Below are 55,021 nucleotides of genomic sequence, written 5' to 3'. Positions count from 1 at the left end.
ACCAGAAGACAAAATCAAATTTCCCACAGCCATAGATTTACACAAATGGTTAGTAGCAGCCATTAAATCTACCCATCCTTGGTATTATGAAGTGTCTAAATGCGCCCCTCAATACGCATTAAGATATCTCTCAGATGCCTTTAAAGCCTTCTTCAAAAAAAGTAAAGGCTTTCCTAAGTTTAAGAAAAAAGGGAGAGATGATTCTTTTACCTTAGATGGTGTCATAAAAATTGACTACAGAAAGGTAAAAGTACCCGTAATTGGTTGGATAAAAACTTATGAAATTCTCCCTACAGCATATCAACCGAAATCTGTCACCATCAGTAAACAAGCTGACAAGTGGTTTATCTCTTGGAAAATAGAAATAGAAACGACTCAAACCCATAAAAATCAAGAGTTTGTAGGAGTTGATTTAGGAATAAATCATCTAGCAATATTATCAACAGGAGAAGTATTTGATGGAGTAAAAAGTTATAAAAAGTATGAGAAAAAGTTAGCAAGAATGCAATATTTGAACCGTCATAAAAAAGTAGGTTCAAATAACTATAGAAAAGCCCAAATCAAAATAGCGAGATTACACCAAAAAATAGCCAACATCAGAAAAGATACATTACACAAAATCACCACCCATATCAGCAAAAACCACGCGGTGATAGGGATAGAAGATTTGAATGTATCTGGGATGTTAGCGAATGGGAAATTATCAAAAGCTATAGCCGATATGGGCTTTTATCAATTCAGAAGGCAGCTAGAATATAAAACACAACTGTATGGTAGTAAGTTAGTAATTGTGGATAGATATTATCCGAGTAGCAAGACTGAGGGGTTGTGGAGAAAAGAAATCATCACTGTCATTATCTCAAAGAGTGTTTAAATGTGATAACTGTGGCTTTGAGATTGACAGAGATTTAAACGCTGCGATTAATTTAAAACAAGAAGCGGTCAGATTGATCGTGTTAGCCTGTGGACTAGATAGTGCCGACACTGCTAGGGTGAAACAGAAAGAAAAAGCCAACTTTTGTTAGCATTAGTTAGCTTTTTTGTATCGGAGAAAATAACCAATTACCAATTACCAATTACCAATTACCAATCACCAATGACGACTTTATCTACTACTGGTGTATTTGCTGGTGAAGTTAAAGAATTTCCCTGGAATTGGCAAAATCAGCCGTTGCGGGTGGTTTATGAAACCATAGGGGAGGGTTCACCACTTTTATTACTTCCTGCTTTTAGTAGCGTTTCCACACGGGGAGAAGTGGGAGAACTTGCCAAGTTACTCTCTACCCATTTTCAGGTTACTGCTATTGACTGGCCGGGTTTTGGTGAAAGTTCACGCTTGAGTTTAGATTACAATCCCGCCATATATGAGCAATTTTTAGCAGATTTTGTGAAATCTGTTTTTAATACTCCAATTATTGTGGTTGCTGCTGGTCATGCTACTGGTTATGTATTAAAGCTGGCATTTAAACAACCAGAAGCTATTTCTAAAATTGTCTTGTTAGCACCGACTTGGCGCGGACCCTTGCCAACAATGGGGGCAAATGCCAATATAGCTGCTATGGTGCGGGGGATGGTGCGATCGCCTATTTTCGGTCAAGCACTCTACAAGCTAAACACTACCCCATCCTTTTTAAGTTGGATGTATCGCCGTCACGTTTTCACTGATACAACTAAACTTACACCCGAATTTATCGCCGAAAAATGGCAAACCACCCAACAACCAAACGCCAGATTTGCATCTGCGGCCTTTGTCACTGGCAACATTGATACTATTCACAGTCAAGCGGAATTTTTATCCTTGGTTGAGTCCGTAAACGTTCCCATCATTGCATTTATAGGCGCGTCTAGTCCACCAAAATCACGGCAAGAAATGGACGCTTTAGCAAAGTTACCAAAAATTACCAGCGTGATTATTCCTGGTACTTTGGGACTTCATGAGGAATATCCAGCAATTGTTTTTGATGCAATACTGCCATTTTTAACCAATATGTGTTAAACAGAGAATGATTCTCAATGACTGTCAGGAGTCAGGAGTCAGAATATTTGGGTTAACTGCTAGATGGCAAACAAGAATTTTTGACATAAGTGTTAAAAAGCTGACTCCTAACTGTTGATAGCCAACGAACCAATCATCAAATTATCTAAAAATTGCCTTAAAATTATGATGACTTCAGAAATAGCAAATACCGTACCCGTAACCGTTTTAACTGGCTATTTAGGTGCGGGAAAAACTACCCTCCTCAACCATATTCTCACCTACCAACATGGTAAAAAAGTAGCAGTTATCGTCAATGAATTTGGGGAAGTAGGCATTGATAATCAATTAGTAATTGATGCAGATGAAGAAATATTTGAAATGAACAATGGCTGTATTTGTTGTACAGTGCGTGGTGATTTAATCCGCATCATTGGTAATTTGATGAAACGCCGGGATAAATTTGATCATTTAGTAATTGAAACCACCGGATTAGCCGATCCTGCACCTGTGATTCAGACATTCTTTGTTGATGAAGATATGCAGAGTCAACTATCACTAGATGCAGTAGTTACAGTGGTAGATGCCAAACATATTTGGCAACATTGGGAAGCAGACGAAGCCCAAGAACAAATTGCTTTTGCTGATGTGATTTTATTAAATAAAACTGATTTAGTCACACCAGAAATTTTAGAGGAATTAGAAAAACGCATTCGTTCAATGAATGCAATGGCGAAAATTTACCGCACCCGAAATTCTGAATTATCAATGGATGCTTTATTGGGGGTAAATGCCTTTGATTTAGAACGCGCTTTAGAAATTGATCCTAACTTCTTAGGTGAAGATGCCCATGAACATGATGAAAGTGTTTATTCTATAGCTTTAGTAGAATCAGGTGCAATAGATGGGGAAAAATTAAATGCTTGGATGTCAGAATTACTTAGCACCAAAGGAACTGATATTTTCCGCATGAAAGGCATTTTAAACATTGCTGGTGAAGATAACCGCTTTGTTTTCCAAGGTGTACACATGATTTTTGATGGTAAAGCAGATAGACCTTGGAAAGAGAATGAAACCAGAAAAAATGAACTTGTTTTTATTGGACGTAATTTAGATGAAGCCAAGTTAAAACAAGATTTTCTGGCTTGTATTGTTTAGAAAGTCAGGATTTGTAGAAAGTCAGGATTCGTAGGGGTTTAGCAGTGCTAAACCCTGAAAATAGAGATGGTGAAGAAAAGATTTTTCCCAATCACCAATCACCAGTCACCAATCACCTAATATATGAATTTCACAACTAACAAACCTCAACAATTTACAACCTACTATTCAGGTCATTTTGCAGATTATATCACCTCTCTAAATTGGTCATCCACAGGTGAAAAACTGGCTGTAATATCTGCTGCGGGAGAAGTTTTAATCTGGGAAAATTGCGAAATTACTCACTTACAAACAACTACAGGTAAATCAATAGACTGTGTAGCTTTTTCCGCTGATGGTAAATATTTAGCCGTGGGTGGACAAGATGGAAAAGTAAAGATTTGGCGAGAAAATCAATTAATTAAAACCTTAGAAAATGCCCCTGCTTGGGTTGATAAATTAGCTTGGAATCATACTAATAATCTATTAGCTTTTAGTTTAGGGCGTTATGTGCAAGTTTGGGATGTAGAAACAGAAGAAATTGTTGTCACTCTTAACTTTGAAAATTCATCAATTTTAGGAATTGATTGGCGTAAAGATGGAAAATATTTAGCTATTAGTGGTTATAAAGGAGTGAAAATTTGGAATAGTGAAGATTGGGATGATGAACCGTATATTTTAGCTATGGGTACAGTTAGTGTAGCAATGGCTTGGTCACCTAATGGTAAATATTTAGCGTCAGGAAATATGGATCGTAGCGTCACCGTTTTAGAATGGGAAAATCCTGATCCTTGGGTTATGCGTGGTTTTCCAGGTAAAATTCGTCAGTTAGCTTGGTCAGAAATTACAACTGCTACAGGTGCGCCGCTTTTAGCTGCTTCCAGTGTGGAAGGTGTGGTAGTTTGGGAAAAATCAGCGGATGAATCTTTAGGTTGGGAAGCGCGAATTTTAACCAATCATGTGGATATAATTAATGCGATCGCCTATGCACCCCAAAGTTATATACTTGCTTCTGCTGGTGCTGATGGGTGGTTATGTTTATGGAACGAGAATTTTGAAGTATCGCAAATTCTCACAGGTGTACGTGGTGGTTTTTCTACTTTAGCTTGGCATCCCCAAGGTAAATTTTTAGCCGCTGGTGGGGAACAAGGAGAGCTACTAATTTGGTCAAAAACTAATGACTAATGTTGAATAATTGGTTATGCTGTATCAGCAGCCTTTAAGGGTGAACTATGAACATAACTAAAAACATAACTAAACTGATTTTTCTGGCTTGTCATCTGTTTTTAGCATCTTTGTTTTTGCTAGTAAGTCCAGCACAAGCATCTACTAGATGGAAGACTGTAGCTACTTCTGATCAGATTGTAGCGGCATCTGTACAACCAATTCCCGAATTAACAAAACCCATTTTCAAACAACAAAACCAGCAAATTTTAAATAATATTGGTTGCAGTTGTAGTGCTTGTGTTCAATCTAATTTTCATAAGTTGCAAGGTAAATTACCTAGTGCTGACTTTTAATCAAGTTAGCAATTATGAAACCAAATTCCGGCACAGTATTACTCATTTCTGTGCCTTTACTACTTGATTAATTTAGCTCTTAAAACACCACAATATTTTTTGGAGCATCCCAACTTTGAAAAAATAACCCCAGCAACACTAAAAAATCTCTTAAAACCTCTTACCTTTGTGTCCTTTGCGCCCTTTGTGGTTCAATCATATCAGGATCTGGGAGCGTTTTATTTCGTTAGATCAACATAAATTTACACATTTGGAATGCTCCCTATTTTTTGATTTAAATTTAATTTAGAAATAGCAGTTATTTATGACAAAAAAAATCATATACAAGAATTTATTAAATATTGCCTTATTGGTGATTTCCCTGGGATTTTCTGGTTGCAACAATCGCAATTTCAATACCAGATATATTCAGTATAATCAGACGCAAAATATTAACAAAAATCTTCCTCAAGTAGTGGCAACTACCAGTGTATTATGTGATTTAACTAAACAAGTTGCGGGAGAAACAATAAACTTGACTTGTTTAATTCCTCCTGGTTTAAATCCGAGTATTTATGAACCGACATCAGAAGATATTCAAGCCATTGAACAAGCTAAACTTATTTTATATCATGGTTATAATTTTGAATCAATTTTAATTAAAGTTATTCAAAATGCTCAAAATAATGCACCCAAAATAGCAGTTGCTCAACGTGCTGTCACCACACCTGAAAGATTACGTAAAAATGGTAAAAGTTTCACTGAACCACATATTTGGCATGATGTGAAAAATACTATTAAAATGGCAGAAGTAGTTAATAGTAATTTAAGTAAAATATTACCTCAACATCGAAAAGAATATAGTAGCAATACCAGTAAATTAACCCAAGAATTAAACAAACTAAACAACTGGGTTCAGTCCACACTTGACACTATTCCTGATAAAAATCGCAAATTGCTAACAACCCACGAAGCCATGATTTATTATGTCAAAGCTTATGGTTTTCCCTATAAAGGTAGTTTAGCAGATATTAGGAATGAAGATAATTTAACAGATACAAAAGTGAAAAATTTAGCCCAATATATTCAAAAAACAAAAGCACCAACAGTTTTTGCAGATACAACAATTAATCTTATGTCACTTCAACCTATTACCAGTAAAGCAAATGTGAAACTTTTTGATAGACAACTTTATATTGATGGACTAGGTAAACCTGGTAGTGATGGAGAAACCTATCAAAAAATGATAGATGCAAATACCCGCAGTATTGTTGAAGGTTTGGGAGGTACTTATTTGAAATTTGAGCCAAATATTGGTAGGTAAACTGGTGACTGGTGACTGGTGACTGGTGACTGGTGACTGGTGACTGGTGACTGGTGACTGGTGACTGGTGACTGGTGACTGGTGACTGGTGACTGGTGACTGGGTAATCAATTTTATTTTTTCCAATTACCAATTACCAATTACCAATTACCAATTACCAATTACCAATATAACTAAACTCCCGCAGTAGTTTTTACCCTTTCTCTTTTTCCTTTTGCCACTAACCATTTACCACCAGAAGGGGCTGAGGTGACACCACGACGCACGGGTTTAACAGGAATGTTGTTCACTAATTGAAAATCTAATTGTGAAAGAATTGTGGCTAAAACTAGCTTCATTTCAAATAGTGCAAATGACATTCCTAAACATTTACGATTTCCACCACCAAAGGGTAAATATTCATAGGGTGCAAATTGTTTTTCTAAAAATCTTTCTGGTTTAAATTTCTCTGGTTCGGGATATAAATCTGGGCGGCGATGGGTTGAATATATGCAGCCTACTAACCATGAACCTGGGGGAAATTCATAACCCATGATTTCTATTGGTGATTTAACAATTCTCGGTAAGGTAATCATGGCAATGGGATAAATGCGGAGAGTTTCGTTACAAACTGCAGTTAAATAAGGTAGGCGAAAAATTTCGTTTTTATCTGTATTTTCATCTATGTTATTTAACTCTTGTAACAGGTTTTCTCGCACTTCTGGTAAATGATGAATCCAATATAATGCCCATGTAATTGCGGAAGCTGTGGTTTCATGACCTGCTACTAACAAAGTCATTAATTCATCTCGCAATTCTACATCGGTCATGGCTTCACCATTTTCATCTCGCGCTGACATCATCAAAGAAAGAATATCAGTTCGATTTGGATCAGGATGATCTCTGCGTTCTTGAATTTCTGCATATAATAATTGATCAATTTTTTCCCTTTGTCGTAAAAAATAACCCCAGGGACTCCATTCTCCTAAATCTACTTGTAGTGCTGGGAAAAAATTAACGGCTGCTCGTAGGGGAGTATCACCGAAATTCAAAAGTGAACAAAGCAGCTTTTCTAATTCTCTAAATCTTTCTCCTTCACAGATGCCAAATACTGTATGTAAAATAACTTTTAGAGAAATTTCTTGGATTGATTCTCTGACAGAAAATGGTGTACCTATTTGCCATTTGTTGATCACTTCTTTGGTAATATCAGTGATAGTTTTACCATAGGCTTTCATGCGATCGCCATAAAATGGTGGTGTTAATAATCGCCGTTGACGTTGGTGTTCTGTTCCACTCAGCAACAATAAAGATTTTTCACCCAAAAAAGATTTTAAAAGTTGTGAACCTCTAGCATCTAATTTTTCTAGAGAAGCTGCAAAAAGTTCTTGAATTGCTTGGGGATGACTAATAAATATAATTGGTTCTTTACCAAGAATATATGTCTGGAAAAAATCACCATAATCTTTGGCATTTTTTTCCATAAATCCCCAAGGGTTGAATAACCATTGGAAGCGTTGGATAAATTGGGGAGTTGTCAGAGTAGGTAAGCTGGGCATAATACAGAAGATTAAAAATGATTTCTTACTAGATTAACAAATATAACCATAAATGCCAAATATGTATAAAAAATCTATCTTGAGGTTATTTCTACCTATTTATATTGATGAGTTTGAATAGTTTTAATGTCAGGAGTCAGAATTCAGGATTCAGAAGTTATTAATGTTGACTTTTGACTTAATTTATCTCCCCATCTCCGTCATCTCCTCTGTTACCTGATCCTTCCTATTCTCTCCTATGTATTGTTACCCAATGAGAACCAATTTGTATTTTTCTTTCTTCCATTATTTGTTTAAATAAATCTGTAGTTAATGCTGCTTCTACAGGTAAAACTCCGGGGTGTTTCAATTTACCTTCTAATAATAATTTGGCAATACTACCAGTACCTAAACCAGAAGCAATGGCTGTATTTTCATGGATTAATGTAGAAACATAAGCTGCTGTTTTACTATCTTTTTTTCCTGTGACTTCTGCGCGTACTGCTACACCAATTCCAGTAAAGATATTAGTAAAATCGGTCATGCGATGACTAACATGAGATAAAAATTCAATGGTTTCTTTCTTCTGTATTAACCATTTAGGAAAAATATGGGCGGTTATCCAAGTGAGATGGTTATAAAAATCAGGAACTGAACCAAATTTAGTAATTACAGTTTTGACAGTGGGGAAAGAATGGGGTAAGGTGATAGTTTCTGGCATATCAAACCAGTAAACTCCATTGCGTTTGTAGGGTAGGGAAAAATTTATTTCTTCCCTATCAGTATAGGGTTTAATTAACTGCCATTTGCCATTAATCCAAGCATTAAAAGAATGTTGTAAACCTAAAAAAGTGGTTCGCATGACTGTAACACCAGCACCACCAGAACCAGATACTAAATAACTTAAATGTATTTTTTCTGGTAAATCAAATTGTTCGATTCCTTGACGGACTAAACTGTTAGAAATACCAGGGAAAATACCCGTGTTAATAATTGCGGTGACACCAGCATTAACAGCTTTTTCATGTAATTTTAGGGCTTTTTGGGTGTAGGAACGGTGATCACTAACATCAAGATAATTGACACCTTGATCAATGCAAATTTCTAAAACTTGGGTGTCTCGATAGTGAAATGGTCCTGCACAGTGGATAACGAGGTGAGAGTTGGCGATCGCCTCTTGTAATTTTTCCACCTCACTCAAATCTAAAATCAGAAATTGCTCTCTTCCTCCCGAAGACAAGCTGACACCCTTTCCCGTCTCTGGGGAACGTCCAGTGATGGTAATATTTGCCTGGGTGTGGCTGAGAATATCATTAGCAACTGCGCTACCAATGCGTCCCCTTCCACCTAGTATTAATACACGATCTGTCATGATTACAGTTTAGACAACATTATGACAACATTATGACAACATTATTTTTATTTCACCAGATTTGTGTCCCCTTTGTCATCAGTTGTAAGTATGATAAGAATATTAGGGTTCAGAAATGCTAAACCCCTAACCCAAGGAAATCTTCATACTGTTGATGACGGGTATTTTCTGGGGAGCATCCCAATGAAAGCATGAAGGCAAAAATAACCTTTAAATATGACGGTGACAGAATTGGCTAATATTTTGGGTGTGTCTCGCAAAACGGTTTCAGAAATTGTGAATGAACGTGCAAGTGTAACACCTAATATTGCTTTGCGGTTAGCAAGTGCTTTTCAAACTACGCCGGAACTGAGGAAGAGATTTGATGTTTATATCATTATTATAATTATTGTTGGGTTTCCTTGCGTCAACCCAACCTAAAAACTACTACAAACTACTGTTTAAGACCTTTAATAAATTCTGTTCTCGCATCAATAATGGAAGGCATGAAAACACAATTTACTAACAAATCTATATCTAAATCTGGTAATAATTCACTTTGATTAATTTGCTCATAGTTATTATTTTTCAGATGATAGAGAGATAATTGATCATTTTCCCAAAACCAGACTTCGGTAATATTAAACCTTTTATATTTTTCCAGTTTATCAATACTACCACTGGTAATATTCACCTCAATTGCTAAATCTGGATTGGATTTTTTTTCTCCGATATAATAAGATTCATCAGGTTCAAAGGAAGCATTCTTTTCTTTTGCGCGACGAGTAGCACTACCGACTGGGATAAAGTTTATCCCTGTTTCAAAGAGATATGCTTCTATCAAAATAGCGATAATTTTTTTGATATTTTCGTGTTGTTCACCAAGTGTCATAAATTCTATGCACCCATCAAGATAAGTTATCCGCAAGTTTCCAGCATCTGCGGTTAAGGTTTCTATGATTTCAAATTCCTTCCAGGTGTAATAACCAGGTAGAAGAAATCGCTGTTCGCAAATTGTGGTGGTTTTGTCTAAGGTTTGGATAGTCATAGTAAATTTATGTTTATGACTTTATTTTTGATTATAACTCATGGTTAAGAAACCTAGTTAGTTATTAAATCTTTTTTAAACTGCAAACATCACTATCTTACTATAAATTAGCTCAAAACAGCAAATTTTCAAAAGGATAACTTTGCTTCCAACGATAGGTATTAAAGTCCCGTTGATCTACTGAAAAAATGCGCCCATGTCCTAAATATTATGCTAAAATTACTAAGGAAGCATCAGCTAAATCCATTGGTAAATTAGCATATTGTTCCATTAGCTGAATAATTCGCGGAGTATGGTGAGGTCCTAAATTAAAGACTGTAAATAATTCTTGTTGCAGACTGTTTAAAAAAGTAATTTGTGCTTGAAATCCTTTGCGAGTTAGGAAAAGATAACAGGTTTCTGTGACAACATACCATGTTGTAATTAAAGGTTCATTGCATTTTTTTAAAGCCTGTTTTGCTCTTTCATGGTAGGTGTCTGTTTGGTCAATGAGAGCTAACCAAAATCCTGTATCAACGATTATCATATTTATTTGGTAGTGTATTAGATAAAACTTCTTTATAGGTGGTTGATAAATTTTCTTCCACAGCACAACAACCAATTAATCCAATTTCATCAAATTTCTCATAGATGGTTTTTTCTTGATGATGATTTCCTGGTTGTGGATAACGTTTTTTTAATATCTGAATAAAATCAAGTAGTAAGATTTGTGCTTCTTCGGGTAAGCTGTTAATTTCTTGAGATATTTCTGCAAGTTTGATATCCATAGTTACTGCCTGTTTTTGAATTATGTTATTACTATAATAATGTATTTTCTGATTCTAAGCTAATTACACCTATTAAACTTTGAGTCCAGGGGTCAAGTTCAGATAAGTTTTTGATGGTGGGTTGTAGAGGTGTAGAAGATAGGGTTTCTTGTTGAATTGATGCTAGTAAAGTTTGTACAAGATGCCAGCGTTCTCTGATTGGTAGTTTTAATACCTGTTCTTGCAATTGTTGTAATTCAATCATAATTATTGTTGTTAACTTTATTATTCCTATTCTAACAGATTCTTACATAATGGTGATTTATGTTCTATATATTTGGTAATGGTTGGGTGGTTTGGGTGATGTTGGGTTGCGCTGCACTTAAACCAACCTACTCACTACAGGAATCCTTTTTAATGAGAAAACCAATTCTCTAATTTTAACTCGGAAATTCGGCTATAATGACGAGTGTTGTTAGTGACTAAAATATAGTTTCTAGTTAATGCGACACTAGCAATTAATAAATCAAAATCGGCTACTTGTTGTCCTATTTTTCTCAGTTCGGCTTTTAATTCACCAAACTTTTTGACTGCATTATTATCTAAAGTTATCACTGCAATATTTTGAATAAAGTTTTCTGCACGAGTTAAATTTTCTGCTACTTTTTGAGAATTGTAAGCACCAAAATATAATTCAGCAACGGTGATGTTACAAATACAAATATTTTCCCATCCTATTGTTTGAATTTTATTTGTAACTGAAGTAATATTTTTTAACCAGTAAATGCAGGTATCTGTATCTAATAAGTAAATCATAAGCTAATATCAGAGTGGTAAATAGTACGACTGTCATAAATTTCTTTAACGATTTCTTCTGCTGTGCGTTCATCTTCCCAAGCACCATATTTTTCTATAAATGTGTTTAATGGATGGGGTTGTGATGTGATTGTATTTTCTCGTTTTGGTTGTGGATAATGTTTTTTTAATATCTGAATAAAATCAAGGAGTAAGATTTGTGCTTCTTCGGGTAAGCTGTTAATTTCTTGAGATATTTCTGCAAGTTTGATATCCATAATTACTACCTGTTTTGAATTGTTTTATTACTATTATACTGCTTACCGGATATCTTCCCGGTCTTGTGCTGTAATTTTTTAACTATATTTATCTTCTTAATCATCAATATAACTCTCTTTTGTATTTTCTGATTTTAAGCTTATTACACCTATTAAAGTTTGAGTCCAGGGAGCAAGTTCAGATAAGTTTTCGATGGTGGGTTGTAGAGGTATAGAAGATAGGGTTTCTTGTTGAATTGATGCTAGTAAAGTTTGTACAAGATGCCAGCGTTCTCTGATCGGTAGTTTTAATACCTGTTCTTGCAATTGTTGTAATTCAATCATAATTATTGTTGTTAACTTTATTATTCCTATTTTAACAGATGCTTAGATAATGCTTATTTCTGTTCTATATAGCTGGTGATGTTGGGTTTCCTTGCGTTAACCCAACCTACTCACTAGATATTAGTCTACTTATATTCTAAAAATTCATCTACGGTAATTCCTGCTTGTCTAATTAAACTTCTCAATCAACCTGGTGCTAGTTCTTTATGATTAGGAACTGATAAAATAGGTTTTGATTCGTGCCAAAGTATGATATGACTTCCGGTTTGATGGTCTACAACATAGCCCAGTTTTTCAAAGATTTTGACTGCTTGTTTACCGGAGATATTTGATAAACGTCCCATTTATACTAATACTTCTCCTACAAAAGATTGAGATTCTTTTGGTACATAGGGTTTACCATGTTTTTCTAATACATGAAGATAGCCTTTTATAGCATCTTTGATATTTGTAATTGCTTCATCTAAGGTTTTACCTTGACTGACGCAACCAGGAAGTTCTGGTACTTCAGCAATGTAACCTTCGTATTCTGAATCATAGGTGAATATTACTTGAAATTTCATAGCGGTTTTTTTGGGAGGTCTTTTTTTAATTTAATAGTTGGGTTTTCTTGCGTCAACCTAACCTACTTACTACAATTAACTATTATTTAAACTCAGGTATCGCCGCAAAATATTTTGCGCTTTTTCTAATAATTCTGCTTCTAATTCTCCTAATTGTTGCGTTAAACGAACTTTATCAAAAGTCATCGGTTCAACACATATCAAAAGACTATCTACAGAAAGTCCGTTTTGTGCTGATGCAGGTACTTCTACTACTGCTGGTGAAATACGGGGGTTATTAGGTTTTGCAGAAGTAAAAGGTAAAACTGTGACTTTGCTGCGTTGGTTATTAAACAAAGTTCCAGAAATTATCAGTGCTGGACGAGTTTTTTGAATTTCTGTACCTACGGATGGGTCAAATGTTACGATCCAGATGCTTCCCATTCGGTAATCGCTATGTTTTGCCATTCACTTTCCCAACCTAATTCTAATTCATCAACCAAGGCGCAAGCTGCCGCTAGTGCTTCATTTTGTTGTTTTTCTTGCCATTGTTTCAAGAGACTTTCAATTAATGCACTACGGTTATCAACTTTTTGGTCAATGTAATTTAGTAGTTCATCTGGCAATGAAATTGAGATTTTAGCCATATCCTAACCAGGGTAATACTATTAGTAGTATAGCTGATTTTGATATTTTTAGTGTTTATAACTTTTTAATTCATGTTATTTAGTAATGGTTGGTTAGTTTGGGTAATGTTGGGTTTATTTGTGTCAACCCAACCTAATAACTAACGTAATTATGAACTTACTAAAACTTCTGTTCCTCGGTCTAAAACTGTCAGTGCTTCTTGAATTAATTCAACTTCACGAGCTTCAAAAAGTGATTCACCGCACTGCTCACAAACCCATGCAGGAATGGCATCCCAAGAGATATGATAGCCTTTTCTATCAATAGTAAAAGGGGCTGTTCCTCGGTGCATTTTACCTTTACAATATAAGCATTCCATTTTAAATTCTCCTCCTAAAATCAGATGACCATTGTGTTGGTTCGGGAATGTAAGCGGTGATAATTGCTAGATATTCGTTTTTGGGTGAACAAACTACATGAATTGCTCGGTTATTGTCTCCAAAACCTAATAATTCCTGATAGTTGTTGATGGTTGGGTGGTTTGGGTGATGTTGGGTTTTCTTGTGTCAACCTAACTTACTTACTTTAGTTGTAATAAAAACAATTAACTTATCCATATAAAACATGAAAATAATTGCTATAATAAAAATATCAATCAGATTTATTAACTGTAATGACTATCAAAGAATTACTGTTACAAGAAATTGACAACACACCCAGCGAACTTTTAGAAGATGTGCTTGGTTTTTTGCAATCACTCAAAACAGCACCACAAAAACCCCCAGTTTCCTATCAAGAATTGTTAGAAAGAATAGATTACTTAGAAACAATAGTAGGTATTCGTAAAGGATTAGATGAATTTGAGCGCGGTGAAGGGATTCCTGCGGATCAAGCTTTGGCAACCTTACAAACAAAATATAATATTCCTCCTCGCTCATGAATTATCAAGTTATTATTCAACCTACTGCATTTCAAGAAATTGAAAACTCCTATCGTTGGATGTGTGATAATTTGAGTGCTGAAGTACCAAATAATTGGTATTATCAACTTGAAGATGCTACTTCATTAATTTTTGCTGTTTCATGATTTTTCTGTTGTTGACTAAATTCTTCAAACAAGGTAAAAAATCTATCTACTGCGCTTTTTTCATCGGCTGAATGGAAAAGCAAAATACTTGACCATAATTGACCTGTTTCTACATTAAATTTCTGTCTTATCCATTGTAAAAAATCTTGAAATTCGGTTTCTTCTGCTGTTAAGGGAATACCAATTTCTCGACGAGCAAAATAGTAGCCGTCTAAAAAAGATTGGAGGCTAAAAATAGAGTTTTTACCTAAATACATTGCAGGTCTTTTTTTAATTTTTTGCAGTAATTTGTAGAGATTATCCATATTTAACTCCCTAATTTTCTAGGTTAAAAGTATGTTTCTGTGATTTGAAACTCTAATCCTGCATCTAAAATAGGTGAATAGAGATTCTGTATCCAGTCTAATCGCGTAATTCCTTGATGGTGGATGTTATCAACAACAATTTCCACCCCATTGATCTCAATTATAACACCTTCATGATGACCAGTAGTAGCAATCAATTCTCCAATACTATCATCATAAATTCTGCCATAAATGGGATCTTGAGAATTTGTATCTAGTTTAATATGTTTGCCATGAATACCTTGTCTAATTAAAAATTCTTTGATTGCTCTAGCGCAGGGGATACAATCAAATATTCCGTAACTTCTGGCAATTGCTATAATTTGTTGATAAATTATGTCCTCTTGATGCAAATTTGCTCCCGGTGCTAAATTTTAATAATTCTAGTATCAATTTTATTCTATCCTTGCACTGCTTGACGAATATCTTCCCAATCTTGTGCTGTCATTTCTGTTGCATTTCCAGAGTTCACACCTTAAATTGGAGATTTTACTGGATTTGATATTCAAAATTGGATTAACTTAAATATTGATTGGCAAAATGATTTATTAGTAAAAACAGTTAGTGATTTTCAGCAATCTAATTTAATGGGATATTTACAATGGCAATAGAAACAAAATCTAAAGATCAATACCAAACTTATTTTACATCAGATCAATCTTTATCTTCTTATATGGTTTCACTTTTGAAACTAGACAATCATGATAAACTACTTGAACCATCTGCTGGAGAAGGACATCTTTTAGAAGCAGCACTTCAAACGAATAAAAATATATCATCTGTTGCTTATGAATTACACCCTGAATATGCAAAAAAACTCAGATTAAAGTTTAGCCAATTTAAAAATGTAGAGATAAGAGAGCGTGACACAATTTTTTGCCCAGATTTAGACCTATGTGAATCTTTTGGTCATAAATTTACCAAAATTTTAGGTAATCCTCCCTATGGAGGTTGGCAAGAATATGATCGTCGTACAGAATTAAAAAGAAAATATCCAGGATTTTATATTCGAGAAACTTATACTATTTTTTTGCTACGTTGTCTCAAATTGCTTGCAGAAAAAGGACAACTTGTATTTATTATTCCTGACACTTTTTTATATCTTCACAGTCATATTAATATTAGGCGTTATCTTCTAGAAGATTTTACTATTGAAAGTATAGATGTTTTTCGTTCATCTTTATTTCCTGGTATTTCCTTTGGTTATGCTGGTCTTTGTATTATTTCTATATATTCCCAAAAACCACAATCTAATCACTCGTTTGCTATCAGATTTATTGATAAAATTGCAGATTTACATTTATCGTTAAATCAAAACAATTACAAGTCTATTCTACAAAAAGATATTCTCAAGAGTGAATCTTTATCGATTCCTATATCACGTCATGATTCAGTTGTTACACAAATCTCAAGTTATGTAACTAAAATGGCTGATATTGCTGACTGTGTAACAGGTTTTTATTCAGGAAATGATAAAATATTCTTGCGTAAAGCATCAATTTCTGTTAAAGGTTCTAGCGATTATTTATTTGTTGATTCTAATACTATTGAATCTACACCTTCCACATTACAACATCCTTTACAGGGAATAGCAGGAGTTAAACATTTTATTCCTATTCTCAAAGGTGGTGGTTTTCATTTTATTAAACCTACTCAATGGTATGTAGATTGGAGTTTGGAAGCAATTCAACATTATAAAAATAATAAAAAATCAAGGTTTCAAAATTCTTCTTACTACTTTAAAACAGGAATTGGTTTTCCAATGGTAACATCTAAACGTCCTACAGCAGCATTAATTGAAGAAAGTCTTTTTGACCAATCTATAGTAGGAATTTTTCCTAAATCTTCTATTGATTTATATTTTCTATTAGCTTATTGTAATTCTCCGGTTTTTTGGGTATGTTTAAAATCTATTAATCCATCTGCTAATAATTCTGCTAAATATGTTTTAAAAACCCCTGTAATTTTACCTGAAGAAGATACTATGAAAGATATCTCTTTGAAAACTCAAGAGTTAGTATTAGAACTAAAGGAAGGTAATAAACAAGTATTATGTGAAATTTTACAACAAGAAATTATGGATTCTATTATGAAATATGTAAATAAACAGATATCTTATAAACTGGTAGATACATCTGTGATGAATATGCTTTCTCGATTGTAAACATCACTGCTAACGTACACCTTGACGAATATCTTCCCAGTCTTGTGCAGTCATTTCTGTAGCTTCTCCAGAGTTCAAACTTTCTAAAAGCAGGGTTTGTAGTTGTTCATTTGCTTTGGAGTTTTTGGTCTTGTCGTACTAATTCCCAAAAATATTCGCTGACACTGCTGTAACCACCTTGCGCGACCAGTTCTTCTACGTAAGCTCGCATGGTGTTAGGTAAGGAAATATTCATACTTTTCATGAGGTGATTTTCTGAATGTTGTTTTCTATATCATGGCGGTTTTTGTCATTTTCTGCCATTAGTAGAAAAAACTATTCGTGATAGTTGGTGATGGTTGGGTGGTTTGGGTGATGTTGGGTTTATTGGTGTCAACCTAACCTACTCGCTTTTTTAGGAATTATTAGTTACATTTAACTATTTGTGTGTATAATAAGTAGTACAAGTTCTAGCTACACACAGTAAAAATATGTCTATTAAATTTTCTATAGGTCTTATCAGTATAAGTACGGTGATTTTATCTATTATTATTCCCAGTTTTGAGGGTAGTGTGGTTGCACAAACAACAAAGCCAACTATAAATACAAAACCTTGTGTCAGGCAAGAAATACCAAAACTTAAACAAGGTATGCCTTATTCAAAAGCTAGGGAAATGTTATTAGAAGCTGGTTGGCAATCAGTATTTAATCACGAGCAATTAATGAACTCGCAAAGAAGCGCACCAGTAGATTATTTTTTTACTAAAAAAGAGTATACAGAAATTCAAGATTGTGCTGGTACAGGTTTAGGTCTTTGTCTTTTTAGATTTGAAAGTGCTTATGGAGAAATTTTGTATGTGACAACTGCAAACAATGGAGCTAACCAAGAAACTGTTTTTCGGTGGCATATTGAAGAAGAACCGCAGGAATAAATATCAATTTTCTCAATTGATTTTAAATAATAGTTTTACATCTACTCACTTTCTACAGTAAAAGTCATGTCTCATAAACATAAAACTCAAAAAGAAACACTTCTGTCTACTATATTTCTATCTTGCTTAATCACTAACTTAATTAGTTTTCCTGTAAAAGCTGAAACATCTAATTTGGTTAATTGTGGTATTGAAGCAGAATATCCTTCTAAACTTAGTAGAAATATTGAATTAAAACAGTTTGGTGTTGCTTTGAAAATTCCTGCTAACTATAGAGTAATGGGATTAATGGATGGTTCTGTCAGTCTTGTTGATAATGGAACTTTCAAATCCCTAGAGTGTTTTGCTAAAAACCCTAATGCTTTTGGTGGTTCAGGATATGGCTCTATATCAATTTATAAATCCTCTGAAACTTTCATTTATAGTAATGTTTACGATAAATTACTGGAAAAAGATAACGTTTTTATTGTTTGGAAAAAAACACCTTTAAATGATGCTGACGATAACTATGAACATAAAATAAAGCTGAGAGTTAAAACACCTAATGGATTGATAGAAATAGAAAGTCAATCAGATGTTCAATTTACAGGCAAACTTTCAGAGTTTGATGATTTTTTACAAATGTTGTTAGATGTAGTTAGAGATGTTGAAGTTCTTTAAATTTCAGTATTTCCAACAATTATTCTACTTAAGTAGAAATACCCTTTTACAGCATTATCAGTTCTCACATATCTACCATCTAAAACAGTTTCCACGTCTGGTAATTGCTTTAGTAAAAATTCAATCAAAATGTTGTCATTAACTGATAAAAAATCAGTACCATTCATCCCTAACTCCCAGTATGTCTTTCCTATTTCAAAAAACTTTAAGCTCAGAGTTAAATCTGATTGTAAACTGTAACATACATGGGTTTTTGGCAGTTCTTTTAAATCTTTTTCAATTAATTTAGCATCTATAAAAACACTAATTGTTGCGTTAAACGAATTTTGTCAAAAGCATGGTTTGTAGTTGTTCTTTTGCTTTGGAGTTTTTGGTTTTGTCGCACTAATTCCCGAAAATATTCACGCTTCGCTGCTGTAACCTCTTTGCGCTACTTTTCTATATAATCGCGCATGGTGTTAGGTAAGGAAATATTCATACTTTTCATGAGGTGATTTCCTGAATGTTGTTTTCTATATCATGGCGGTTTTTGTCATTTTCTGCCATTGGTAGAAAAAACTATTCGTGATAGTTGGTGATGGTTGGGTGGTTTGGGTGATGTTGGGTTTTCTTGTGTCAACTATTATTTAATGAACCACGAAGACACGAAGTATACGAAGGAAGAGAGTAAGAAAGTTGATTTTTATAAAATTATTATTATTAATGAGTAGTAATGATTGTTGAGTTTTGTTCCTCAACCTAACCTACTCGCTAATATCTGTCTGCACCTGAGAACGACGTGCAAAAATAACATTTGGGTCACGCCCTTTTACATAATCTATATCTTGTTCTTTGAGAATTTTTTGCCATTGTAGATCAAATTTTAAAGCTTGTTCTGGCTCTACTGAATACATAAAAGCAATCATTCCATCTATTTGTTTTATGTCATAATACATATTTTTCTGGATACAGATACTAACTTTATATTTATGGTTACTCCAACCGTATTTAGAAGCATAGTATAAAATCTGCCGTAACTGTTTCTTTATAACCCTTGGTATACGAGGTTTTGTATTATCGAAAACTGTTAGCCCCGTGACGTATTGTGATTTACCTCTTGGTTGACCTTTCCACTTTACTGGATTTAACTCAAATCCATATTTTTTTAAACATTTCTCGATTTCTTTTTTACGAGGTGTTATGTCGCCGGAGAAAGTAATATCATCAGCATATCTAGAATAAGAGCAATTATATTTTTTGGCTAATTCTACAAAATTTTGATCTAGTTCCTTGCATACCAGGTTAGCTAATATAGGACTTGTACTAGCACCCTGCACTAAATGTCCGTTAAATGTACATAATCTAGCAAAGATTTCTGCAATTGTTTCTGTACAGCCAATTTCCTTAAAAACTTCAATAATTTGTTTTTGGTTTATACTATCGAAAAAGTTTTTTATATCAAGATTTAAAACATACTTTTGAGATAAATGAAGTGCGGCATTAGTAGCTATTGAGCGTTTATTTACAAAGCCTTGCACATATTCAGGAAATTGTATTTTTGAAGCAATAGCTGTAGCAATATTCTTCTGGATAACATTAAGCTCTGAATCAACTTCGTAAACAAGGCGGTATTGCCCTTTTTGGCCTTTTCCCTTCTTAGGAATTTTCTTTAGGGTATAGAATCGAGAAGGTGTATCAATTACCGTATTAATAAAAGATGGGAAACAACCCAACACCATTGCAACAGTATCAATATCTTCTAGAGATTGGAAGTCTAATTGAATCATAATAGATGGTTCTGGAAGAGTAAGGAATAATTACACTAAGAGGTACTTAGAAACGGACACGACTCGCGCCCACAAATTTTACGCTTCCAGAACCGCTCAGATTATAGCATATATTACAGTATAGTACATCTATGAATATGGATTTTTATATTTAGGGAAGTGGATTTTTGCGTGTGAAGAAATTTTTTGTTCCATACTCGTGAATCCATCTAATCTTTGTCCTAATTCTTTCAAAGTTGCGTCCTTGCCAAGAAGAACCGAAATTATTAACTTCACTTACCACATAATCTTTAAATATAGCTGCTACATAATCTGCTATTACTAAACAAGGTTCATCTTTACCAGCACTGATAATTTTAGGAGAAATAACAAACTTAACTTGATCCCGTAATTGAATTTCTCCAACTTGCTGATTAATAATTTTTTCTAATTCATTGCGTCGAGCTTCAAAACGACTATCATGCTGTTCAAAACAAATATGAATAGGTACATCATAACTCGCTCGCAACCGTTCAAATATAAGACGACCAAATAGTTTATCATACCAACCATATCCCTTGCTAGGGTCAAAATCACTCTCTTTTTCCTGATAACAAATATAAGCTTGAAATGGTAGTTGACTTATTAAATTAATAACATGAGGTCTTACTTCAGTAGTATCATCTGCACAATAATGAAATCCTTTTTTGGATAGAGAATCTTTGACACTTGTTAGAGTAAGACGGATGGGGTCTTTTAAAAGTTTTTTTCTTAAATTCTCTAATTTACTTCTCAAATAATCAGGATCATGTGTTGTAATACAAGCAATTGCAAGGATATTTGATTTTTCGTCAGTACCAGTTTCATCTATAAACATAAAAATATCTTTAGATACCATACTTGTTACTCAACCTTACATTTTTGATAAAATTAATAAAGAATACTCTCTTTTCCTAAAAAAACAAAACAGCAAATGTACGCAACAAACACCAAAACATCCGCGTTCATCTGCGTACATCTGCGTTCTAATTAATGCACCAACTCAATAGCCCGCTTCGTCAACGCTTCCGCAGTCAACCCATTAAACGCCATCAACTCACCCGCACTTGCGGTAGTTTCCCCACGCTTCCAAGCAGAAATATCTCGCTTACTGGTACTGCGTAACATAATAGTTTCTAACATCGGACTAGCACCAACCAGCAATTAATCCATCACTTAAAAAGCGGTTATTCAGTTTAAAAAAATTCTTACCTTGGGGTCGGGAACTCTAAATTGTGAGCAAGCCTATTTCTCGCTGTTCACGTTTTGAAGGCTGCATCAAACTTTATGCTCCAAGGAGTACCCAAGGCTCACACTATATATATTACAGGATATTTCCTAGATTTGTCAAGTATCTAGAATAAATATTTTCGGTTTGAAGAACTCGAACTATATTATACTGAGCTATAACTAATCCTTATGAGATAATTAATACCCACATTTTTAATATGTCTGACTCTAGTACCTATGATAGTCTTTGTATAGTTTTTTCCGAACCACGCCTGTCAACATATTTGATTGCTACCAATCAAGATAAGCTAGAGGCATTACAACTATATAAACTGAATATGAGACTATCCGAATCTCTATATTCATTTTTATGTATATTTGAGCTTACTTTAAGAAATAGAATTAGTAATATTCTTGTTCAAGAATTTGGCGATAATTGGTTTGAGGAAAAAGCTGGTAAATGGTTAAATGGAAAGGCTGCAACAGAAAAGCAAGACAAAAATGGTAATACTCAAAGAGCAAGATTATTACAACAGATAGATAAAGCAAAAGAAGAAATTAACAAACAAAATAAGAAAATTAACAATCCACAATATCACAAGCTAATCACATCAGATACTTTAACACCTGAGCTAAATTTTGGTTTTTGGACAGAAATTATGGGTTCTGACTATGACAAAATTATCTGGCTTATTCAAAAAAATCGTTATATTAAGGATGTTTTTTCCGATGCTCCTACCAATCTCAATTTTGCACGCGAGATACAGCGAATACGCAGAAGTTTATATGAAATAAGAGTTATCCGTAACCGTGTATTTCATCATGAACCTGTATTCAATACTAAAAAATTGTCATTTGATGAATTACTGACAACCTACAAAGATGCCAAGGAATTATTAGGTTGGTTAAGTAAAGATGCTTTATATTTTTTTGAAGAAAATAATCAATTTGAAAAATTGGTAAATTCAATCCCATCAAGTATGCAATGATATCAATAGCTAGTAAGGTGCGTTACGCGATCGCTAACACACCCTACAGAAATATGATATTAATGCACCAACTCAATAGCCCGCTTCGTCAACGCTTCCGCAGTCAACCCATTAAACGCCATCAACTCACCCGCACTTGCGGTAGTTTCCCCACGCTTCCAAGCGAAAATATCCCGCTTACTGGTACTGCGTAACATAATAGGTTCTAACATCGCACCTGCACCACCAGTCACACCAATTAACGCATCACCAGCAAACAAACTATCAAATTCTGCATCACTCAAAAACCCACCATCAGGTTCAGAACAAGTATCCCAAGCTGTATCATTAGCACGATATAAACGCCGGGGGTTAATAACAGAAATTATCTTCACCCCAATACCTTCAGTCTCTAAAAATGCCGCCGCTTCAAACACGGGAATTAAGGTCATATCGCCAATTACAGCAAATACAACCTGTTTTCCTCCCGCAACTTCATGTAATAAAATCGCGCCTTTTTCTAACCCTTCTTTTGTTTGTTCTAAAGTTGTTCTAATGGGTAAAGGTGACTTACTTGCAGTAATGACAATTCCCTTATTTTTTGTTCCCAAAGCCCAATCATAACAGACTTGAATACTGTTAGCATCGGGGGGAAAAACAGGAAATACATTACCATTTCTCATCATCGAAGCAAAATAAGCTTCAATTTCTGGTCTTTGGTGTGTCCAACCGTTGCGACCTTGTTCTAATGCACCGGCAGTAAATAAGGTAATAGTTGACGGTGTTTTTCTTCTTAATTCTGCCATTGCTTGGGTGACTGTTTGCCAAATTGGTAAACCATTGATGGCAAAAGATTCATAGGAACACCACAAACTTCTCGCCCCCATTAAGGATAAACCCACTGCTAAACCTGCACAAGCATCTTCGCTCAAAGGCTCGTAAACTTGACCTCCTGGAGCCTGATGATAGGTTTCATCTGCTGTGGGGTGAATGATTTTTAAGGCTTCATTAATATTACCAATTCCTGAAGCGGCGTTACCATCGGCGTTAGTTACTAGGAAATTTTTATCTTTATTTCCGATTATTCCTACTAACCTTCCCATTGCGGTTGTGGAAACTTTTGGATCTCCGCCAACTGCATATTCTTCTAATGGTAATTCGCCGATGTCTGCTAAAGGTAATTCAAATTCTGTAACTACAGTTTTCGCTGCGGGTCCACCTCCGGCACGTTCGGCGTTTGTGCGGACTGTTTGCCATGCTTCTACAGGTAAAGCGCGTTTTTGTAAGGCTGTGACAATGTGAGGCGCGGTTAAGGTATCTTGAGGATAGAGGTTGTGAGATTTTGCCCCTAAAGCGTGAACACCCGCGCCTTTGAGTTGTTTAATGATAAATACCGTTAATGTGCCACTCAAAGCAGAACGGGCAGCTTTATCAACGCCTACTAATACCGCTTTGGTAAATTCTAACCGTTTTTGGAAGGAGAAAATGGTACTATCTACGTAATCTCCCGGTTGGTTTTGGTCGTCAAATTCCTTGGCATCAACGATGATCACTTCCGCAAAACCGTTACCTTTCCAATAAGCAATCATTTCATCGGTAGTTTTTAAAGATACCATGCTATGATGTTCTTGGCTGTAACCGTTCCAAACTAGGATAGGTAGGAAGTTGGTTACATTGGGGTAAGCGGTGTGAAAATGCGCCATTGCACTCATGATGTAGGGTTCACCGAGTCCCCCATCTCCCACGGTGAAGGGGAAGAGTTTGTCACGGTGTAGCAGTGCAGCAGACATCGCAAAATGTTGTCCTTGTCCCAAAGGACCAGCAGGGGCGAGAATACCAGGAATATAACCGGATAAATGTCCTAATAAACCGTGTTTTTCCCGAAAGCGATCGCGCAATTGTTGTACTGTAGAAATGCCCATGTCTTCTAAAGAACGGTCGAGAAACATGGCACTATAAAAACCGGGGGCGTGGTGTCCAACTTCGGTGATAATGTTTTTATGTCCCAGCATGACCAAAGCTGCATAAGCTTCCGCTTGGCTGGCAAAACCGCCGGGATGTCCAGAAGCCTTACTACCAGTAATTTGTAGAGTCAGGTAGCGCAGGGCATCGGCAGCTAGTAGGGTTTGATAAACTGCTTTTGGGTCTGTTGGTGAGGCGATCGCACCTTTGCCCGATTCTATCACCGGCGTTGCACCATAAGTTTCAAAATCTGGCAATGCTTCCCCAAAATATTGAATACCTTCACAAAAACTTGGAACTGCGGAAGATGCCTTTGTTGTAGTTGCTGTCATGCTGAGTACCTTAATAAAATCGTCGGAAACTTTAAATGCTGGTTTACAGTGGTTTTCATGAATGACTTTTTTATCTCACGCAAAGACGCAAAGGCGCAAAGGGGAAATAAGAGAAGTCTGAAGACTTGAAAACTACTGTAATGTAACCAAAATTTTACATCTTCACGGTTGTAAAGGTTTATTGCAGTTTTAGAATGCAAAACATAAGCAGAGATTATGAAAGCAGCATGACAAACCAATAGCCCGCAAGGAAATGATAGCGAAGCGTGGCGTTAGCCATATTTCTTTGCTAATAGCCAAAGTCATCTAAAGATGACTCAATAACCAGAAAATTCTTCAGTAAACTTTAGTTTACTTGATTTATTAGCCATGAAATGAATTTCATGGCGGGTGTGGAAGCTGACGCAAAATATCTCTAAAACCTTCTTTCCTCCCTGTCCTCTGTATCTGTGTGGTTCGTTTTCTCATTAACTCCTGACTTCTGTACGGGCGAAGTAGGGGCGAAGTAGGGGCGAAGCATTCGGAAAATAGGCTTTTGATAAAATGATAATTTGTCGCCCGAATGCTTCGCCCTTACAGGAAAATAGCCTTTTGATAAAATGATAATTTGTCGCCCGAATGCTTCGCCCTTACAGGAAAATAGCCTTTTGATAAAATGATAATTTGTCGCCCGAATGCTTCGCCCTTACAGGAAAATAGCCTTTTGATAAAATGATAATTTGTCGCCCGAATGCTTCGCCCTTACAGGAAAATAGCCTTTTGATAAAATGATAATTTGTCGCCCGAATGCTTCGCCCTTACAGAAAAATAGGCTTTTGATAAAATGATAATTTGTCGCCCGAATGCTTCGCCCTTACGACTCCTGACTTCTGAATTTTGCTATAAGATATTTAGTAAAAAACTAACATCTACTACAAAACTTTTATGCCTCTACCCCAAGGACCCAAAACTCCAGTTACCCTGCAAATGCTACGCTGGGTATTTAGCCCCATGTCCTACATGGAAGAAAGCGCCAAAACCTACGGTGATATTTTTACTCTCAAGCTGGATTACAATTTACCTCCTATGGTCTTTATTCATAGCCCAGAAGCAATGCAGCAGGTTTTGAGCAATGATACCAAAGAATTAGAAGCACCAGGCGATTTAAATCAACTATTTGAAGGGTTACTAGGTAAAAATTCTCTGATTTCTCAAAGTGGTAAAGAACATCAGCGACAACGGCAGTTAATCATGCCTCCCTTACACGGGGAAAGAATGCGAACTTATGCTGATGTAATTAATAATATCACCGAAAAAGTCATCGGCAAACAGCAAATAAATCAACCTTTTAATGTGCGAACAGTTACCCAAGAAATTACTCTGGGGGTGATGATGCAAGCTGTCTTTGGACTTTATGAAGGTGAACGGGCTGAAAAATTACAACACTTACTATGTGAAATTCTGGAAGCAGGTAGTGAAGTTTGGAGAGTGGCTTTATTATATTTTCCAGCGTTACAAAAAGTGATTGGTCTTTCCACACTTTGGGAAATACAGGAACGTCGTCAAAATAAAGCTGACCAACTTCTGTATGCAGAAATTCAGGAACGCAGAGAAAATCCTGACCCATCACGTACAGATATCCTCAGTTTGCTAATGTCTGCAAGGGATGAAGACGGTCAACCAATGACTGATGTAGAATTACGGGATGAATTAATGACTTTGTTAGTAGCAGGTCATGAAACCACAGCTACAGCCATAGCCTGGGCTTTATATTGGGTTCATAAACTACCAGAAGTCCGCCAAAAATTATTAGCAGAACTTGATACTTTAGGCGAAAATCCTGATTCCAATACTATTTTTAAATTACCTTATCTCACCGCCGTTTGTAATGAAACTTTGCGGATTTATCCCGTGGGAATGTTGACTTTTCCCCGTCGGGTAAAAACCCCTATTTCTGTAGATGGTTATCAACTAGAACCAGGTACAGTTGTGATGGGTTCAATTTACCTCACTCACCATCGAGAAGATATTTATCCCAACTCTAAACAATTTAACCCAGAACGCTTTATAGAAAAACAATTTTCACCATATCAATTTATCCCTTTTGGCGCTGGTGCAAGACGTTGTATTGGTCTAGCATTTGCCCAATTTGAAATGAAATTAGCACTAGCTAAAATCCTCCAAGGTTGGGAAATGGAACTAGCAGATACTCGTGAAGTTAAACCAAAACGCCGTGGTTTGGTGACAGGTCAAGATAAACCTATTCAAATGATTTACCACGGTCGTCGTCAGCAACAATCTCGAACTTTAGAGACAATAGCCGTGTAATTTTTAAGGGGTTAAGAGTCGGTACAAACCAATTTTTAACCCCCGCAAATGATTAAACTACCAAATAGACATCTATTTCTGAAAAATCAACCGTAAAAAGCTTGTTGTCGTTAAAAATCGGAGGTATGTAATATTCACTGAATAAACTATTTAACTCATCACAAAACATATTGAGAGAGAAAGCCGCTAAACCACTACTCCATAAAGGAATAACAGTATTACCTCCTGACGTTGACTCCATTTCTTCTAAAGTCAGTTTCTGAAAAAGCCCATTGACTTGAACAGAATGTAATTCAGTATTCATGATTGCAGCCATTGTCTTAATTTACCAATCCAGAAATGAGCAGGTATGAAAATTTATGATTTATGAGGAGTAAAATCTGTAAAAACAAATGCCCTAAAAAAATGTTTTACCCTCAACCAACTAAAAATTTCTTAATGTCAGTACCAGAATACAAATAATTAATCACCAAGAATTTATGACGACGTATATTGACCTGGAATAGTCTACAGTAGCGACCTTATTATCCCTGATGCCACTATCTACACCTTTAACGTCACCAGTCCCTGTATTCTCCACGTTTCCAGTATTACCCGATATAAAATAATTATTGACGCTCCCACCACTACCACCAGATACAGTCTTTGTTTCAACCACAGATAGCTCACGAAAAAGGCTTCCTGCATTATATTTTAAGTCCGCAATTACTATTTTCTTCATTGTTTTATCCTCTAAATTAGGAGTTAATTCCTTTTAAATGTTTTTGCATAACTAGATTTAAAATAATCCAAATTTCCGATACATATAAAGCTTTATGCACATGATCATAGGACATAAATCCGATCATTTTGTCTAAAAATGTAATTCGTATATTTTAAAATTACTAAATTTTAAAATTACTAAGTTCCAATAATGGAAAATTCACATATTAAAAATATTTTTAGATATTATGTCAGAACCTAAACCACACAATTTTGTCTGAAATTTTTACCTTGATAGATTGAGATTACCAAATTACATGACAGCGATTTTCAGGTAAATGAACCACAAAACAATCTTTAAAACCCTTGTAGAGAATTTGCACGCAACGTCTCTACTATGGTCTAACTAGGTAAAAACTGCTGTAATACACAATTTCGATATCTTCTGGTTTGAAGCATACTCTTTTCAGACATAAATCCCAGGATTTTGTCTGGAAACTTAATGCTTTGATAATAATTCTGAGGATAGATTCCCTTGCTGACATCTTAATTTACAGCAAAATGTGGCTTACGCTACGCTATCAGGAGTCAGGAGTAATATCAAGTCCGTTTGAATAGTTATGTTATCTGTGAGGACGGGCAAGAGGCAAGAGTGAAAATGAAAATTCCTACACCCCACACCCAAAAATTCAATCCTCGTTTATCATCCCAATACCCAGTTGTCAATGAGTACATTTTTCATAAATTGCTATATAGTAAACATAAAGTTTTGTAAGGCGAGGGCTAGGAATGTACATAGTACAAATTGCCTCAGAATGCGCTCCTGTAATAAAAGCTGGGGGTTTGGGGGATGTTGTTTATGGACTTAGCAGGGAGTTAGAAGGACGGGGAAACACTGTTGAACTTATTCTCCCAATGTATGATTGTATGCGTTACGATCATATATGGGGTCTTCACGATGCCTACCTTAACCTGTGGGTACCCTGGTATGGTGGCGCAGTTCACTGTTCTGTATACTGCGGGTGGGTACATGGTCGGGTTTGTTTCTTCATTCAACCCCACAGTCAAGACAATTTCTTTAATAGAGGTTGTTACTATGGTTGCGATGATGACAACATGAGGTTTGCTTTCTTTAGCAAAGCGGCTTTAGAATTTTTACTGCAAAGTAATAAAAGACCGGATATCATTCATTGTCACGACTGGCAAACTGGGTTAATTCCTGTCATGTTGTATGAAATTTATAAATATCATGGCATGGAATATCAAAGAGTTTGTTACACCATTCACAACTTTAAACATCAAGGTATGGGTGGTGTAGAAACTCTCCAAGCTACCAATTTAAATCGCCCAGAATATTATTTTCAATACGACAAACTGCGGGATAATTTTAATCCTTTTGCGATCAATTTTATGAAAGCAGGGATTAATTACGCCAATGCAATTACCACAGTATCACCAAATCATGCAGTCGAAGCTCAAACCAGTGATGTGGGTTGTGGTTTAGGACATACATTATATTTGCAAAAAGACAAATTTAGTGGAGTTCTCAATGGCATTGATTACGATTTTTGGAATCCCGAAGTTGACCGTTACATCCCTAATAATTACAACTGGGATGAATTTGAACAAAAGGCATATAACAAAAAAGCATTAAGGGAAAGATTGATGTTAGCTCATGATGAGAAAAAACCCATCATTGCTTACATCGGTCGTTTAGATAATCAAAAAGGTGTCCATTTGGTTCACCATACCATGTACTATGCTTTGAATAGAGGAGCGCAATTTGTATTGTTAGGTTCAGCTACAGAATCAGCAATTAACGCTCATTTTTACCATGAAAAACAATTTTTAAATAATAACCCAGATGTGCATTTAGAACTGGGATTCAATGAAGAATTATCTCACCTCATTTATGCTGGTGCAGATATGATAGTTGTACCCAGTAATTATGAACCCTGTGGTTTAACCCAAATGATCGGTTTAAAATACGGAACTGTACCCATTGTTCGGGGTGTTGGAGGTTTAGTAAATACTGTTTTTGACAGAGATTATGATCAAAATTTACCACCAGAAAAACGCAATGGTTATGTGTTTTATGACATGGATAACCTAGCATTAGAATCAGCAATGGGAAGGGCTATAGATTTATGGTATCAGCAACCCGAAGAGTTTAAAAAATTAGCAATTCAGGGTATGTTGTATGATAATTCTTGGAATATTCCCGGTGCGAAATATTTAGAGATTTACGAATGGATCAGACATAAATGGTAAATCTTTAATTTCCGATACAAAAAAGCTAACTAACCTCTCGTTCCCAGTCTCCAGACTGGGAATGCCATCATCAATTGATAATTGACAATTGATAATTGACAATTAATGTAGAAATAAAATTCAATTACAGATTTGGGCTTTTTTATTTTAATCAAACGCCACAACCCCAAAGCAGAAACCAGAGAAATTTATTGAGGATAATGTCAAGCACAAATAATCTTAATTTGTTATAATTAACAATGTCAATTAATAGAGGCTTAACTTATTATGGAAACAATTACCCTTCAAGTTGACCCAGAAATTGCCAAAGCATACCGAGAAGCAGAACCCGAAAAACAAAAAAATGCCCTGATTGTTTGTAATCTTATCCTTAAAGAACTTTTAAAAAATACAAGTTTTGAAGAAATTGTTCAACAGATTCGCCAAGAAGCAGAAGAAAACGGCTTAACTCCCGAAATTTTAGCAGAATTGTTAAAAGATCATTGGTGACAAGTTAAGGAAAAGGAAAAATTGTCAAGGGTAGTATTAACAGAGGTCAAAAAGATGGGAAACTCAATCTAGACAAGTAATTGAGCGATTGAGTCCAAACTATTCCCTATTCCCTATTCCCTGCCTCAACGAAGGGACTTTTTCAGCCAACCCTAATTATTCATTATTGAAACGCCCATAGCGTGCGGTTTGCTGATTACACAACCAAGCCCACATTTGATCACCAAAGGAAAAATGCCACCATTCTCTAGGATTACGTTGAAAACCTGCCTTTAACATCACATTTAGTAACAATTCTCGATGGCGATGATATTCTTGATGACAATGGGCATCAGAATGGGCATAATAATCAGGGTGCGATCGCTCAGACATTTCATCAATCGGTGAACCCATATTTACAACTTCCCCATTTTCATCGACTAAAGTAATATCCACCGCAGCACCTGTACTATGGGGAGGAGGAGTATTCATATCTAAACTTGGTACAGCCCAAATTTCATATACTTGCTGCCAAATTTCTTCCCGTTGTTGAGTCGATAAATCACTCTCATTTAATCCCCCGGCTTGCACAGCTTGGGCAAAACTATAATCTACCATAAATTGCTGCACAGCTACCGGGCGATAAGCATCAAATATTTGAATACACCAACCAGGATGTAACAATTGTAAATAATTTTGTGCCTCAATTAAATTTTGCACCACACCTGCACGCAAAAAATAAGCAGAATATCCCCCATAGTCAGCACCTAATTTTTCATAAGGATGGGGAGTCTCCACCGCAAACCGTTCTAAGGGAATTTTCACTAAAGGTTCACCACATTCAATAATGGAAATTTGGTGATATGGACGCATATTATCAACTCAGCTTGTAAAATAGTAAGTTTTGTAGTAGGTTTTGAATGAGTTTTCCAGTACCCAATTTTCTCCAACCAGTTCTGTATCTGTTACTCCCGATGTTCGCAACAAGACTTTTCCCCCACTTCTGGAACAGGATCATAACCACCAGGGTGGAACGGATGACAACGTAAAATTCTGCAAATAGACATCCAACCACCACGGAACACCCCAAAACGCTCAATAGCTTGGATAGCATACATTGAACAAGTTGGTTGAAAGCGACAAGTCGGCGGAAACAGAGGAGAGATGAATAAGCGATAACCTTTAATTAGCCCAATCAATATTATTTTCATGCCCAAATCGCCTACAGTAGTATTAGGTTTAAATAACAAGAATCACAGTCTCAAAATTATCAGTTGCGTCATTGTTGATTACATAGTTGATTACATTGTTGATTACATTGTTGATGACATTTCTCGGTTTAGAATCTATTCTCCCATTGTGGCAACAAATTTCCGTTGCTGCGGCTTGGGTATTACTTGTTATCTTCGTCGCCTGGTTAGTTAGTCGCTTTACCGACAGTGAACCCGAAATTATCCGTAAAATAGTCCATATTGGCGCAGGTAATGTAATTTTACTGGCTTGGTGGTTCAATATCCCTGCTATTATTGGCATTACATCTGCAATTTTAGCTGGCATTATTACTTTATTATCCTATTTTTTCCCCCTTTTACCAGGAATTAATAGCGTTGGTCGTCAAAGTTTAGGTACATTTTTTTATGCAGTTAGTATTGGGATTTTAGTTGCTTGTTTTTGGTATTTACACCAACCCCAATATGCAGCTTTAGGTATTTTAATTATGGCTTGGGGAGATGGACTAGCGGCTTTAATCGGGCAAAGATTTGGTAAACATAAATATAAACTTTTTGGTGCAAACAAAAGTTGGGAAGGTTCTTTAACCATGACGTTTGTTAGTTTTTTGATGACTGTGTTGATTTTACTGCCAACCCAAGGAAACTCTTGGGAAATATGGCTGATATCAATAATTGTAGCTATTATAGCTACATTTTTAGAAGCTTTTTCGTTTCTGGGTATTGATAATTTAACTGTTCCTATCGGTAGTGCAGCTTTGGCTTATGGTTTAATTCAAATATTAGTTTTTAATGGTATAGATTGGGCGAATTTTTATTAAATGTTTATTAAATGTTTATTAAATGCGATCGCCACCGCTAAAGTCATAGGGAATAGGGAATACGTAAATAATGTTTTCCCTATTTCCCCATATTTTGTCAACAGGTTAATTCTGCCATTAATTCGGAAACTGAGATGATGCGATCGCCTGATCCCAAATTAGCACCAGAAAAAATTAAACCATTTTCTATGTCTCCACACGCTGCTTTAGAAAGTGCTTGCAGTAAACAATAGGTTTTTTTAGTATCTCTACATAAACAAGATTCTAAACAATTTGCTATACATCTACGTTCTAACAATGATAAATCAGCGTTAGCGCAGCTTATTGAAGATATCGCTCTTTCCGCAAAGGCATTTTTTAAAGCACGACTGGGTTTTCCTACTGGACTCGGTACTGTCACAATGTCCTCTGGAGTTGCTCTTAGATGAAATTCTTTATACCGCAAATCAGCATCACATTCTTCTGTAGTAATAAAGCGAGTACCAATTTGTACACCATCTGCTCCCATCCCTAATATCTGATCAATTTCTGTGCGATCGCTTATTCCCCCAGTAATAATTAATGGTATGCTCTTTTCTTGTTGTGCTAAATACTCGCGTAATTCAGTAATTACCCACTCAATGGAAAAACCAGGAAAATTCGCCTGTTCGCACTGTGAAAAATGTCCTCCCACCTTTTGACAATTTTCCAAAATCAAAGCATCAGGTAAACGATTATACTGGCTTTTCCAAGTTTCACAAATCAACTTTGCAGCTTGCACGTTAGCTACACTTGGCACTAAGGCCACATCTGGATAGTCTACCGTAAATTCTGGTAAAGTCAAAGGTAATCCCGCACCAGTAATAATTAAATTTGCCCCTGCTGCTGCCGCAGTTTGAGCTAATGTCAAATAATCTCTAGTAGCAACTAAAACATTAACACCAATAATTCCTTCTGGGCTAATAATCCGTGCTTTGCTGATTTCATCTTTCAATGCTAACTGATTCGCTGTAAAAAAACTACCCCGTTGGCGTTTGTGAAAATACAGAGAATTTAACCCTATTCCCATTGAAGCAATGACACCCACTCCACCAGCGTTAGCCACTGCACTAGCCAGTTTAGCACCAGATACACCCACAGACATTGCACCTTGAATAATTGGATAGCGGGCAATGTGTTCACCAATTCGCAAAGGATGAAGGATAGACTTTATACCAGAACTATTCATTAATTAACTAAATAACCGTGCAGTAATTGTATCATTATAAGTGTAAATTATGGTATTAATCATATCAGAAAATCATTACTCGTTCCCATACTCTGTATGGGAATGAATTTAAGAAGTCTCTGACTTCTATTATAGGCAGAACCCATATCATTGCAATTGTCAATTATCAATTATCAATTATCAATTGTCAATTATCAATTGCGAGTATATCTATGTTTAACACCCACGGGAAAATATTCCCCATCACCTGTAGGTTTTAATTCTACTTGGGGTGTTTGATATTCCCCAGGAACATAATTAGCAAACTCACTATTTAAACGTAACAATTGAGCAAGAATAGAATTAGTAATAGTTGCAGTTTTTTCAATGCTACCTTCTACCCCTGGTGCTAATTCCACAACAACAGATAAAAAGCGATTTTTATCTTGATCTTCTTTTACCTGTAACACAAATTTACCCGTTACCCATTCTCTAATTATCGGTTGTTCTAATCCCACTGTCACATTTTCAGGATAAATATTTGCACCAAAATAGGAAACGGTAAAATTAGCACGTCCAAAAACATAAACAAATGGTAATTGATGTATTCCTCTATTTTCACCTAACTCAGCAACCGGATCAAACCCCCATTCAGCTAGGAATTTCAGCATTTCTGAATAACTAATTAACCCCCCATTATCGAAGATATTATATCTAATTAAAGGAATGCCATTATTACCAGAAAATATTAATCTTCCTTCTTCAACTTCAAAAAACCGACTACAAGGATCGTACTGTACTAATGTCGGTAAACGTGACTCTCCAAATAATACTTTTGCTGCTGCTGGGTTTGCTGCTAAAAATCTTCTAATACAAATACTTAAAGGTGTTTCATTTCCTAAAACTCCTGCATCTGCCGTTCCATACATTGACGCAAAATCATAACAAGGATTTTCTGATCCTATTCTTTCACCTACTAAACTCCGCCATTCTTCACTAAATACTTCTCCTGCCATTACTAATTTAATATGATATTGTTTCCACTGTAAACCATTGGTAATTCCCGTATCAATAACATCTTTTAAAAATGGCGGATATCCTAATAATACAACTTGTTCAAAATTACCACCTAATTCTTGCACAACTCGCAATATTTCGCTTTTATTATTTCCAGGTGTAATGACTGTAATGGGATAACCTTTAGTTGCTAAATACCGACAACAATTGGTAGTGAACATTCCCCCTACCCATGTTCCCAAGGTAAAACAAATTATTGCTAAGGTGCTTTTATTATCTGCATCAAAACTATCATGAAAAATCTGCTCAAACCGGGTGGCTATTTGTAATTCATCAGTGAAGAAACGCGGCCAAAATGTGGATTTTCCCGTTGAGCCAGAGGAAGCCGCGATCATATCACAGCTTCCTAATATTCTATCTTGACATAGCTCTGGTAGAGTGTAAAGAGAAATATAATTTTCTTTACAAATAACTGGTAATTTTTGGAAGTCTGCTAAAGTTTGAATTGTTGCCGGGTTGATGTGATGTGTTGCTAAAAACGCTTTGTAAGCTGGTACGGTAGCAGCTACAGTTTTAAATAGGTTAATTGCGATTTCTTGGGGTGTAGTTTTTTGATGTTGTTCCAGTGTTTCTGCTAGGGGAGTAGAAACAAATTTTTCTAGTTCTTGAATCGCTTTTTGTGTTTTTGGGTTCATAAGTTAGGAGTCAGGAGTTCAGGAGGTAGAAGAACTAGGGCAAGTTAATAACCCAGTCACCAGTCACCAGTCACCAGTCACCAGTCACCAGTCACCACAATAGTTCGTAAATTACCTTTTTGATATTGTAGAACTGTATCAGTATATTGATCTATGTTCCCTACCATGTCCGTCTATTGCAGCAAACAACACGCAAATAATAATGGTAACAGTTTTTGTACTCAGTGCGGAGAATCTTTACCGCTGACTGTAGGACAGGTAATCAATAATCGTTATGAAATTGGGCGTATACTGGGGCAAGGTGGCTTTGGGCGGAGTTATTTGGCGATTGATAGACAAAAAGCCCGTGAAAAGTGTGTTTTAAAAGAATTTGCGCCCCAAGTCACTAAAAAAGAAGATTTACAAAAAGCTCAAGAGTTATTTGAACGGGAAGCGAACGTACTTAAAAAAATCAAACATCCGCAAATTCCCAGATTTCATGAATCTATACAAGCTAAAATTGGTACTAAAGATTTTTTCTTTTTAGTGCAAGATTATGTGGAAGGCGCTAATTATTATCAGTTATTTGAACAACTGCAAACACAGGGAAAATCTTTGAGTGAGGAGGAAGTTATTAACCTTTTACACAAGATTCTCCCGATTTTGAGTTATATTCACTCTTTAGATATTGTCCACCGTGATATTTCGCCTGATAATTTGATTTTACGCCAAAAAGATGGTTTACCTGTGTTGATTGATTTTGGTGGTGTAAAACAATTACCAGCTTATCAGGGTTTTTGGCAGACTAAGTTGGTGGGAAATGGTACTTTATTAGGTAAAAAAGGTTATGCACCAGAAGAACAGTTACTTCAGGGAAAAGTATTTAAAAGCAGTGATTTATACTCATTGGCGGTAACGGCTTTGGTGTTAGTGACTGGTAAAGAACCGCATTTACTTTATGATAGTTATAACGGGACTTGGTATTGGGGAAAGGAAATTAAAGTAAGTCCAAAATTAACAGCAGTCTTAAAAAAGATGTTGGCATATAAACCAAGCGATCGCTATCAAACAGCAGATCAAGTTCTGAAAGATTTACCAGCACCAACATCTGTTTCTGGTTCTGTTTCTACAGTTATCCATAACATAAATACTAATCCAAATACTATGCAACCTTCTGTTAATAACAAAAACACTCACCTGAGCAGGTTACAAACAATGGTAGCTGCACCAGGGAAAAAAGTATATAGAACTACTCACCTGGCACTGCAAAATATACCGATGCCTATATGGTTGCGTCCTTTTGCTGTCACTTTTACTATGACTATGGGAGTCGGTTTAATTGGTGGTGGTATGTGGGCATTGGGACATTTTATGGTAAGAAGTGTTACATCAATTAGTTTACCTAAAGTGGAAGTTCCCGGTATACCATCTATCAATAATCCTATCAGTGTGGGAAATAAAAACCGCAGTGTTGAGGAGGTTTTTAACCGTGTGCAAGAGTTGGAAATTTCCCAAGCGGTGTTTACTAAGACAGTAGATGAAAGATTTTATGCTATCAGGCCAGGGTTGCGGGGAAGGGTATTAACAGATAAACCGGAAGATCGGGTTTTACGGGAACAGTGGAATAGTACAGCAGATGAGTTGTTAAAGAAAATAGAACAAGCTAATTTGAGTCAGATAGCACGGAGGAAAATAGGTAGTTATAGTATAGAAGATTCCCAAAAATGGGATAGACTAGCTAAAGCTGGTAGATTAGGTAAATATCGTTCATTTCAGGAGTTAAGAGAGGAAACATATCAAAAATTTGATCCATTGTTTCCTGGTCAAGTGCGTGGGAAACTAAATCAGCAGACTTTTATGCAGTTTTGGTATGCGATCGCCTCTGATCAAGTAGGGAATAAGTGACTGGTGACTGGTGACTGGGGTATTAATTTTCTCCTGACTCCTGACTCCTGACTCCTGACTCCTGTACGGGCGAAGTAGGGGCGAAGCATTCGGAAAATAACCTGTGATAAAAATTGATAATTAGTTGCCCGAATGCTTCGCCCTTACAGGAAAATAGCCTTTTCATAAAATTGATAATTTGTTGTCCGAATGCTTCGCTCCTACGACTCCTGACTCCTGACTCCTGACTCCTGACTCCTGACTCCTGACTCCTATTCCTTTATGACTAATCTTTATTGTTCTCAAGGACATCAAAATCCATCCGGTAGTAAGTTTTGTCTTCAGTGTGGTGAGAAGATAATAGAAACTCCTGTCAATAGTGGTATTCAAGCAGGACAAACTTTAGGCGATCGCTATGTTATTGTCCGTCAACTCGGACAAGGTGGGTTTGGGAAAACTTACTTAGCTGAAGATATTAACCGTTTTCGAGAAGCTTGTGTTTTAAAAGAATTTTCTCCCCAGGTGCAAACTCCTTATATTGTGCAAAAAGCAGAGGAGTTATTTCAACGAGAAGCTAGTGTTCTTTATCAATTACAACATCCTCAAATTCCCCGCTTTCGGGAACTATTACGTATTAATTTACAAGGTAAAGAATCTCTATTTTTAGTGCAAGATCATGTAGCAGGTGAAACTTATAATTCTTTATTAAATTCCCGCAAACAAAAAGGTTTAAAATTTACAGAAATTGAAGTTCGTCAGTTATTAGAACAACTTTTACCAGTTTTAGAATATATCCATCATGTAGGTGTGATTCATCGTGATATTTCTCCTGATAATTTAATATTGAGAATTGTGGATCAATTACCAGTTTTAATTGATTTTGGGGGAGTGAAACAAGTCGCGCAAACTGTCGCTTCTCAATATTATCAATCTGGGGTAATTACTTCTGGAAGTAGTGGAACTTTGTTAGGAAAAATTGGTTTTGCACCTCCTGAACAAATGCAAACCGGTTTAGTATATCCTCACAGTGATTTATATGCTTTAGCTGTGACAGTGTTGGTTTTACTGACAGGGAAACTACCACAAGATTTAATAGATACACAAAATTTACAATGGCTATGGCGGCGAGAAATTAGCCTTAGTCCTTTATTGGGGGACATTTTAGATAAAATGCTATCTCCCAGACCAAGCGATCGCTATCAGTCAGCACGTCAAGTTTTAGACGCACTGAATGGAAAAGCAGTTAATAACTCTCCTCCTGTCGCACCTACAGTATATCCAGCTACTCAACCCCCAAAACCCACAACTTCCCCAACCACCGCAGGAACTATTGCAGTTTCTCCTCCCAAAACTCCCGCACCTCCAGCAGTTGCTACTCCCACACCCCAAAATACAAGTATTTGGACTACAACAAATGTATTTATTGTGACTGTGGCGTTATTTAGTAGTATAGGTTTGTTGTGGTGGGGTATTAGTAACCGTGGGAACAACCAAGATGGAAGTAACCCGGATATTACATTAAGTCCTACACCTACAGAAACCCCCACCACCCCGGAAAATAATTTTTCACCTGAAGAAAGAGAACGTAAACAAAGATTGAGCGATCGCCGTCAACAGTTGGGTATAGATAATAACTTTTATATCAGTTTAATCAACCAACTTTTTTGGGAGAAAAACCCCAATATCCAAGGACGTGATTTAAATGATACACCAGAAGACGAAGATTTACGGGAAGAATGGGATCAAATAGCCGCCCAAACCCTAGATAAACTGTCTCTTTTGAGTAGTAGAGCGCGTAGACAAATGGGAACTTATACCCCAGCAGAACGCGATCGCTGGAAAGTAGAAGTTAACCGCAGAAATGTTAGCAGTCGTGCTTTGTATGACTTAGGTGATGCAACCTTTTTCCGTGTATTCCCTGAATATCAAGGTAAAAATTTTATAGAGCAACCCGTTGGGCAAGTTTGGCACGCATTTGTTAATGATAAACTCAATGCTATCCTTTCTAATAGTGCCTTTGCAAGAATAGTATTTGATCCTGGGACTACAGGTAAAACAGTTAGTGGTAATCTACAACCAGGAGGAGGTAAAGTTTTCATCGCTGGACTAGCAAAAGATCAAACAATGGAAGTTAAACTAGATGCTAGTTCTCAGGTGTTATTATCTATTTATTCTCCCTCTGGTAAAGTCACATTTTTAGAAGATTCTACGGTGCGGACTGTATCCAAAACATTACCAGAAACGGGATTTTATGAATTTGTCGTAGTTTCCACAGCTTCTAAATCTACAGATTATCAGTTAACGGTGACAGCAGAAAATCCCCCAGAACCTGAACCTACACCTACAGAAACACCTACAGAAACACCTACAGAAACACCTACAGAAACACCTACAGAAGAACCCACAGAAACACCAGAACCCACACCCACGGAAACACCGTAACCAGTAAATGGGTAGATACAAGTTTGTAAACCGTAAAAAATTCCTTGATGCTTATGAGTGAAAAAATTCAGACCGAAAAAGACAAGTTACACGCAAGTAACAATATAGAAATAAATCAAGATATCGAAACTGAAAAAGTCCTATGTCCCCATTGTAAACGCACTGCTACTAATGGGATTAAATGTAAAGGAATTTGTGTGGCTGATAGTGATTATTAAGAATTGATAATTGATAATTGATAATTGATAATTGATAATTGATAATTGATAATTGATAATTGTGGAAATTAGTCTAAGTATTCAGCTATCAGTAATCAGTTATTCTCTGAAGAAAAACTGAGTTACAGCTATTTTCAGGTAAATAAACCACATTTTGATTTAGGTTTCGCGTCAACAATGTAGAGGCGTTCGCGAAGCGTGCTGGAAGCATCAGCATTCGGACAATTAATTATCGGTTTTTACCTAAGACTATCATCCGAATGCTTCGCCCTGACTGTGGTCTAAAGACATGAAAACTGCTGTAATAACAAGGATGCTCCTGTTCTGTCAAATGACATAAGTATTAATGAGAGAAATTTATAACCTATTATTGATGATTTTCTTCTTTTTTGCTGACTGCTAAATGCTGATAGCTGAATGCTTACAAATTAGTTAAGCGTGTAAATTTACTTGTTCTTGTAACCAAGAGTCCACAGGTTGTCCATCTTTACGTTTCAGTTCTATTTCTATTACCATCACTTCTTGAGAACCAGGAGGTGCAGGTTTTTTATGAAAAAAAATCTCATATTCTAACGGGTTTTGATTATGTTCTTTTAACCAATCTTGCACTTTTGTTAAAGCAAAGAATGATTGTCCTTCCGCAAACATTCTGGTAATTTGCATTTGTAGGGTGTAAGGATTAATGCGCCCCATTGTTTACTCCCATTTTTTTACTTTTTTGGTATCTTCAACTATTATAATAGTTTTGTTGATAAAATCAGGTATATTATGAACAACGATTTACTTGCTTTTTTTGCAGGTTTCGCTTTACTCATTACCTATCTCATCTTTTCTGCGCTAACGGAAATGGGTACTCAATTTCCTGGTAAAAGAGATAATAGGTGACAGGTTACAGGTTACAGGTTACAGTTATTAATGATTTAAAATTAGCTAAACTACCAATTTTAGAGAATGTCAAAAATACCAGATCCACAAAAAAATCACATCAAAATTGATCCAGCAACTTTGGTTTTAATAGGATCAGCTTTGATACTTTTACCTTTGTTGTTTGCTGGTTTTATGGGATGATCAATGAACTCGGTTTGCTTAGTTTATTCCATTGCTTCATTCACCGGGAAACGATCAATTAATTGCATTGCTCTTTGGGCATTTTGTCGTAAACTATCAGTAACAAAGGGAACATGAGGAATTTGTGATAATAAGTCTAGAGTACGACGCAACAACCTAACTACATCACCTTCATCTAAAGTTGTATTAGCACAAAGTTGTAACCAGTCCATTCCTAACGCCCATTGTTCTACAACTGCAATGAGTTCAAATTCTAACCAAATAGGTAAAGCTACGTTATGACGGTGTTGAATTTGAAACAGTTTGCGACGAATACCCCTAAGTTTGGCTAAAGCGTCTGCTGTTTCGTTACTGAGGTTAAAACGTACCCGACTATCGGGGCGTGGTGTTTCTGTGACTAAAGATGCTGCTGCTGCTGCTAAGTGATGAGGATCTAAATTATCTAGTTCTCCACTGGCGATCGCCAATCCTAACCATAACTCATTTTCACCGCGAATTGCTGCGGCCATTTGTCCTAGTTCTGTGGGTGCTAAATTATCCAACCCGCTAAAGTGCTGTAATATCTGAATTAAATTCAGAAATTCTTCCCAGTGTTGCTGTGAGTGTTGTTTTACTTGTTCTTCTAACTCTTCTAGTTCCGCTTCTAATTCTACACACCGCGCTCGTTGTTTAAATATGTTGGCAATATTTCCTGATTTATGCAAGGGATGATTTTCTATTTGTGATTGTACTGCATTCACCCGACTCAGTTGAGCAGCTACTTCCGGTGTCATGTACATATATTCGCTCGGATCGGGTATACTCTGAGCGATCGCCTCTGTTGCTGCATTCCCCCGCACTGACTGACCCCGTTTTAAACCTAGTTCATCAGGTGGTAAAATATCCTCTGGTACTTCTACTCTGGGCATCTCTGCATATAAATCAATTACATCTGCTGTTGTCGCTACATACCAGCGGTTATCCTGTCCTAAACAAACTAAGTAAGAAGTAGGTCCAATTTCAGGAGCTTTACCATATAATATAGCCGTTAACGGTAAAGTCGCTGTCATGTTTTTATCTTTTAAACTCAACAGCGTTCCTGTCACGGCAAAATCTAACATCATGGAAAGTTGCTCTTGTCTGTCTTCCCGTGCTTGTTCCTGTAGAGTTTTGAATATATGCCGTTCTACTTTTAAACGCTGCCGCAATTTTTCATAAAGTGCAATTTCATTTTCATCTACTGCGGCTAATTCTGCTTCAATTTTTGCTAACTCTGCTTTGATAGCTGCAATTTCATCATATTCTGGTTTTAAATACAAAGTTGCCATATACTGGCCAAAACTGCGTTCTATCAGTTCCTTTGCTTGTTCTAAAGTATGGGTTTGCAAGAGGTTTAACACCATCCCATAACTGGGAGTAAACTGACTCACCAAAGGATCTGGGGGAGATGTAGCTAAATAAGCAGCTTCTTTTGCACCTTCAAAGGGAGTTTGTAATGTCACAACGTGACCTTGTAAATCCATGCCCCGACGACCAGCACGCCCGGACATTTGCAAAAATTCCGAAGCTTTTAATAAACGATGTCCATTATCAGTGCGTTTAGAAAGGGTAGAAATAACTGTTGTCCGTGCTGGCATATTAATACCTGCTGCCAGAGTTTCCGTAGCAAAGACAACTTTAATTAAACCTTGTTGAAAAAGTTCTTCAACCAAAACTTTCCAAGCTGGTAAAATTCCCGCATGATGCGCCGCAATACCTCTGTACAGGGGTGCAATTTGTCCAGTACGTCCTGCTTCTGGATTACGGGCTAAAAAATCATCAATCTGCCTACGTAATATTTGGGATTCTTCATTATTGACTAACCATAAATCACCCACCTCAGCCACCGCTTTATCACAACCTCTGCGGCTGAAAATAAAGAAAATGGCAGGTAGCATATCCCGTTGTGCCAATTGACTGAGGGTATAAACTATACTTGGTGGTTCTGGACGATTACCTTTACCTCTTTCTCCTATACCCTTTTTACCGCGTTTAATTAAACGTTGATTAATTTTAGTTTTGCTGTCATTGAGTAGGGGAAATAAACCTTTGGGGTTGCAAAAGTGAAATTCTAAAGGAACAGGGCGAAAATCAGAATAAATCAGGTCTGTGGGTCCATGAACACGATTTAACCAGTCTGTAAGTTGTTCACTATTCGCAACTGTAGCCGAAAGGGCGACCAGTTGGACTTCACGGGGACAGTAAATAATAGATTCTTCCCAGACTGTACCCCGTTGGCGATCGTTCATGTAGTGGCACTCATCGAGGACTACAGCCTCAACGTCTGTTAAAGAGATCCCGATTTGACCTATGGGTGTGCCATAAAGCATATTACGGAAAATCTCGGTAGTCATGACTATAATCGGTGCATCCCTGTTAATAGAAGCATCCCCGGTTAATAGACCGACCATATCAAATCCGAATTTTTCCCGAAAGTCGCGTAATTTTTGATTAGATAAGGCTTTCAGTGGTGTGGTGTAAAATACACGCTTACCACGGGATAAAGCGCGATAAATAGCGTATTCCCCAACCAAAGTTTTACCCGATCCTGTGGGCGCACAGACAACCACTGAGCGGCCAGCATTGAGAGAGGCGATCGCATCTAGTTGGAATTGATCCAACTCAAAGGGAAAAATCGACCCTAAATTAATTTCTGAAGAGGGTGCGGTGTAGTTCACTCAATCATCTTTTGCATCCAGACTATCTACTATCATAACCTGATTGGGGAAGAGGTGATGAGTAATTGGTAATTGGTAATTAGTAATTGGTAATTGGTAATTGGTGGGTTGCGTAGTAGATTATTTATGCGTAAAATTACGCGATTTAAGTCATTGTAATGGCTCTAACCAAAAAGTATCATGTAAAATTCCCTTTATATCTTCAGCAAAAGGGTACTGATCAGGAAAATCGAAACCTTTATATTCTTGACGAACTCCTTCTAAAGCAACTTGCCAGCAATTTGGTAAAACTTCGTTAGCATAGCGTTTAAGACTGGGTGAATCATCAAAAATATCCTGAAGTTCTACGCGAAAATTACGAATTTCTACTTCCCAGTGATGAAATTCTTGAGGAAGTGGTAAATAACAGCGTTTAAGTAGATGTGCCAATAATTGTCTTAAAAAACTTCTCACTTTTTGGCGATCGCTTCTGCCTAAACTTTCAATCTCCTCAATTAAGTTTTCCCAGTCTACATTTTGATAGTTTTTTTCTTTCAATAGATTAACTGTTTCTTCAATCCAGAGAGCATAATCTGTTTTCGTTAGCATAGCATTTTCCCTTTTATTTAATTTTACACTTTTATCAATCATTTTACTGTTTCTGCAATTTTGCGTAAGACTCGACACACAGACTCTAATTCACTTTGGGTAGTTAGAGGTGCAAACACCCGTGAAATAGCATACTGCTGATTTTGGACTTTGACAAAGACAATATCATCACCATTAGTTAACATTCCAAAAGTAGGCAAATCAGTATTCGGACTGGCTATTAAATAAGCAAGAGTTTGGGGTAATGCCGACCAAACTGATAACATGGTTTTTTTGGACTCTAAAACAATTATCCAAAGGCGATCTTTCAATACTAAAACATCTATTCGACCCTGTAGAGTTTCTTCGCTATCGGTTATTGTGATTTGTACAGATTCTTCAGCTTTGATGCGAAAAGGTGGGTCATACAAACCTGCAACTGTCAGCAATGGAGAGACAAGTAATAGCATTACTGTACTTTCTAATAAATGTCCACCGGAACGATGATAAATATAACGCTGCCATAAAATTTCTAGGTTAGTGCGGTCATTAGGGTTAATCTCAGGTAATTGATCATGCCATTCTGTAAAAAAATCCTGAGATTCACTGCGAGTTAAACCAAATCTTTTTTCTGCTTCAGCTATGGTGGTGATGGTTTCAGTAACGGCTAGTGTTTGCATAGTGGATTTTTGTCTCAGTAGTTGCAGCTACGATAAAATAATTTCACCGACCTAATTTTATCTAAAACTCTATTATGACTATTGCTGAACAGATTTATGCGATCGCTAAAACTCTTCCTCAAGATCAAGCTGATGCGATTTTGACTTTTGCTGAATTTATCCGTGCTAAACATCTAAATAACAGCCAAACTGTTAAAAATCTTGACGAGTTACCTTGGTCAGAATTTGTTTATTCACTTGCTGGAACTTGGAAAGATGACTTTCCCACTTTAGAAGAAATTCGCGCTGAATCAGGACAAGACATTCTGCGGGAGAGCCTTTAGATGTACGTTTTGGATACTAACACCCTAATTTATTATTTCAAAGGTCAAGGACAAGTTGCTGAAAATCTTGCTAATGTCTCTGCTCAAGAAATTAGTATTCCTACGATTGTTCTTTTTGAATTACAAGTTGGCATTGCTAAGTCTAATTCACCCGCAAAACGCATTCAACAACTTCAAGAACTTCTAAGCCGAGTTAACCTGGTTCTGTTTGATCGAGAAGCTGCTCTTGCTGCTGCTAAAATTCATGCTGAGTTGGAGCAGCAAGGAACTCCAATCGGTCAAATGGATGTTTTGATTGCCGGTACAGCCATAGCACTTCAATCAACTTTGGTTACTCACAATGTCAAGGAGTTTTCTAGGGTTTCAGGACTCACAATTGTTGACTGGTATTGACTCATAATCAATAATAAGTATACATGATATGACTGGTTTGCATAATGGCGATATAAATTATGTTTCGCGCCAAGACGCTAACGAGCAAAGTTTAAGAATCTTTACTTGATATTTTTGATACACACACTATTTAATGGGATATAGAGTTTGTGACTTCGACAAAAATTACCTCCGCTGATACACGGAAAAATGGCTTACAGAAAGAAATTCCGTCCTGGCTTGAAACACCACCAGATACCAACAAAATCGATCATCCCGTAGAAACTCAACAACAAGAGCTTCCATTTGAAAAGTTAACTTGGGAAAACTTTGAACGCTTGTGTCTACGATTAGCTCGACTAGAAGGAAATGTTGAACACTGTCAATTGTATGGTGAACGGGGTGATAACCAAGAAGGAATTGATATTTATGCTACACAAAAGTCTTCTGAAAAATACAGAGTATATCAATGTAAACGAGAGAAAAACTTTGGACCCGAAAAAATTGAAAGTGCTATTTTAAAGTTTATTGAAGGAATTTGGGTTGATGAAACAGATACATTTGTGTTATGCACACAGGAAAGTCTTGTTGCAAAACTACGAGCTGATAAAGTAGAGACTCAACGCGAAATACTTAAACAAAAAGGTATAACTTTAATAGTTTGGGATAAAGGACAACTGGAGGAAAAACTGAAAAATAAATACCATCTAGTACAAGACTTTTTTGGTAAACCTTGGGCGGATGCTTTTTGTGAAAAAGAACTAGCAAATAGCTCAGTTACAAGCCAAGATCAAGAAATTGTTGTTCAAAATTACACAAAATGGCTTAGAGAAACTAGCTCTGACTTTATTGTTTTAGGAATTGATAAAAAGCTGTCTATAGAAACTGATTGGATTTCACTCAAAGTAAAACAAAACAACGGTGATGGTGATCAGGTAATTTTTAAAGCGGAATTTATTCCTGAACTTTACGATCTATACGATCTAACTGTTGTGGTAGGTGATCCAGGAAGCGGAAAAAGTACCTTATTAAAGTATTTAGCTCATCAGCTATGTGTTTTAGAGAAAAAAGTTTTGCGTGTCAGGCTAAAGCACATTAGTAACCTATGCCGACAGCAAGGTAAAACATTTGAAGATGCAATTTTTAAAGCTGCTGCTGACAGTTCTGGTGTTAATGAAGATCAATTAAAGTTTGCATTGAGTTGTCCTGATTATCTTTTGGTAGATGGGTTTGATGAGTGTGATGACTTGGCTAATATGGCCAGCCAACTAACAGCTTGGGCAAAAGGACACGCCATGACTAGAATTATCATGACTACGCGCCCTGGTTACGGGCTAGAATATTTTTGTGATTGGAAACAGGTAGAAATCCTGCCTCTAGAAGTATCAGACATCTTAACTTTTGCCAAGAGAATTTTTGAAATACATTCAAGTGATAAGGAAAATATCAAAGAGCAAGAAATTTTATTTGAGAATTGGCTAAAAAATACTCAAACAGCTTCATTAGCAGCTAGAAATCCGCTATTATTGGGATTTATTGTTCAACTATTTCAATCTGGCACGAATACTATTTTAAATCGGGCAAATATCTATAAAAAAATTATTGCCTATTGTATTGATAAATTTCCACAAGATAGAGAACCTATCAAGTTTGGCAAACTAGAGGCACAACGCATTCTAACAATATCAGGATGGAAACTACTAAATGAGCCAGATATTTCAGAAGAAGAACTTCTAGAAAAAATAATTGAGGAGCTTGAGTTTAAAGGTTACACACAGCTAGAAGCAGAAAAACAAGCTGAACCAGGCATAAATTTTTGGGAGAATCGTCGTATATTTGAACGCTCTAGAGAAAGGCACCAGGATACAATTAACTTTATTCATCTTACTCTGTGTGAATATGCAGCCGCAAAGTATGTTTCTGATTTAGATGATCAGGAAATATGCAAATGGTTAGAGGAAGTTAGACAAAATATTAAGTGGAAAGAAGTTATCCTATTTGCTGCTGGATTAGGTAAGGTAGAAATAATTGTTAACCATTTACTGGAACTTGATAATCCAGAAAATACAACTTTAACAGATATTTTGCTGGCTGCTAACGCCTTAACAGAAGTAAACAACGCATCATTTGAACTTATAAAATCAGTAGTTAATCGCTTACAGATACGACTAGAATCGCCAAATCCTTCTGTAGTTATTGACGCTGCTAAAGCACTGCTTAGTCTAATACCTCAAGCTCCAGACCTAATTGGAAATATTGTACAATCTTTATCTAATCATACTCAATCATGGACAAGGTTAGCAGCGATTCGACTGGTTTTAGAATGTGGCGATAATTATGTAGATTTAAGTATCTTAAAAGAAGTTATTGATGAATGTATTGCTGAACCAGCAAGAATATATAGTCCATTCACACCGCAAAAATTGAAAGATTATGGAAAATATGGAAGAGAGTTTCAGAACCAAGTTTTGCTTCAAGGGTTTCAATTACTCCTCAAGAAACAGCCAAATTTAGAAACAGCTAAACATATTAAAGAAGAAATTAGTAGTAAAAAATTGAGTTCTGGAATAATAATAGATTTATCCAAAATTCTCCACAATCATATTTCTGAACAGCTTAAAAATAATGATCAGAAAGAGGATAGAAAAGACTGGAGTATCTTTTTGAGAGAACTAATACAAGATAACGCATTCATGAATCCACAAAATTTATTAACCAGTGTGAAGCACAGAGAACAAATAAAGTATGCAGATAAATCATTTCTAGAAGCTGTACTTCGTGTAACTGATAACCCATCAAATTTATCTCTATCACTTCAGCCACAACAGGAACTAATTGCATTAGGTGTCCTTGTTCAAGGTATGGGTTGGTGGAATTTTCCGATTCCCGATTGGAAGGTTCTGAGTAAAAATAACGATTTAGAGGCAGTTGACTCTGTAATCAAGGGTGTAATTGCCGCGCTAAATATTGAACATCAAAAAATAGCTATGGAGGCGAAAATAGTTCTAGAACAGATGGATTTTGATTACGACTTAGATATTATTAAATCTGTATTAAATGAAGAAAAAATGAACTTGAAAAATAGTTCACAAACATTTGCTTCGGCTTGGGATAAAATGGAGGAAATTAGTGATCAAAATTATATTTTACTGTTCTCTAAAATACCCGAAGTACCTGCTGATCCAAAATGGGAACGTGCGAGAGAGATTTATATTTCTCCAGAAAATTTGGTGCGAGCTTTAAAACATCCCTCTCAGGGAATTTATCAAAACGCTACACTCTTGCTGATGAATGGAGTAGGAGGATCTGAAGCTATCAACCTTGTTGAAAAACTTTTCAAAGAAAATAAGGATAATGAGCAAGTGGTTTGGGCTGTTTCAAACATAGCACCTCATCTATTGGAAGATGAATGATTGATATTCACCAACAAATTCACCAAATACATTTAACTTATGGCTCGTCGTTCACGCCATACGGAATAAAACAAAGATTTAAACACTATTATCATATCCCAAGTTACGCTAAATTAGCGGTTGAAGGCAATTATATCAAGCTAAAACTATGATATAAGGACAAACCTTTTTCACAAACAGGAGAAACGTTAGACAGCAATTCCAGTCAAAATAGAATAGTGTATTTGAAGTAAGCAGCATTCCTTTAAATAAAGACATGGATACTTTAACCAAAAACAGAGAGCAAATTATTGAGTTAATTAAGACATTGCCAGAAGATTCACTCGCTGAACTCATCAATTTTGTTGATTACCTGCGCTATAAAGCAACTGAAAAACAATCCCAAAAAACCAGTAGAAATTTTTTGCTTTCAGTTGCAGCTTTGGGAAGTTCAGCGGAAAAGAGCGATAATAAAAAAGATTAACGCAGCCATTTCTAATTTCCCAATCTAATCACCCATGCAAAACCTCACCAGAATTACCCGCAACCCAGAAGTAATGGGAGGCAAACCCTGTATCCGAGGAATGCGTGTTACCGTTGGTACTATCGTAGGCTTAATGGCATCTGGATACAGTTCCAATGACATTCTCAAGGCTTACCCCTACCTGGAAGAAGCCGATATCTATGAAGCACTGGCCTATGCTGCTTGGCGGGCTGAAGAAATTGAAGTTCCGCTGATAAGTGCATGAAAATATTGATTGATATGAATCTTTCCCCCGATTGGGTAGCAGTTTTTGAGAAAAATAATATTACTGCTGTCCACTGGTCTACAGTTGGCGATATCCATGAGAAAGATTCGGTAATTATGGAGTGGGCAAGAACTAACGGTTACATTGTCTTTACCCACGATTTAGACTTTGGTTCTCTTTTGGCGGCAACAGGGGCAGATACTCCCAGTGTCATTCAGGTTCGGACTCAGGATATTTTGCCTAGCAGTATTGAAAATATAGTTATTTCAGCCCTGAAGCAGTTTGAATCTTTACTCTTATCAGGTGCTTTGGTAACAGTTGATAAAGCCCAATCTAGGGTGCGTATTTTACCGATTAAACGCGATTAGCAAATACCAACAATTGTACTGTACACCAATCACCCTTTCCCCAACTCCTGAGAACGATGAGCAGCAGCTTTCACCGCTTCAATTAAAGCAGAACGGAAACCAGCCCTTTCCAACTCGCTCACCCCCGCAATAGTCGTTCCTCCAGGACTGGTAACTCTATCTTTCAACTCTGCGGGATGAATTTTACTTTCTTCTATCAGTCTTGCCGTTCCCAAAACCGTGTGTAAAGCCAACTGTTTAGCCACTGCCCTGGGTAAACCCGCAGCCACGCCCCCATCAGATAAAGCTTCAATCATCAACGCTACATAAGCCGGACCACTACCAGATAAACCTGTCACTGCATCCATCAGCGTTTCTGGAACTTCCACCACTTCCCCCACCGCCGTAAAAATTTCCTTAGCTGTTGCTTGATGACTGGCATGAACGTAAGCACCCGTACAAATAGCCGTCATTCCTGCACCCACTGTAGCCGGGGTATTAGGCATAGCGCGAATAACTGGCAGTTGGGGAAAAGCAGCTTCTAGCTGTTTTAAAGGCACACCCGCCAAAATAGAAATAATTAAAGGTGTATTTTGTATAGGTAAGATATCTGCTAATTCTTGAGCGATCGCACTAAATACCTGGGGCTTAACCGCCAACATCACCGCCTCTTGAGCTTGAGATAACACCAAACAATTATCCGTCGTTACAGCTACCCCATATTGCTGCTGTAAAAAACTCCGGCGAGACTCTTGGGGTTCACTCACTATAACTTCTGAACCTTGATAAATGCCCCGTGCAATAAGGCGGGATAATAGAGCTTCTCCCATTACCCCGCCACCAACTAAACCAAATTTAATAGTCATTTAGTTATTTAGTCATTAATCATCAGTGATTAGTCATTTGCCTTGAACCTGACAAACGACTAACTTTAACTTCATTATTGTGCCATGCGGTTAGGTTCGCTACCCCAAGTGGGAGTAGTACCTGTAGGACGAACGGGACGTACTGGTGGTTGGGGTACTTCATGTAAAAATCCGCCTTGAGTGCTGACTTGCACACAACTGGGTGTAAACAAAAAGATACTTTCGCCAATCCGTTCTTGATGTCCATCTAGAGCATAAGTACCACCGGCAACAAAATCAACTGCCCGTTGAGCTTGATCCGGATCCATAATCGTCAAGTTTAATACTACAGACTTACGTTCACGTAATGCTTGAATTGCCTGAGGCATTTCTTCAAAAGTGCGAGGTTCAAGGACTAAAACTTCAGAAATTCCATTAATTGCGCCTGGCATACCAATCACATTACTCATAGGCTTTGATCCTGCTGCTGCTTCTTCTTCTCCCATTGTAGAGGAGTTTTCACGCCAACGTCGATTAGCAGCTGGGGTTTCTTGTGGAGCAGGTTGAGGATTTTCTTGCTGATACAGATTTTGGTAGCTGTCGGTATCTGGTTCTTCCTCGTAATATTCGTATTCTACCTGCTCGTTCAAGCCCACAAAATCCCTTAGTTTGGAAAATATGTTGTTCATTATCTACGCTCTCAGTGGAAATTACCTTAATTGATCCAGATTTAAATTGTGGTAGCCCTAGTAAGTGCTGCTGCTTTGAGCAATTTTATTGCTATTTGTATTTTCTAGTACAGGTTTTCATGAAGAAAAGACTGTTCTAGAAAGAACTTTATATTGACATAACAATGAGTTAAAATTATATCCTAAAGATGGAGTTATGCAAAGTTCTTTACCTATAGTTTTGTCTTAGTATTTACATTTGTCAAGTATATAAATCTAGCTACTTGGTTTTCCCCAATAGGCACTGACGCAATTGTCAGTGCTGAGTTGTTTAAGATACAGTCTTATCTGGTGAGATGTGGGAAATTTGGGAGCGATGCCCAAACAAAATAGTCCCTAATCTGACCATTGTTGCACCTCCTTGGATTGCCAATTGATAATCCCCAGACATACCCATAGATAGATGCTGCATTGTGATATTACTCCATGGTTGTGAGGCAATTTCTTGGGCAAGTTTATAGGTATGTTTAAACACATTCAAAATTTCCCCCTCATCCAAACCCAGAGGCGGAATTGTCATCAAACCTTGAATTTGCAAATTTTGACATTGATCAAGTGCTGGCAAGTCTGCTAATAGTTCTGGGATGATCCAACCAGACTTGTGAGGATCAGGGAGAATTTTGACTTGTAGGCAAACCAGGGGACTCACTCCTAGCTGTTGCGCCAGGGTATCTAGACGCTGGGCTAGATGTAGATTATCTACAGAGTGAATCCAATTAAATAATTCCAGAGCTTTTTTAGCTTTGTTACTTTGTAAATGTCCAATGAAGTGCCAAGTAATATCTGGCAGATCCTGTAACTCCTGTTGTTTACTGGCAGCTTCTTGGATGCGACTTTCACCAAAATCACGAATGCCCGCGCTGTATGCTTCCCGCATCAGTTCGGTTGGTACTTGCTTACTAACAGCAATTAACCGCACTGAAGGCGGAAGTTCAGCACGAATGGTAGCAATACGTTCACTAATTGAACTTGTCATTGGAATGTGCGTTGGAAAACACTCTGAAGCTGATCGTACTCCTGTGGCTTGCCACTGCGACGCAAAGTACGCAAACGATTTTCCAGCATCATTCTGGCTTCAGTCCGGCCAATAGACTGAAATTTAATACCTTTAACGTCATTTGTTACCAAAAAAAATAAGCGTTGGGCATATAGTGTAGTAAACAGATCCTGGTTATCATCAACCATACAGATCCTATATAGTAAACCCCACGTTGGATGATTGATGTAAGTTTCTGAGTAGTCTGGATTCATTTAATAGTCAAGGTTGGGAGTATATATTCTTTTTTCGCAGTCTCACACAGTCATTCCGACGATAATAAGCAGTCTTCGTCCAGAATTTTTTTTGGCTGACAATGCGAAACTGTGGATCAGTTATCAGTTATCAATTATCAGTTATCGCCATTGACTGTTAACTGTTTGCTGTTAACTGCCTCCTGCCTCCTGCCTCCTATGAAGTTCCTCAGAGTGAAAACCAGCTTTTGGACTTCTCGTTGCATGAGCTTGTTTCCATCCTGCCATAATTCTCGCTTTATGGCGCAAATCTCAGCCGATGATGTTGTTCTGGCTGGGGTGGGGTTAGTAGCTAGTGACTGTTTTCTTAAAAATAGGACTTATGCAAGATTGGACTCAAAACCTGATTCTGACGTAGGGGTAATTCATGAATTACCCCTACTTTCATTCTGTTTTGCGTAAGTCCTAAATCACTTGCGATATAACTTGTGTGTGCAGAAATCCGCAAATTCTTTTCCCCCTGCTCCCTGCTCTCTGCTCCCTGCTCCCTGCCTTCTGCCTTCTGCCTTCTGCCTTCTGCCTTCTGCCCCTGATCTTTTTAGGTGGTAATTAATTTGGCAGCAACCATGAGTTCAGGTACATTAATCACACCCCGGAAGAAAAAATCGCTGATAAGTTGCCAGCCTCTGAAAGTGAAAAACTGTTGCCGTAGGGTTGGTCTGGCTGCTGGATAAAGCTGTCGCCACAGTAGAAGATCCCCACGAGTCAGACACCAATCATCACAACGGTATCGGTCTACAGAAAAATTCGCGTTTTCAAGTAGTGTAAATATATCTTCTTGACTAAAAGCATGGAGGTGATAGGGATCTATATGTCGGGTTTCACCAAGTGGTGCTGACAGCAGTAAGTCACCTCCAGGAATTATCAAACTGCAAAGATGATCTAGAAATTTTGCAGGATGGGGTAGGTGTTCTATCGTCTCGAAAGAAACAATCACATCGAATTGCTGTGGCCACTCAAAGGTAAGAGCATCAGCACAGACAAATTCTACATTGTTTTCTTGATAGTGGTTTCTGGCATATTCTATGGTTTTTGGGCAGATATCTACCCCGACGACAGCGATCGCCCCTGCAAGACGAAGCATCTGACTACCGTATCCTGTACCACAGGCGATATCCAAAACTCGTTTACCTTGTACATAACTTGCTGCAGTTTCGTACCGTCGCAGGTGAATTTCAAAAAGTTTTTGACTTGCTGGATCGCTGGGTATCTGTTTGGGAATTAGACGTTCCCAAGTGAAGGGAAGACTATCTAAAGTTGTTACCGATTGACTGGGAAGATTGTGTTTATATTTCATAATTTTTAACCCATTTTAACCCATCTGATCTAAGGTTTTCAAGTCCAATGTTTGCAGCCATTTCTGTGTGCGTCGCAGTCCTTCGTCTAGGTCAATTTTTGGTTGATAATTTAATACACTTTGTGCTTTAGCAATGGAATAAGCATGGGGACGGGTGATAAAATCTAAAGTTTCCGGTAAAATATCAGGTTTCTTACCAATCAGTTTTAGCCCTTGATGGCGCAGTTGCAGCAGAAGTTTGAGTTCATTTTTAGGGAGAGAAAGGGGTGCAGGTAAATCTGCAATTTCCGCCAACCGTGTAAAATATTCTTTCCAAGAAGTTTCTTGTCCGTCAGTAATGTTAAATATCTCTCCAGATGCTTCTTTTTCTATGGCTAGAAATATAGCATCAATGAGATTGTCTATATATAAATGGTTAATTACTCCCTGCCCATTGTTGGCTAACCTAAATATTTTTTGGCGCATCAATTGTAGTGGTCGCACTACCCAGGGATAGCTTCCTGGTCCGTAAACATCTCCTGGTCTGAGAATGATAATGTTAAAATCTGGGGGGAAATTAAGTTGCAAAAGTGCGTTTTCGCTTTCTATTTTTGTCTGACAATAGGGATGATTTTCGGCAAAAATTGGATCAGCTTCGGTGATGCGATCAGGATAATTAAAACCGTAAACAAGAACACTGGAAAGATGAACAAAGGTTTTCACACCTGCATTGTGAGCAGCTTTGGCCATGTTAACAGTTCCGCCCACATTTACCTCACGAAAATGCTGGAGTGATCCATGTTCTTTGACAATGGCTGCTGTATGCAAAACAATATCAACTCCTTGGCAAGCTTTTTGTACAGTC

The 55,021-nt window shown here is 36.8% G+C and carries 65 protein-coding genes and 1 pseudogene (1 of these 66 running past the window's edge); 26 read left to right on the top strand and 40 right to left on the bottom strand.

Annotated elements, in window-relative coordinates; translation table 11 throughout:
- From H6F45_RS09910 to H6F45_RS09885, 7 genes are all read left to right on the top strand, one after another.
- Positions 1 to 874, top strand: an 874-nt coding sequence (locus tag H6F45_RS09910; protein ID WP_242052585.1) for a transposase, incomplete at its 5' end; no start/stop codon positions are given.
- On the top strand, positions 867 to 1,025 hold the full coding sequence (locus tag H6F45_RS26500; RefSeq protein WP_347237724.1) for a zinc ribbon domain-containing protein: 159 nt from the start codon (positions 867 to 869) through the stop codon (positions 1,023 to 1,025). The genes H6F45_RS09910 and H6F45_RS26500, both read left to right, overlap by 8 nt.
- Positions 1,026 to 1,096: 71 nt before the next feature.
- Positions 1,097 to 1,996: an alpha/beta hydrolase gene (locus H6F45_RS09905; RefSeq protein WP_137669226.1), complete on the top strand. Its 900-nt coding sequence runs from the start codon at positions 1,097 to 1,099 to the stop codon at positions 1,994 to 1,996.
- 165 nt (positions 1,997 to 2,161) lie between these two features.
- Positions 2,162 to 3,133 (top strand): GTP-binding protein, encoded by a 972-nt coding sequence (locus H6F45_RS09900; RefSeq protein ID WP_096565609.1) that lies wholly within the window; start codon positions 2,162 to 2,164, stop codon positions 3,131 to 3,133.
- 123 nt (positions 3,134 to 3,256) lie between these two features.
- The gene (locus tag H6F45_RS09895) at positions 3,257 to 4,297 is read left to right on the top strand and encodes a WD40 repeat domain-containing protein (protein WP_190347083.1); all 1,041 of its coding nucleotides are present in this window, start codon (positions 3,257 to 3,259) and stop codon (positions 4,295 to 4,297) included.
- Positions 4,298 to 4,344: 47 nt separating this feature from the next.
- Positions 4,345 to 4,632, top strand: coding sequence for a hypothetical protein (locus H6F45_RS09890; protein ID WP_096565605.1), 288 nt, complete (start codon positions 4,345 to 4,347; stop codon positions 4,630 to 4,632).
- 304 nt (positions 4,633 to 4,936) lie between these two features.
- Positions 4,937 to 5,935, top strand: a complete 999-nt coding sequence (locus H6F45_RS09885; RefSeq protein WP_190347082.1) for a zinc ABC transporter substrate-binding protein — start codon at positions 4,937 to 4,939, stop codon at positions 5,933 to 5,935.
- Here H6F45_RS09885 and H6F45_RS09880 read toward each other — a convergent pair.
- From H6F45_RS09880 to H6F45_RS09870, 3 genes are all read right to left on the bottom strand, one after another.
- Entirely contained in the window at positions 5,816 to 6,061 is a 246-nt protein-coding gene (locus tag H6F45_RS09880) for a hypothetical protein (RefSeq protein ID WP_190347081.1), read from the bottom strand. The two genes, H6F45_RS09885 and H6F45_RS09880, sit on opposite strands and share 120 nt — an antisense overlap.
- 47 nt (positions 6,062 to 6,108) lie before the next feature.
- Entirely contained in the window at positions 6,109 to 7,473 is a 1,365-nt protein-coding gene (locus H6F45_RS09875; RefSeq protein ID WP_096565601.1) for a cytochrome P450, read from the bottom strand.
- A gap of 226 nt (positions 7,474 to 7,699) precedes the next feature.
- A complete protein-coding gene (locus H6F45_RS09870; protein ID WP_137669339.1) occupies positions 7,700 to 8,824 on the bottom strand; it encodes a saccharopine dehydrogenase NADP-binding domain-containing protein in 1,125 nt (374 codons plus the stop codon).
- A gap of 216 nt (positions 8,825 to 9,040) precedes the next feature.
- Between H6F45_RS09870 and H6F45_RS09865 the strand changes: the two genes are divergently transcribed.
- Positions 9,041 to 9,244 (top strand): HigA family addiction module antitoxin, encoded by a 204-nt coding sequence (locus H6F45_RS09865; protein ID WP_137669338.1) that lies wholly within the window; start codon positions 9,041 to 9,043, stop codon positions 9,242 to 9,244.
- 13 nt (positions 9,245 to 9,257) lie between these two features.
- Here the strand turns inward: H6F45_RS09865 and H6F45_RS09860 are convergent, their stop codons facing one another.
- The 12 genes from H6F45_RS09860 to H6F45_RS09805 all read right to left on the bottom strand — a co-directional run bounded on the left by H6F45_RS09860 (position 9,258) and on the right by H6F45_RS09805 (position 13,542).
- Positions 9,258 to 9,851, bottom strand: coding sequence for a Uma2 family endonuclease (locus tag H6F45_RS09860; RefSeq protein ID WP_137669337.1), 594 nt, complete (start codon positions 9,849 to 9,851; stop codon positions 9,258 to 9,260).
- Between the two features lie 208 nt (positions 9,852 to 10,059).
- On the bottom strand, positions 10,060 to 10,377 hold the full coding sequence (locus H6F45_RS09855) for a PIN domain-containing protein (protein WP_242027343.1): 318 nt from the start codon (positions 10,375 to 10,377) through the stop codon (positions 10,060 to 10,062).
- Positions 10,364 to 10,618 (bottom strand): DUF2281 domain-containing protein, encoded by a 255-nt coding sequence (locus H6F45_RS09850; RefSeq protein WP_190347080.1) that lies wholly within the window; start codon positions 10,616 to 10,618, stop codon positions 10,364 to 10,366. Before H6F45_RS09850 ends, H6F45_RS09855 begins: the two co-directional genes overlap by 14 nt.
- Positions 10,619 to 10,649: 31 nt before the next feature.
- Positions 10,650 to 10,862, bottom strand: coding sequence for a hypothetical protein (locus H6F45_RS09845; protein WP_137669556.1), 213 nt, complete (start codon positions 10,860 to 10,862; stop codon positions 10,650 to 10,652).
- 149 nt (positions 10,863 to 11,011) lie between these two features.
- A complete protein-coding gene (locus tag H6F45_RS09840; protein WP_190347079.1) occupies positions 11,012 to 11,413 on the bottom strand; it encodes a type II toxin-antitoxin system VapC family toxin in 402 nt (133 codons plus the stop codon).
- Entirely contained in the window at positions 11,410 to 11,670 is a 261-nt protein-coding gene (locus H6F45_RS09835; protein ID WP_190347078.1) for a DUF2281 domain-containing protein, read from the bottom strand. Before H6F45_RS09835 ends, H6F45_RS09840 begins: the two co-directional genes overlap by 4 nt.
- 96 nt (positions 11,671 to 11,766) lie before the next feature.
- Positions 11,767 to 11,994, bottom strand: coding sequence for a hypothetical protein (locus H6F45_RS09830; protein ID WP_190347077.1), 228 nt, complete (start codon positions 11,992 to 11,994; stop codon positions 11,767 to 11,769).
- A gap of 185 nt (positions 11,995 to 12,179) precedes the next feature.
- Positions 12,180 to 12,338, bottom strand: coding sequence for a type II toxin-antitoxin system HicA family toxin (locus H6F45_RS09825; RefSeq protein ID WP_190347076.1), 159 nt, complete (start codon positions 12,336 to 12,338; stop codon positions 12,180 to 12,182).
- Positions 12,339 to 12,557 (bottom strand): type II toxin-antitoxin system HicB family antitoxin, encoded by a 219-nt coding sequence (locus H6F45_RS09820; RefSeq protein ID WP_137669294.1) that lies wholly within the window; start codon positions 12,555 to 12,557, stop codon positions 12,339 to 12,341.
- 75 nt (positions 12,558 to 12,632) lie between these two features.
- Positions 12,633 to 12,980, bottom strand: a complete 348-nt coding sequence (locus H6F45_RS09815) for a type II toxin-antitoxin system PemK/MazF family toxin (protein WP_137669293.1) — start codon at positions 12,978 to 12,980, stop codon at positions 12,633 to 12,635.
- On the bottom strand, positions 12,959 to 13,183 hold the full coding sequence (locus H6F45_RS09810; RefSeq protein WP_137669292.1) for a ribbon-helix-helix domain-containing protein: 225 nt from the start codon (positions 13,181 to 13,183) through the stop codon (positions 12,959 to 12,961). Before H6F45_RS09810 ends, H6F45_RS09815 begins: the two co-directional genes overlap by 22 nt.
- Positions 13,184 to 13,332: 149 nt before the next feature.
- Positions 13,333 to 13,542, bottom strand: coding sequence for a YgiT-type zinc finger protein (locus H6F45_RS09805; protein WP_190347075.1), 210 nt, complete (start codon positions 13,540 to 13,542; stop codon positions 13,333 to 13,335).
- A 294-nt stretch (positions 13,543 to 13,836) separates the two neighbouring features.
- Here H6F45_RS09805 and H6F45_RS09795 point away from each other — a divergent pair, with 294 nt between their 5' ends.
- Positions 13,837 to 14,103 carry a prevent-host-death family protein gene (locus H6F45_RS09795; RefSeq protein ID WP_190347074.1) on the top strand — a complete coding sequence of 89 codons (267 nt, stop codon included), beginning with the start codon at positions 13,837 to 13,839 and terminating at the stop codon, positions 14,101 to 14,103.
- Positions 14,104 to 14,206: 103 nt separating this feature from the next.
- Here the strand turns inward: H6F45_RS09795 and H6F45_RS09790 are convergent, their stop codons facing one another.
- Together H6F45_RS09790 and H6F45_RS09785 are read right to left on the bottom strand one after the other, a co-directional pair.
- Positions 14,207 to 14,554: a hypothetical protein gene (locus tag H6F45_RS09790; RefSeq protein WP_096565593.1), complete on the bottom strand. Its 348-nt coding sequence runs from the start codon at positions 14,552 to 14,554 to the stop codon at positions 14,207 to 14,209.
- Between the two features lie 23 nt (positions 14,555 to 14,577).
- The gene (locus tag H6F45_RS09785) at positions 14,578 to 14,946 is read right to left on the bottom strand and encodes a papain fold toxin domain-containing protein (RefSeq protein WP_096565591.1); all 369 of its coding nucleotides are present in this window, start codon (positions 14,944 to 14,946) and stop codon (positions 14,578 to 14,580) included.
- 248 nt (positions 14,947 to 15,194) lie between these two features.
- Here H6F45_RS09785 and H6F45_RS09780 point away from each other — a divergent pair, with 248 nt between their 5' ends.
- Positions 15,195 to 16,757 carry an N-6 DNA methylase gene (locus tag H6F45_RS09780; protein ID WP_190347073.1) on the top strand — a complete coding sequence of 521 codons (1,563 nt, stop codon included), beginning with the start codon at positions 15,195 to 15,197 and terminating at the stop codon, positions 16,755 to 16,757.
- A gap of 9 nt (positions 16,758 to 16,766) precedes the next feature.
- Here H6F45_RS09780 and H6F45_RS09775 read toward each other — a convergent pair.
- Positions 16,767 to 17,001, bottom strand: a pseudogene (locus tag H6F45_RS09775) (type II toxin-antitoxin system ParD family antitoxin).
- Between the two features lie 226 nt (positions 17,002 to 17,227).
- Between H6F45_RS09775 and H6F45_RS09770 the strand changes: the two are divergent.
- Positions 17,228 to 17,668 carry a hypothetical protein gene (locus H6F45_RS09770; protein ID WP_096565589.1) on the top strand — a complete coding sequence of 147 codons (441 nt, stop codon included), beginning with the start codon at positions 17,228 to 17,230 and terminating at the stop codon, positions 17,666 to 17,668.
- Positions 17,669 to 17,734: 66 nt separating this feature from the next.
- Positions 17,735 to 18,328, top strand: a complete 594-nt coding sequence (locus H6F45_RS09765; protein ID WP_096565587.1) for a hypothetical protein — start codon at positions 17,735 to 17,737, stop codon at positions 18,326 to 18,328.
- Here H6F45_RS09765 and H6F45_RS09760 read toward each other — a convergent pair.
- From H6F45_RS09760 to H6F45_RS09745, 4 genes are all read right to left on the bottom strand, one after another.
- Complete coding sequence (locus tag H6F45_RS09760; RefSeq protein ID WP_190347072.1) at positions 18,325 to 18,495, bottom strand: hypothetical protein; 171 nt, start codon at positions 18,493 to 18,495, stop codon at positions 18,325 to 18,327. The two genes, H6F45_RS09765 and H6F45_RS09760, sit on opposite strands and share 4 nt — an antisense overlap.
- A 576-nt stretch (positions 18,496 to 19,071) precedes the next feature.
- On the bottom strand, positions 19,072 to 20,094 hold the full coding sequence (locus H6F45_RS09755) for a reverse transcriptase family protein (RefSeq protein WP_096565585.1): 1,023 nt from the start codon (positions 20,092 to 20,094) through the stop codon (positions 19,072 to 19,074).
- Positions 20,095 to 20,245: 151 nt separating this feature from the next.
- Positions 20,246 to 20,971: a DUF3800 domain-containing protein gene (locus tag H6F45_RS09750; RefSeq protein ID WP_096565583.1), complete on the bottom strand. Its 726-nt coding sequence runs from the start codon at positions 20,969 to 20,971 to the stop codon at positions 20,246 to 20,248.
- Between the two features lie 131 nt (positions 20,972 to 21,102).
- On the bottom strand, positions 21,103 to 21,276 hold the full coding sequence (locus tag H6F45_RS09745) for a hypothetical protein (RefSeq protein WP_190347087.1): 174 nt from the start codon (positions 21,274 to 21,276) through the stop codon (positions 21,103 to 21,105).
- A gap of 350 nt (positions 21,277 to 21,626) precedes the next feature.
- On the opposite strand from H6F45_RS09745, the gene H6F45_RS09740 reads away from it, so the two are divergent.
- Positions 21,627 to 22,331: an Abi family protein gene (locus H6F45_RS09740; protein ID WP_190347071.1), complete on the top strand. Its 705-nt coding sequence runs from the start codon at positions 21,627 to 21,629 to the stop codon at positions 22,329 to 22,331.
- Between the two features lie 59 nt (positions 22,332 to 22,390).
- On the opposite strand, the gene H6F45_RS09735 is transcribed toward H6F45_RS09740, so the two are convergent.
- Positions 22,391 to 24,604 (bottom strand): phosphoketolase, encoded by a 2,214-nt coding sequence (locus H6F45_RS09735; protein ID WP_190347070.1) that lies wholly within the window; start codon positions 24,602 to 24,604, stop codon positions 22,391 to 22,393.
- A 924-nt stretch (positions 24,605 to 25,528) separates the two neighbouring features.
- Between H6F45_RS09735 and H6F45_RS09730 the strand changes: the two genes are divergently transcribed.
- The gene (locus H6F45_RS09730; protein ID WP_190347069.1) at positions 25,529 to 26,911 is read left to right on the top strand and encodes a cytochrome P450; all 1,383 of its coding nucleotides are present in this window, start codon (positions 25,529 to 25,531) and stop codon (positions 26,909 to 26,911) included.
- Positions 26,912 to 26,963: 52 nt separating this feature from the next.
- On the opposite strand, the gene H6F45_RS09725 is transcribed toward H6F45_RS09730, so the two are convergent.
- Positions 26,964 to 27,227, bottom strand: coding sequence for a hypothetical protein (locus H6F45_RS09725; protein WP_187039346.1), 264 nt, complete (start codon positions 27,225 to 27,227; stop codon positions 26,964 to 26,966).
- A gap of 150 nt (positions 27,228 to 27,377) precedes the next feature.
- Positions 27,378 to 27,632 carry a hypothetical protein gene (locus tag H6F45_RS09720; RefSeq protein WP_190347068.1) on the bottom strand — a complete coding sequence of 85 codons (255 nt, stop codon included), beginning with the start codon at positions 27,630 to 27,632 and terminating at the stop codon, positions 27,378 to 27,380.
- 770 nt (positions 27,633 to 28,402) lie between these two features.
- Between H6F45_RS09720 and glgA the strand changes: the two genes are divergently transcribed.
- Positions 28,403 to 29,884, top strand: coding sequence for a glycogen synthase GlgA (gene glgA, locus H6F45_RS09715; protein ID WP_190347067.1), 1,482 nt, complete (start codon positions 28,403 to 28,405; stop codon positions 29,882 to 29,884).
- Between the two features lie 267 nt (positions 29,885 to 30,151).
- On the top strand, positions 30,152 to 30,373 hold the full coding sequence (locus tag H6F45_RS09710; RefSeq protein WP_190347066.1) for a hypothetical protein: 222 nt from the start codon (positions 30,152 to 30,154) through the stop codon (positions 30,371 to 30,373).
- 156 nt (positions 30,374 to 30,529) lie between these two features.
- On the opposite strand, the gene H6F45_RS09705 is transcribed toward H6F45_RS09710, so the two are convergent.
- Positions 30,530 to 31,225 carry a M15 family metallopeptidase gene (locus H6F45_RS09705; RefSeq protein WP_190347065.1) on the bottom strand — a complete coding sequence of 232 codons (696 nt, stop codon included), beginning with the start codon at positions 31,223 to 31,225 and terminating at the stop codon, positions 30,530 to 30,532.
- A 92-nt stretch (positions 31,226 to 31,317) separates the two neighbouring features.
- Entirely contained in the window at positions 31,318 to 31,563 is a 246-nt protein-coding gene (gene yidD / locus H6F45_RS09700) for a membrane protein insertion efficiency factor YidD (protein WP_096572559.1), read from the bottom strand.
- Positions 31,564 to 31,676: 113 nt separating this feature from the next.
- On the opposite strand from yidD, the gene H6F45_RS09695 reads away from it, so the two are divergent.
- Positions 31,677 to 32,402, top strand: coding sequence for a diacylglycerol/polyprenol kinase family protein (locus H6F45_RS09695; RefSeq protein WP_096565565.1), 726 nt, complete (start codon positions 31,677 to 31,679; stop codon positions 32,400 to 32,402).
- A gap of 97 nt (positions 32,403 to 32,499) precedes the next feature.
- On the opposite strand, the gene H6F45_RS09690 is transcribed toward H6F45_RS09695, so the two are convergent.
- Complete coding sequence (locus H6F45_RS09690) at positions 32,500 to 33,573, bottom strand: nitronate monooxygenase family protein (protein ID WP_242052581.1); 1,074 nt, start codon at positions 33,571 to 33,573, stop codon at positions 32,500 to 32,502.
- A gap of 230 nt (positions 33,574 to 33,803) precedes the next feature.
- Entirely contained in the window at positions 33,804 to 35,300 is a 1,497-nt protein-coding gene (locus tag H6F45_RS09685) for a phenylacetate--CoA ligase family protein (protein WP_190347063.1), read from the bottom strand.
- A gap of 165 nt (positions 35,301 to 35,465) precedes the next feature.
- On the opposite strand from H6F45_RS09685, the gene H6F45_RS09680 reads away from it, so the two are divergent.
- Entirely contained in the window at positions 35,466 to 37,184 is a 1,719-nt protein-coding gene (locus tag H6F45_RS09680) for a serine/threonine-protein kinase (protein WP_190347086.1), read from the top strand.
- A gap of 162 nt (positions 37,185 to 37,346) precedes the next feature.
- On the opposite strand, the gene H6F45_RS27000 is transcribed toward H6F45_RS09680, so the two are convergent.
- Positions 37,347 to 37,469, bottom strand: a complete 123-nt coding sequence (locus H6F45_RS27000; protein ID WP_277876974.1) for a hypothetical protein — start codon at positions 37,467 to 37,469, stop codon at positions 37,347 to 37,349.
- Here H6F45_RS27000 and H6F45_RS09675 point away from each other — a divergent pair.
- Positions 37,446 to 39,605 carry a serine/threonine-protein kinase gene (locus H6F45_RS09675; RefSeq protein ID WP_137666353.1) on the top strand — a complete coding sequence of 720 codons (2,160 nt, stop codon included), beginning with the start codon at positions 37,446 to 37,448 and terminating at the stop codon, positions 39,603 to 39,605. The two genes, H6F45_RS27000 and H6F45_RS09675, sit on opposite strands and share 24 nt — an antisense overlap.
- 53 nt (positions 39,606 to 39,658) lie before the next feature.
- Entirely contained in the window at positions 39,659 to 39,823 is a 165-nt protein-coding gene (locus H6F45_RS09670; RefSeq protein ID WP_190347062.1) for a hypothetical protein, read from the top strand.
- A gap of 432 nt (positions 39,824 to 40,255) precedes the next feature.
- On the opposite strand, the gene H6F45_RS09665 is transcribed toward H6F45_RS09670, so the two are convergent.
- From H6F45_RS09665 to H6F45_RS09650, 4 genes are all read right to left on the bottom strand, one after another.
- Positions 40,256 to 40,516, bottom strand: a complete 261-nt coding sequence (locus H6F45_RS09665; protein ID WP_096565554.1) for a hypothetical protein — start codon at positions 40,514 to 40,516, stop codon at positions 40,256 to 40,258.
- A 398-nt stretch (positions 40,517 to 40,914) separates the two neighbouring features.
- On the bottom strand, positions 40,915 to 43,587 hold the full coding sequence (locus tag H6F45_RS09660) for a DEAD/DEAH box helicase (protein ID WP_190347061.1): 2,673 nt from the start codon (positions 43,585 to 43,587) through the stop codon (positions 40,915 to 40,917).
- A 150-nt stretch (positions 43,588 to 43,737) separates the two neighbouring features.
- The gene (locus H6F45_RS09655) at positions 43,738 to 44,175 is read right to left on the bottom strand and encodes a DUF29 domain-containing protein (RefSeq protein ID WP_190347060.1); all 438 of its coding nucleotides are present in this window, start codon (positions 44,173 to 44,175) and stop codon (positions 43,738 to 43,740) included.
- A gap of 38 nt (positions 44,176 to 44,213) precedes the next feature.
- Positions 44,214 to 44,834, bottom strand: coding sequence for a type I restriction endonuclease (locus H6F45_RS09650; RefSeq protein ID WP_190347059.1), 621 nt, complete (start codon positions 44,832 to 44,834; stop codon positions 44,214 to 44,216).
- Between the two features lie 74 nt (positions 44,835 to 44,908).
- Between H6F45_RS09650 and H6F45_RS09645 the strand changes: the two genes are divergently transcribed.
- The 6 genes from H6F45_RS09645 (at position 44,909) to H6F45_RS09620 (ending at position 50,038) form a co-directional block, all read left to right on the top strand.
- On the top strand, positions 44,909 to 45,157 hold the full coding sequence (locus H6F45_RS09645; protein ID WP_190347058.1) for a DUF2281 domain-containing protein: 249 nt from the start codon (positions 44,909 to 44,911) through the stop codon (positions 45,155 to 45,157).
- On the top strand, positions 45,158 to 45,550 hold the full coding sequence (locus H6F45_RS09640) for a type II toxin-antitoxin system VapC family toxin (RefSeq protein ID WP_190347057.1): 393 nt from the start codon (positions 45,158 to 45,160) through the stop codon (positions 45,548 to 45,550).
- A 149-nt stretch (positions 45,551 to 45,699) separates the two neighbouring features.
- Complete coding sequence (locus H6F45_RS09635) at positions 45,700 to 48,942, top strand: NACHT domain-containing protein (RefSeq protein ID WP_190347056.1); 3,243 nt, start codon at positions 45,700 to 45,702, stop codon at positions 48,940 to 48,942.
- 256 nt (positions 48,943 to 49,198) lie between these two features.
- On the top strand, positions 49,199 to 49,405 hold the full coding sequence (locus H6F45_RS09630; RefSeq protein WP_190347055.1) for a DUF2281 domain-containing protein: 207 nt from the start codon (positions 49,199 to 49,201) through the stop codon (positions 49,403 to 49,405).
- A 34-nt stretch (positions 49,406 to 49,439) separates the two neighbouring features.
- The gene (locus H6F45_RS09625; protein WP_190347054.1) at positions 49,440 to 49,670 is read left to right on the top strand and encodes a DUF433 domain-containing protein; all 231 of its coding nucleotides are present in this window, start codon (positions 49,440 to 49,442) and stop codon (positions 49,668 to 49,670) included.
- Positions 49,671 to 49,684: 14 nt separating this feature from the next.
- Positions 49,685 to 50,038, top strand: a complete 354-nt coding sequence (locus tag H6F45_RS09620) for a DUF5615 family PIN-like protein (protein ID WP_242052579.1) — start codon at positions 49,685 to 49,687, stop codon at positions 50,036 to 50,038.
- 29 nt (positions 50,039 to 50,067) lie between these two features.
- Here the strand turns inward: H6F45_RS09620 and proC are convergent, their stop codons facing one another.
- The 6 genes from proC to H6F45_RS09590 form a co-directional block, all read right to left on the bottom strand.
- Positions 50,068 to 50,883, bottom strand: coding sequence for a pyrroline-5-carboxylate reductase (gene proC, locus H6F45_RS09615; protein ID WP_137666357.1), 816 nt, complete (start codon positions 50,881 to 50,883; stop codon positions 50,068 to 50,070).
- 74 nt (positions 50,884 to 50,957) lie between these two features.
- On the bottom strand, positions 50,958 to 51,551 hold the full coding sequence (locus H6F45_RS09610) for a cell division protein SepF (protein WP_137666358.1): 594 nt from the start codon (positions 51,549 to 51,551) through the stop codon (positions 50,958 to 50,960).
- A 310-nt stretch (positions 51,552 to 51,861) separates the two neighbouring features.
- Complete coding sequence (locus H6F45_RS09605; RefSeq protein WP_096565542.1) at positions 51,862 to 52,566, bottom strand: YggS family pyridoxal phosphate-dependent enzyme; 705 nt, start codon at positions 52,564 to 52,566, stop codon at positions 51,862 to 51,864.
- Complete coding sequence (pipX, locus tag H6F45_RS09600; RefSeq protein ID WP_096565540.1) at positions 52,563 to 52,841, bottom strand: transcriptional coactivator PipX; 279 nt, start codon at positions 52,839 to 52,841, stop codon at positions 52,563 to 52,565. The genes H6F45_RS09605 and pipX overlap by 4 nt, the downstream gene beginning before the upstream one ends.
- A gap of 577 nt (positions 52,842 to 53,418) precedes the next feature.
- The gene (locus tag H6F45_RS09595; RefSeq protein WP_190347052.1) at positions 53,419 to 54,177 is read right to left on the bottom strand and encodes a methyltransferase domain-containing protein; all 759 of its coding nucleotides are present in this window, start codon (positions 54,175 to 54,177) and stop codon (positions 53,419 to 53,421) included.
- A 15-nt stretch (positions 54,178 to 54,192) separates the two neighbouring features.
- Positions 54,193 to 55,021 carry the 3' portion of an NAD-dependent epimerase/dehydratase family protein gene (locus tag H6F45_RS09590; protein WP_190347051.1) on the bottom strand. 182 nt of this gene lie beyond the right edge of the window, so the window shows 829 of its 1,011 coding nt (coding positions 183–1,011); its start codon lies beyond the right edge, outside the window; the stop codon is at positions 54,193 to 54,195.

It is taken from the genome of Sphaerospermopsis sp. FACHB-1194 (assembly GCF_014696235.1).
GTDB classification, from domain to species: Bacteria; Cyanobacteriota; Cyanobacteriia; order Cyanobacteriales; family Nostocaceae; genus Sphaerospermopsis; species Sphaerospermopsis kisseleviana.
The sequence above is the reverse complement of the archived record's forward strand: the minus strand, read 5'-3'. Positions and strand labels throughout refer to the sequence as shown.

Bases quoted from the DNA above. Each gene is read 5' to 3' on its own strand.
- H6F45_RS09905 (WP_137669226.1), top strand. From the start codon at position 1,097: ATGACGACTTTATCTACTACTGGTGTATTTGCTGGTGAAGTTAAAGAA.
- H6F45_RS09900 (WP_096565609.1), top strand. From the start codon at position 2,162: ATGATGACTTCAGAAATAGCAAATACCGTACCCGTAACCGTTTTAACT.
- H6F45_RS09895 (WP_190347083.1), top strand. From the start codon at position 3,257: ATGAATTTCACAACTAACAAACCTCAACAATTTACAACCTACTATTCA.
- H6F45_RS09890 (WP_096565605.1), top strand. From the start codon at position 4,345: ATGAACATAACTAAAAACATAACTAAACTGATTTTTCTGGCTTGTCAT.
- H6F45_RS09885 (WP_190347082.1), top strand. From the start codon at position 4,937: ATGACAAAAAAAATCATATACAAGAATTTATTAAATATTGCCTTATTG.
- H6F45_RS09875 (WP_096565601.1), bottom strand. From the start codon at position 7,473: ATGCCCAGCTTACCTACTCTGACAACTCCCCAATTTATCCAACGCTTC.
- H6F45_RS09870 (WP_137669339.1), bottom strand. From the start codon at position 8,824: ATGACAGATCGTGTATTAATACTAGGTGGAAGGGGACGCATTGGTAGC.
- H6F45_RS09865 (WP_137669338.1), top strand. From the start codon at position 9,041: ATGACGGTGACAGAATTGGCTAATATTTTGGGTGTGTCTCGCAAAACG.
- H6F45_RS09860 (WP_137669337.1), bottom strand. From the start codon at position 9,851: ATGACTATCCAAACCTTAGACAAAACCACCACAATTTGCGAACAGCGA.
- H6F45_RS09855 (WP_242027343.1), bottom strand. From the start codon at position 10,377: ATGATAATCGTTGATACAGGATTTTGGTTAGCTCTCATTGACCAAACA.
- H6F45_RS09850 (WP_190347080.1), bottom strand. From the start codon at position 10,618: ATGGATATCAAACTTGCAGAAATATCTCAAGAAATTAACAGCTTACCC.
- H6F45_RS09845 (WP_137669556.1), bottom strand. From the start codon at position 10,862: ATGATTGAATTACAACAATTGCAAGAACAGGTATTAAAACTACCAATC.
- H6F45_RS09840 (WP_190347079.1), bottom strand. From the start codon at position 11,413: ATGATTTACTTATTAGATACAGATACCTGCATTTACTGGTTAAAAAAT.
- H6F45_RS09835 (WP_190347078.1), bottom strand. From the start codon at position 11,670: ATGGATATCAAACTTGCAGAAATATCTCAAGAAATTAACAGCTTACCC.
- H6F45_RS09830 (WP_190347077.1), bottom strand. From the start codon at position 11,994: ATGATTGAATTACAACAATTGCAAGAACAGGTATTAAAACTACCGATC.
- H6F45_RS09825 (WP_190347076.1), bottom strand. From the start codon at position 12,338: ATGGGACGTTTATCAAATATCTCCGGTAAACAAGCAGTCAAAATCTTT.
- H6F45_RS09820 (WP_137669294.1), bottom strand. From the start codon at position 12,557: ATGAAATTTCAAGTAATATTCACCTATGATTCAGAATACGAAGGTTAC.
- H6F45_RS09815 (WP_137669293.1), bottom strand. From the start codon at position 12,980: ATGGGAAGCATCTGGATCGTAACATTTGACCCATCCGTAGGTACAGAA.
- H6F45_RS09810 (WP_137669292.1), bottom strand. From the start codon at position 13,183: ATGGCTAAAATCTCAATTTCATTGCCAGATGAACTACTAAATTACATT.
- H6F45_RS09805 (WP_190347075.1), bottom strand. From the start codon at position 13,542: ATGGAATGCTTATATTGTAAAGGTAAAATGCACCGAGGAACAGCCCCT.
- H6F45_RS09795 (WP_190347074.1), top strand. From the start codon at position 13,837: ATGACTATCAAAGAATTACTGTTACAAGAAATTGACAACACACCCAGC.
- H6F45_RS09790 (WP_096565593.1), bottom strand. From the start codon at position 14,554: ATGGATAATCTCTACAAATTACTGCAAAAAATTAAAAAAAGACCTGCA.
- H6F45_RS09780 (WP_190347073.1), top strand. From the start codon at position 15,195: ATGGCAATAGAAACAAAATCTAAAGATCAATACCAAACTTATTTTACA.
- H6F45_RS09770 (WP_096565589.1), top strand. From the start codon at position 17,228: ATGTCTATTAAATTTTCTATAGGTCTTATCAGTATAAGTACGGTGATT.
- H6F45_RS09765 (WP_096565587.1), top strand. From the start codon at position 17,735: ATGTCTCATAAACATAAAACTCAAAAAGAAACACTTCTGTCTACTATA.
- H6F45_RS09760 (WP_190347072.1), bottom strand. From the start codon at position 18,495: ATGAATGGTACTGATTTTTTATCAGTTAATGACAACATTTTGATTGAA.
- H6F45_RS09755 (WP_096565585.1), bottom strand. From the start codon at position 20,094: ATGATTCAATTAGACTTCCAATCTCTAGAAGATATTGATACTGTTGCA.
- H6F45_RS09750 (WP_096565583.1), bottom strand. From the start codon at position 20,971: ATGGTATCTAAAGATATTTTTATGTTTATAGATGAAACTGGTACTGAC.
- H6F45_RS09735 (WP_190347070.1), bottom strand. From the start codon at position 24,604: ATGACAGCAACTACAACAAAGGCATCTTCCGCAGTTCCAAGTTTTTGT.
- H6F45_RS09730 (WP_190347069.1), top strand. From the start codon at position 25,529: ATGCCTCTACCCCAAGGACCCAAAACTCCAGTTACCCTGCAAATGCTA.
- H6F45_RS09725 (WP_187039346.1), bottom strand. From the start codon at position 27,227: ATGGCTGCAATCATGAATACTGAATTACATTCTGTTCAAGTCAATGGG.
- H6F45_RS09720 (WP_190347068.1), bottom strand. From the start codon at position 27,632: ATGAAGAAAATAGTAATTGCGGACTTAAAATATAATGCAGGAAGCCTT.
- glgA (WP_190347067.1), top strand. From the start codon at position 28,403: ATGTACATAGTACAAATTGCCTCAGAATGCGCTCCTGTAATAAAAGCT.
- H6F45_RS09710 (WP_190347066.1), top strand. From the start codon at position 30,152: ATGGAAACAATTACCCTTCAAGTTGACCCAGAAATTGCCAAAGCATAC.
- H6F45_RS09705 (WP_190347065.1), bottom strand. From the start codon at position 31,225: ATGCGTCCATATCACCAAATTTCCATTATTGAATGTGGTGAACCTTTA.
- yidD (WP_096572559.1), bottom strand. From the start codon at position 31,563: ATGAAAATAATATTGATTGGGCTAATTAAAGGTTATCGCTTATTCATC.
- H6F45_RS09695 (WP_096565565.1), top strand. From the start codon at position 31,677: ATGACATTTCTCGGTTTAGAATCTATTCTCCCATTGTGGCAACAAATT.
- H6F45_RS09685 (WP_190347063.1), bottom strand. From the start codon at position 35,300: ATGAACCCAAAAACACAAAAAGCGATTCAAGAACTAGAAAAATTTGTT.
- H6F45_RS09680 (WP_190347086.1), top strand. From the start codon at position 35,466: ATGTCCGTCTATTGCAGCAAACAACACGCAAATAATAATGGTAACAGT.
- H6F45_RS09675 (WP_137666353.1), top strand. From the start codon at position 37,446: ATGACTAATCTTTATTGTTCTCAAGGACATCAAAATCCATCCGGTAGT.
- H6F45_RS09670 (WP_190347062.1), top strand. From the start codon at position 39,659: ATGAGTGAAAAAATTCAGACCGAAAAAGACAAGTTACACGCAAGTAAC.
- H6F45_RS09665 (WP_096565554.1), bottom strand. From the start codon at position 40,516: ATGGGGCGCATTAATCCTTACACCCTACAAATGCAAATTACCAGAATG.
- H6F45_RS09655 (WP_190347060.1), bottom strand. From the start codon at position 44,175: ATGCTAACGAAAACAGATTATGCTCTCTGGATTGAAGAAACAGTTAAT.
- H6F45_RS09650 (WP_190347059.1), bottom strand. From the start codon at position 44,834: ATGCAAACACTAGCCGTTACTGAAACCATCACCACCATAGCTGAAGCA.
- H6F45_RS09645 (WP_190347058.1), top strand. From the start codon at position 44,909: ATGACTATTGCTGAACAGATTTATGCGATCGCTAAAACTCTTCCTCAA.
- H6F45_RS09640 (WP_190347057.1), top strand. From the start codon at position 45,158: ATGTACGTTTTGGATACTAACACCCTAATTTATTATTTCAAAGGTCAA.
- H6F45_RS09630 (WP_190347055.1), top strand. From the start codon at position 49,199: ATGGATACTTTAACCAAAAACAGAGAGCAAATTATTGAGTTAATTAAG.
- H6F45_RS09625 (WP_190347054.1), top strand. From the start codon at position 49,440: ATGCAAAACCTCACCAGAATTACCCGCAACCCAGAAGTAATGGGAGGC.
- H6F45_RS09620 (WP_242052579.1), top strand. From the start codon at position 49,685: ATGAATCTTTCCCCCGATTGGGTAGCAGTTTTTGAGAAAAATAATATT.
- proC (WP_137666357.1), bottom strand. From the start codon at position 50,883: ATGACTATTAAATTTGGTTTAGTTGGTGGCGGGGTAATGGGAGAAGCT.
- H6F45_RS09610 (WP_137666358.1), bottom strand. From the start codon at position 51,551: ATGAACAACATATTTTCCAAACTAAGGGATTTTGTGGGCTTGAACGAG.
- H6F45_RS09605 (WP_096565542.1), bottom strand. From the start codon at position 52,566: ATGACAAGTTCAATTAGTGAACGTATTGCTACCATTCGTGCTGAACTT.
- pipX (WP_096565540.1), bottom strand. From the start codon at position 52,841: ATGAATCCAGACTACTCAGAAACTTACATCAATCATCCAACGTGGGGT.
- H6F45_RS09595 (WP_190347052.1), bottom strand. From the start codon at position 54,177: ATGAAATATAAACACAATCTTCCCAGTCAATCGGTAACAACTTTAGAT.